Source organism: Pseudomonas extremaustralis, assembly GCF_900102035.1.
Lineage (GTDB): Bacteria > Pseudomonadota > Gammaproteobacteria > Pseudomonadales > Pseudomonadaceae > Aquipseudomonas > Aquipseudomonas extremaustralis.
Window position 1 is genome coordinate 1,234,745 of record NZ_LT629689.1, and the last position, 57,671, is coordinate 1,292,415.

The 57,671-nt window shown below is 62.1% G+C and carries 48 protein-coding genes, 2 other RNA genes and 2 pseudogenes (2 of these 52 running past the window's edge); 23 read left to right on the top strand and 29 right to left on the bottom strand.

Features of this window, described 5'->3' with window-relative positions; translation table 11 throughout:
- The 18 genes from BLR63_RS06085 to BLR63_RS06170 form a co-directional block, all read right to left on the bottom strand.
- A protein-coding gene (locus tag BLR63_RS06085; RefSeq protein ID WP_010564665.1) for a Mor transcription activator family protein crosses the window boundary here: on the bottom strand, window positions 1-146 show its start. It extends 292 nt beyond the left edge of the window; only the first 146 of its 438 coding nucleotides appear in the window; it begins with the start codon at window positions 144-146; the stop codon falls past the left edge of the window.
- A complete protein-coding gene (locus tag BLR63_RS06090) occupies window positions 143-559 on the bottom strand; it encodes a gp16 family protein (RefSeq protein WP_010564666.1) in 417 nt (138 codons plus the stop codon). Before BLR63_RS06090 ends, BLR63_RS06085 begins: the two co-directional genes overlap by 4 nt.
- Window positions 556-834 (bottom strand): hypothetical protein, encoded by a 279-nt coding sequence (locus BLR63_RS06095; RefSeq protein WP_010564667.1) that lies wholly within the window; start codon window positions 832-834, stop codon window positions 556-558. Before BLR63_RS06095 ends, BLR63_RS06090 begins: the two co-directional genes overlap by 4 nt.
- Window positions 835-905, bottom strand: an RNA gene (locus BLR63_RS06100) — hammerhead ribozyme type II.
- Window positions 904-1,575, bottom strand: a complete 672-nt coding sequence (locus BLR63_RS06105) for a DUF2786 domain-containing protein (protein WP_010564668.1) — start codon at window positions 1,573-1,575, stop codon at window positions 904-906. Before BLR63_RS06105 ends, BLR63_RS06100 begins: the two co-directional genes overlap by 2 nt.
- A gap of 4 nt (window positions 1,576-1,579) precedes the next feature.
- Window positions 1,580-1,783, bottom strand: coding sequence for a hypothetical protein (locus BLR63_RS06110; protein WP_086008182.1), 204 nt, complete (start codon window positions 1,781-1,783; stop codon window positions 1,580-1,582).
- Window positions 1,784-1,800: 17 nt separating this feature from the next.
- Window positions 1,801-1,871, bottom strand: an RNA gene (locus BLR63_RS06115) — hammerhead ribozyme type II.
- Window positions 1,870-2,091, bottom strand: a complete 222-nt coding sequence (locus BLR63_RS06120) for a hypothetical protein (protein WP_010564669.1) — start codon at window positions 2,089-2,091, stop codon at window positions 1,870-1,872. The genes BLR63_RS06115 and BLR63_RS06120 overlap by 2 nt, the downstream gene beginning before the upstream one ends.
- An 8-nt stretch (window positions 2,092-2,099) precedes the next feature.
- Window positions 2,100-2,516, bottom strand: a complete 417-nt coding sequence (locus BLR63_RS06125; RefSeq protein WP_010564670.1) for a hypothetical protein — start codon at window positions 2,514-2,516, stop codon at window positions 2,100-2,102.
- Window positions 2,517-2,518: 2 nt separating this feature from the next.
- A complete protein-coding gene (locus tag BLR63_RS06130; RefSeq protein WP_010564671.1) occupies window positions 2,519-2,797 on the bottom strand; it encodes a hypothetical protein in 279 nt (92 codons plus the stop codon).
- 1 nt (window position 2,798) lies between these two features.
- Window positions 2,799-3,419 (bottom strand): DUF3164 family protein, encoded by a 621-nt coding sequence (locus BLR63_RS06135; RefSeq protein ID WP_010564672.1) that lies wholly within the window; start codon window positions 3,417-3,419, stop codon window positions 2,799-2,801.
- Between the two features lie 11 nt (window positions 3,420-3,430).
- On the bottom strand, window positions 3,431-3,754 hold the full coding sequence (locus BLR63_RS06140) for a hypothetical protein (RefSeq protein WP_010564673.1): 324 nt from the start codon (window positions 3,752-3,754) through the stop codon (window positions 3,431-3,433).
- Window positions 3,738-4,121 carry a hypothetical protein gene (locus BLR63_RS06145; RefSeq protein WP_010564674.1) on the bottom strand — a complete coding sequence of 128 codons (384 nt, stop codon included), beginning with the start codon at window positions 4,119-4,121 and terminating at the stop codon, window positions 3,738-3,740. The genes BLR63_RS06140 and BLR63_RS06145 overlap by 17 nt, the downstream gene beginning before the upstream one ends.
- Entirely contained in the window at window positions 4,118-4,702 is a 585-nt protein-coding gene (locus BLR63_RS06150; RefSeq protein ID WP_010564675.1) for a hypothetical protein, read from the bottom strand. Before BLR63_RS06150 ends, BLR63_RS06145 begins: the two co-directional genes overlap by 4 nt.
- A gap of 30 nt (window positions 4,703-4,732) precedes the next feature.
- Entirely contained in the window at window positions 4,733-5,452 is a 720-nt protein-coding gene (locus tag BLR63_RS06155) for an AAA family ATPase (RefSeq protein ID WP_010564676.1), read from the bottom strand.
- A 24-nt stretch (window positions 5,453-5,476) separates the two neighbouring features.
- Window positions 5,477-7,531, bottom strand: a complete 2,055-nt coding sequence (locus BLR63_RS06160; protein WP_042946748.1) for a DNA-binding protein — start codon at window positions 7,529-7,531, stop codon at window positions 5,477-5,479.
- On the bottom strand, window positions 7,524-7,964 hold the full coding sequence (locus BLR63_RS06165) for a hypothetical protein (protein WP_010564678.1): 441 nt from the start codon (window positions 7,962-7,964) through the stop codon (window positions 7,524-7,526). The genes BLR63_RS06160 and BLR63_RS06165 overlap by 8 nt, the downstream gene beginning before the upstream one ends.
- Window positions 7,965-7,966: 2 nt before the next feature.
- Window positions 7,967-8,317 (bottom strand): helix-turn-helix domain-containing protein, encoded by a 351-nt coding sequence (locus BLR63_RS06170; protein WP_010564679.1) that lies wholly within the window; start codon window positions 8,315-8,317, stop codon window positions 7,967-7,969.
- A 172-nt stretch (window positions 8,318-8,489) separates the two neighbouring features.
- On the opposite strand from BLR63_RS06170, the gene BLR63_RS06175 reads away from it, so the two are divergent.
- A complete protein-coding gene (locus BLR63_RS06175; protein ID WP_081480357.1) occupies window positions 8,490-9,203 on the top strand; it encodes an XRE family transcriptional regulator in 714 nt (237 codons plus the stop codon).
- 261 nt (window positions 9,204-9,464) lie between these two features.
- Here the strand turns inward: BLR63_RS06175 and BLR63_RS06180 are convergent, their stop codons facing one another.
- A complete protein-coding gene (locus BLR63_RS06180) occupies window positions 9,465-9,959 on the bottom strand; it encodes a DUF1543 domain-containing protein (protein WP_010564681.1) in 495 nt (164 codons plus the stop codon).
- Between the two features lie 622 nt (window positions 9,960-10,581).
- Between BLR63_RS06180 and tssF the strand changes: the two genes are divergently transcribed.
- The 6 genes and pseudogenes from tssF (at window position 10,582) to tssM (ending at window position 19,990) form a co-directional block, all read left to right on the top strand.
- Entirely contained in the window at window positions 10,582-12,369 is a 1,788-nt protein-coding gene (gene tssF, locus BLR63_RS06185) for a type VI secretion system baseplate subunit TssF (RefSeq protein ID WP_010564682.1), read from the top strand.
- Complete coding sequence (tssG, locus tag BLR63_RS06190; RefSeq protein ID WP_010564683.1) at window positions 12,333-13,340, top strand: type VI secretion system baseplate subunit TssG; 1,008 nt, start codon at window positions 12,333-12,335, stop codon at window positions 13,338-13,340. Before tssF ends, tssG begins: the two co-directional genes overlap by 37 nt.
- Window positions 13,341-13,429: 89 nt before the next feature.
- Window positions 13,430-14,401 (top strand): annotated as a pseudogene (locus BLR63_RS06195) (sigma-54 interaction domain-containing protein); the annotation flags it as partial.
- A gap of 1 nt (window position 14,402) precedes the next feature.
- A complete protein-coding gene (gene tssK, locus BLR63_RS06200; RefSeq protein WP_010564685.1) occupies window positions 14,403-15,734 on the top strand; it encodes a type VI secretion system baseplate subunit TssK in 1,332 nt (443 codons plus the stop codon).
- A 5-nt stretch (window positions 15,735-15,739) separates the two neighbouring features.
- Entirely contained in the window at window positions 15,740-16,600 is an 861-nt protein-coding gene (gene icmH / locus BLR63_RS06205; RefSeq protein ID WP_010564686.1) for a type IVB secretion system protein IcmH/DotU, read from the top strand.
- A gap of 15 nt (window positions 16,601-16,615) precedes the next feature.
- A complete protein-coding gene (gene tssM, locus BLR63_RS06210; RefSeq protein ID WP_010564687.1) occupies window positions 16,616-19,990 on the top strand; it encodes a type VI secretion system membrane subunit TssM in 3,375 nt (1,124 codons plus the stop codon).
- 34 nt (window positions 19,991-20,024) lie between these two features.
- Here tssM and BLR63_RS06215 read toward each other — a convergent pair whose 3' ends face one another.
- From BLR63_RS06215 to BLR63_RS06225, 3 genes are read right to left on the bottom strand one after another with little or no spacing between them, the layout of a single operon-like run.
- Window positions 20,025-20,858, bottom strand: coding sequence for a metal-dependent hydrolase (locus tag BLR63_RS06215; protein WP_010564688.1), 834 nt, complete (start codon window positions 20,856-20,858; stop codon window positions 20,025-20,027).
- A 15-nt stretch (window positions 20,859-20,873) separates the two neighbouring features.
- Window positions 20,874-21,764 (bottom strand): SDR family NAD(P)-dependent oxidoreductase, encoded by an 891-nt coding sequence (locus BLR63_RS06220; protein ID WP_010564689.1) that lies wholly within the window; start codon window positions 21,762-21,764, stop codon window positions 20,874-20,876.
- Window positions 21,761-23,299, bottom strand: a complete 1,539-nt coding sequence (locus BLR63_RS06225) for a flavin-containing monooxygenase (protein ID WP_010564690.1) — start codon at window positions 23,297-23,299, stop codon at window positions 21,761-21,763. Before BLR63_RS06225 ends, BLR63_RS06220 begins: the two co-directional genes overlap by 4 nt.
- 276 nt (window positions 23,300-23,575) lie before the next feature.
- Here BLR63_RS06225 and BLR63_RS06230 point away from each other — a divergent pair, with 276 nt between their 5' ends.
- From BLR63_RS06230 to BLR63_RS06275, 10 genes and pseudogenes are all read left to right on the top strand, one after another.
- Window positions 23,576-24,574 carry an alpha/beta fold hydrolase gene (locus BLR63_RS06230; protein WP_010564691.1) on the top strand — a complete coding sequence of 333 codons (999 nt, stop codon included), beginning with the start codon at window positions 23,576-23,578 and terminating at the stop codon, window positions 24,572-24,574.
- Window positions 24,575-24,880: 306 nt separating this feature from the next.
- A complete protein-coding gene (locus tag BLR63_RS06235) occupies window positions 24,881-26,161 on the top strand; it encodes an alkane 1-monooxygenase (RefSeq protein ID WP_010564692.1) in 1,281 nt (426 codons plus the stop codon).
- A 133-nt stretch (window positions 26,162-26,294) separates the two neighbouring features.
- A complete protein-coding gene (gene praA, locus BLR63_RS06240; RefSeq protein ID WP_010564693.1) occupies window positions 26,295-26,789 on the top strand; it encodes an alkane oxidation protein activator PraA in 495 nt (164 codons plus the stop codon).
- 131 nt (window positions 26,790-26,920) lie between these two features.
- A complete protein-coding gene (gene praB, locus BLR63_RS06245; protein ID WP_081480358.1) occupies window positions 26,921-27,415 on the top strand; it encodes an alkane oxidation protein activator PraB in 495 nt (164 codons plus the stop codon).
- Between the two features lie 173 nt (window positions 27,416-27,588).
- On the top strand, window positions 27,589-29,046 hold the full coding sequence (locus BLR63_RS06250; RefSeq protein ID WP_010564695.1) for an outer membrane protein transport protein: 1,458 nt from the start codon (window positions 27,589-27,591) through the stop codon (window positions 29,044-29,046).
- A gap of 266 nt (window positions 29,047-29,312) precedes the next feature.
- Window positions 29,313-31,832: an acyl-CoA dehydrogenase gene (locus BLR63_RS06255; RefSeq protein WP_010564696.1), complete on the top strand. Its 2,520-nt coding sequence runs from the start codon at window positions 29,313-29,315 to the stop codon at window positions 31,830-31,832.
- Window positions 31,833-31,966: 134 nt separating this feature from the next.
- Window positions 31,967-33,310 carry a 3-oxoacyl-ACP reductase gene (locus BLR63_RS06260; RefSeq protein WP_010564697.1) on the top strand — a complete coding sequence of 448 codons (1,344 nt, stop codon included), beginning with the start codon at window positions 31,967-31,969 and terminating at the stop codon, window positions 33,308-33,310.
- A gap of 3 nt (window positions 33,311-33,313) precedes the next feature.
- Entirely contained in the window at window positions 33,314-34,204 is an 891-nt protein-coding gene (locus BLR63_RS06265; protein ID WP_010564698.1) for a MaoC/PaaZ C-terminal domain-containing protein, read from the top strand.
- Window positions 34,201-35,499, top strand: a complete 1,299-nt coding sequence (locus BLR63_RS06270) for an acetyl-CoA C-acetyltransferase (protein ID WP_010564699.1) — start codon at window positions 34,201-34,203, stop codon at window positions 35,497-35,499. Before BLR63_RS06265 ends, BLR63_RS06270 begins: the two co-directional genes overlap by 4 nt.
- A gap of 31 nt (window positions 35,500-35,530) precedes the next feature.
- Window positions 35,531-37,234, top strand: a pseudogene (locus BLR63_RS06275) (AMP-binding protein).
- 353 nt (window positions 37,235-37,587) lie between these two features.
- On the opposite strand, the gene BLR63_RS06280 reads toward BLR63_RS06275, so the two are convergent.
- Both BLR63_RS06280 and BLR63_RS06285 read right to left on the bottom strand, forming a co-directional pair.
- Complete coding sequence (locus BLR63_RS06280) at window positions 37,588-38,688, bottom strand: IS110 family RNA-guided transposase (protein ID WP_408003385.1); 1,101 nt, start codon at window positions 38,686-38,688, stop codon at window positions 37,588-37,590.
- 101 nt (window positions 38,689-38,789) lie between these two features.
- Window positions 38,790-39,905, bottom strand: coding sequence for a Gfo/Idh/MocA family protein (locus BLR63_RS06285; RefSeq protein ID WP_010565530.1), 1,116 nt, complete (start codon window positions 39,903-39,905; stop codon window positions 38,790-38,792).
- Window positions 39,906-40,216: 311 nt separating this feature from the next.
- Between BLR63_RS06285 and BLR63_RS06290 the strand changes: the two genes are divergently transcribed.
- Together BLR63_RS06290 and BLR63_RS06295 are read left to right on the top strand one after the other, a co-directional pair.
- Window positions 40,217-41,257, top strand: a complete 1,041-nt coding sequence (locus tag BLR63_RS06290) for a WD40/YVTN/BNR-like repeat-containing protein (protein WP_193384742.1) — start codon at window positions 40,217-40,219, stop codon at window positions 41,255-41,257.
- Window positions 41,258-41,272: 15 nt separating this feature from the next.
- On the top strand, window positions 41,273-43,648 hold the full coding sequence (locus tag BLR63_RS06295) for an efflux RND transporter permease subunit (RefSeq protein WP_010565528.1): 2,376 nt from the start codon (window positions 41,273-41,275) through the stop codon (window positions 43,646-43,648).
- Window positions 43,649-43,681: 33 nt separating this feature from the next.
- On the opposite strand, the gene BLR63_RS06300 is transcribed toward BLR63_RS06295, so the two are convergent.
- Window positions 43,682-48,235 (bottom strand): dermonecrotic toxin domain-containing protein, encoded by a 4,554-nt coding sequence (locus tag BLR63_RS06300; RefSeq protein ID WP_130926111.1) that lies wholly within the window; start codon window positions 48,233-48,235, stop codon window positions 43,682-43,684.
- Between the two features lie 194 nt (window positions 48,236-48,429).
- Here BLR63_RS06300 and BLR63_RS06305 point away from each other — a divergent pair, with 194 nt between their 5' ends.
- The 3 genes from BLR63_RS06305 to BLR63_RS31460 all read left to right on the top strand — a co-directional run bounded on the left by BLR63_RS06305 (window position 48,430) and on the right by BLR63_RS31460 (window position 50,215).
- Window positions 48,430-48,720, top strand: a complete 291-nt coding sequence (locus tag BLR63_RS06305) for a DUF5629 family protein (protein ID WP_010565526.1) — start codon at window positions 48,430-48,432, stop codon at window positions 48,718-48,720.
- A complete protein-coding gene (locus BLR63_RS06310; RefSeq protein WP_010565525.1) occupies window positions 48,707-49,882 on the top strand; it encodes a lactonase family protein in 1,176 nt (391 codons plus the stop codon). Before BLR63_RS06305 ends, BLR63_RS06310 begins: the two co-directional genes overlap by 14 nt.
- 156 nt (window positions 49,883-50,038) lie before the next feature.
- The gene (locus BLR63_RS31460) at window positions 50,039-50,215 is read left to right on the top strand and encodes a hypothetical protein (protein WP_010565524.1); all 177 of its coding nucleotides are present in this window, start codon (window positions 50,039-50,041) and stop codon (window positions 50,213-50,215) included.
- Between the two features lie 348 nt (window positions 50,216-50,563).
- On the opposite strand, the gene BLR63_RS06315 is transcribed toward BLR63_RS31460, so the two are convergent.
- The 3 genes from BLR63_RS06315 to BLR63_RS06325 all read right to left on the bottom strand — a co-directional run bounded on the left by BLR63_RS06315 (window position 50,564) and on the right by BLR63_RS06325 (window position 55,893).
- Complete coding sequence (locus BLR63_RS06315) at window positions 50,564-54,202, bottom strand: AAA family ATPase (RefSeq protein ID WP_010565522.1); 3,639 nt, start codon at window positions 54,200-54,202, stop codon at window positions 50,564-50,566.
- Window positions 54,199-55,440 carry an exonuclease SbcCD subunit D C-terminal domain-containing protein gene (locus tag BLR63_RS06320; RefSeq protein ID WP_010565521.1) on the bottom strand — a complete coding sequence of 414 codons (1,242 nt, stop codon included), beginning with the start codon at window positions 55,438-55,440 and terminating at the stop codon, window positions 54,199-54,201. The genes BLR63_RS06315 and BLR63_RS06320 overlap by 4 nt, the downstream gene beginning before the upstream one ends.
- Before the next feature lie 150 nt (window positions 55,441-55,590).
- The gene (locus tag BLR63_RS06325; RefSeq protein ID WP_010565520.1) at window positions 55,591-55,893 is read right to left on the bottom strand and encodes a DUF6124 family protein; all 303 of its coding nucleotides are present in this window, start codon (window positions 55,891-55,893) and stop codon (window positions 55,591-55,593) included.
- Window positions 55,894-56,340: 447 nt separating this feature from the next.
- Between BLR63_RS06325 and BLR63_RS06330 the strand changes: the two genes are divergently transcribed.
- Window positions 56,341-56,934 (top strand): hypothetical protein, encoded by a 594-nt coding sequence (locus tag BLR63_RS06330; protein ID WP_010565519.1) that lies wholly within the window; start codon window positions 56,341-56,343, stop codon window positions 56,932-56,934.
- Window positions 56,935-56,975: 41 nt separating this feature from the next.
- Here BLR63_RS06330 and BLR63_RS06335 read toward each other — a convergent pair whose 3' ends face one another.
- Window positions 56,976-57,671, bottom strand: the final stretch of a protein-coding gene (locus tag BLR63_RS06335; protein WP_010565518.1) for a BatD family protein. The gene runs 945 nt beyond the window's last position; the window shows 696 of its 1,641 coding nt (coding positions 946-1,641); its start codon lies off the right edge, out of view — the gene reads right to left on this strand; its stop codon occupies window positions 56,976-56,978.

The window sequence follows — 57,671 nt, forward strand, 5'->3', positions numbered from 1 at the left end:
TCAGCGGCGAGCTTAGCCTCTACTATCTCAACCATATCCCTCAATGAGCCCTCCCAGCGCGCCTGAACTGCCGGATCTTGCATGTTCTCCAACACCTTTTGAGGGTCTAATTGATCGCTGTCATCCGGGAACAGTTCTTCGTTCATCGCTCTGGTCTCGCGTGTCGGCGGGCATCATAAGTCAGTGCCGCAACCATTTTCTGGAGCTGTTGAGGGTCCAGCCATTCCACCCGCTCGACCTTGAACATGCGCAGGGCCATACCGTCGGCATAGGCCCAGGAACGCTTGGCCTCGGCGAGAAAGGCCTCTATTTTTCCCACCAGTTTTACCCGGTCTGGCGCCGCCGTCGGGGCTTTGCGACCTTGCTTCTTAGCCGGTGTAGGCTCCCAGCCCAAGCGGGCGAACTCGGCGAGTACAGCGCCGATCTGGCGTGGCGTCAGGTCTTTGGCCGAACGCACACCCGCCACGCGGCCCAACAAGGCGCGGTAGGTTTCGTCATCCAGCCCAAGGTCCTTCTTGGCGATGTGGATCTTGCTCAATTGCAGGTTACGTGTAGTCACTGTCTTCCTCCTTTGATCAGTACCTGGAACGCTGCCGGGTCGGTTCGGGACAGTGCGGCGACACCATGAATGGTCATCGTGAGCGCATGCTCTGTTTCGTCGAATTTACCGGCGGTGCGGATCTGTTCCAGCTCGTTTTGGGTGCCCCTGTAGATTTCCATCTTGAGCTTGCTGGCACCCATGGCCAGGTGCTTGTCGCTGTCGCGCTTGCGCTGGGCACGTTTACGCTCGCGTGCCAGGCGGGTTTTGCGCTGTTTGGGTGTTTCGTCTGTCATGGGTGGCTGCTCATCAGTACCGGACAACCACGTCCGGCAGACCGCCCCAGCACGCCGGGGCGGTTTCGCTTAATGCAGGGCGAGTTGTTCCTGGCCATTCACACCGTGATTCAGGCGGACATCGCCTGCCGCGAGAACGCCGTGCATAGCGTCAGTCATGGCGCGCACGCCATGCCCCTTGCTGGCGTTGCGGTCGCGGCAATCAAGCTTTTCCGTCTCTGAATGGTGCTTGAGCATGTAAGCCGCTGTGGCCGGTGAGGGTTCATCGTTGCCAGCAAACGCCATGACTTGCTGGCGCACCGCCGACACCCAGGCACCACAGAACACGTCGGCACGCTTGGTCTTGGTCGCAGGCTTACAGCGCTTCAACTGCGTTCCAATGAAGTCACGGCGGGACTGGCGGACTTGGCGCAGTAACAAGGCCATGGTGTAGCTGGCCAGCTCGGCCAGTTCGCCGATAAAGCGCCATTCGCCGATGCCCGCCATGAACAGGACTTTGCAGGCGTAGGCCTGGGTGACTGCCCCCACCAGGTTGGCTTCCCATTGCGGCGGGGTCATCTTTGAACCGCTACGGGCGGCGCATTCGAATACCTCGGAGAGCTGAATATCCGACTCTTCCAGGCGGTACTTTTCCATCAGCGCGCGGGCCTGACGCATGGCTGCGGCGGCTTCGTGGGGGTTGTCACTGGCTGCCAGGCGCAGCAGCTTTTTGATTTTGTCTAAGGCTTTGTTGTGGTCCATTTCGTCAGATCCCGGAAACAGAGGCAGTTGGTACGGCTTCGCGAAAGCGCGAAGGGCTCCAGTCACAAGCCTCATCAGCGGGGATGTGGCCGAACATCAATGTGCAACGACGGCAATGCACGCAGTCGCCACAGATTTTTCCCTCAGGCAGGTTCATCTGGTCAGCGTTGTCCGCCGACCTTGGATATGGCGCTCGTTGCTCGCTCATGATTTTCTCCATTTATTCCTCGGCTGCTCATCAGTACCAGGCAACCACGCCTGGCAGACCGCCCCGGATGACCAGGGCGGTTTCGCTTAGTGAAGGGTCGTAGTGGTGGGTTGCCAACGGCAGGCAGGAATGGCGCCCAACATCTTTTCGCTAGCAACCAGGTCGAACAGCTTGTTGAAGATACGCACGGCTTCCGTCTGGCGAGGGGTGCCCAGGTTCGTAGTCGGTACGCCTGTCATGTCGACCGCTACCGACGGTTTGCCGTTACCTTCGCGGCGGTCTTCGAGAGTGATGGTGATCTTGGCCATGGGGCCTCCTATCGCTGAGAGTGGAAGGTGATGTGGTAGTCGCGGGCGACTTGACGCACGTATTTCTCGGTCATGTGGTGCTTGCGTGCGATCCACTTTGGCGAGTTGCCCATGGCCGCATCGGCCATGATCAGCGCTGCATGCTTGCCGACATCCGCATAAGGGCTGTCGACCTTGGCGGGCTCCAAAGCCTCCGGCGCTGCGGTTGAGGCCGCAGGCGCAAACAAATGGGAATAAACAGGCGACCGCTCCGGATTAATCGTGAACGTCGCAGGGGCGCTGCTCATCTGGTGACCGACTTGCTGGACCTTGCCACCGCGCGCCAGGAAGTCCGCAGTCAGGCGGTCTAGGTTGGCGCGCTCGATATCGTGTTGCGGCGAATGCATAGGCAGCGGATCGCTGCGGGTGTCGTGATAACGCTGCATGGTCAGGCCCCCAATGCTCGAAAGCCTGCCTGGTTGTCTTTCCCCAGCCGCTGGATGTAATGCGCCACAGCAGTGATGCCTTCGCGCTGGTTCCGCGCTTCTGGAACACCCGGAACAAAGAGCGTTACGTTGTCGAGTCGGGAAAGGCGAGCCGTGACCGTGATGATGTCGCGCACCAGTTTTTCTTCGCCCTGGGCGAGAGCAATCGCACCCTCTGGGAGGGTGTTGCCGAAGTCGATGTGACCCGATGCAAAGCAGTAGGCGGTGATGGTCTTTTTCATTTCACACACCCGCAATGTCGAGGCTGATGGGTTCGTATTGGTCGGTATCTCCAACACGTTGATAGACGCGGATGTAGGATTTGGAGCCGATCACCTGGCAGGCGTCGCCGATGGCTTGCATAGCGCGCTGCCAGCGTTCATCGGTAATTTCCATACGGCGCAACGCCAGGACGCGGGCTGTGCGGATGTCGCCTTTTTGGTCAGTCCGGAAGGCGTCATTAACCAGCGTGACCACTTCGGGGCGTGCCCCGGTGGTCCAGTCCCGCAGGCATTCGTCAATTAATGCCCGCGCAGCCTGGAGGCGTTCGTCGAAAGCGATGCTTTCCTGTACGGCACGCATGATCTTGAAACGCCCATCGAAGCTGATCAGGCTGACATTTCCCTTCTTCCCGCCGATCTGGGCGCCGTACTGCTCGGCGCTGAGTTCGACAAAGGCTTCAATATCACCGAAAGCCGAGGCCTTGAACTTCGCCAGCACGTCGCTGGCGGCGCGGGCTTTTTCCACCAGGCCAAGCACCAGGGCATCCCGCTCCAGGTCGATAGGCTTGATCATGCTTTCCGGGATCAGTCGCTTTTGCGCGTCGACGCGATAGCCTTCGGGAATAGTTTGTTGTTGTGTCATTGTAAGGTTCCTCAGTGGAGAGTCTGACGCGACCAGTCGGCAGGACGGGAGGCGCTGATGGGTTCGCGCCACTCCAGGGTCACGCCCTGGAACTGCACGTAGAAACGGGTGCTACCGGCCGAGCCCTGGCGTTGATAGCCCTCGGTATGACCTAGGTTGATCAGGCGCTGACCCGCTTCCGGAGCGATCACCAGGCGGTTATCAGCCGGATGAAAGCCCTGCACACGGATGCCGTGGGCCTGCAAGTTGCGGGCGGCGGCGTTGAACACCCGCAGACGGTCTGCCAGCGTTGGGGTCAGGACTTTCAATTGCGTGCGGTTAATGGAGGCGAGCATGGGCGTTCTCCTGGTTGCAGCAGTCGGGGTTGATTGGGCAGTGTTGGCAGGCGCGCCAGTGCTGCATCGCCTGCGGGTTGTGTGTTGGTGCCGGTTTTTCGCGGTAGCTTTGGCACTGGTCCGTGGTGATGGTCTCGTCCAGGGCAACACACTCAATGCGGCCCAGGGTTTCCATCACGCGCCGCTCGACACCAGACGTGCTGGGTGAGCTGTAGCGGTTGGCCAGGATCAGGCTGACGGCCGTGCGGCTCATGCCGATACGCTGGCTGGCCTTGGTCTTGTTGGTGGCGGCAACTTCGGCGGCGAGCAGGCGCACGAACAGCGGCGCGTCTTTGCCCCAAGCTGCAAGGTGGTTGACCTGGTTCATTTGGTCACCGCCTGGTCAGCCTTGCGCCACACCACCTGATCCAAATTCGGGTCGTAGACCTGGTCGAAGTCACGCTGGTAGATGGGATGTTTGGGGCCGGTATACCGCGACGGGACCAGGCAGAAGCGCGTTTTAAAACCGGCTGTACCGCCCCGACGGGTTACGTAACCGGCCTTCGCCAGGCCCGACAAATAGACATGGGCGCCAAACTCGCTGATGGACACGCCATTGACGCTGGCGGCGACTGCGGCCTCGGCAGCGCTGAATTCGCCAAGGATGCGCAACGCCCGCCAGATGTTTTCGGCTCCGCCTGCATACGTCGACACCTTGCCGCCCTTGGTGACCCGTGGGGCTTCAACGCCTTCGTCTTTAAGGAGGGACCATTCGGCATCGAAACGCCCGATGTTCCGCACCTTGCTGACGATCCCAGCCTTTTCCATATCCCGGAAGTAAGCGCGTACGGCTTCGTCATCTTGGTTCGATTTGCGTGCTACAGCGTATGTCGTCAACTCTTTAGGGCTGACGTTTACGGCGCGGATGGCTTCCCAAATATGCTGCCGTGGGGGCTTGCCGCCCACCATTACTAGATCAGCTCTTGCTCTAGGCATAGCTCAAGCCCTCCGCGACGGCGCTTCGCCGGTAAACCAGCCGCGTGAGCCCCAGCCTGCAAGGTCAATACTGTCGATGGCCTGGGCTTGGGTTTCGCTGTAGACCCTGTAAAGGTTGACGGCCACACGGCGCAGGCATCCGCCGACCTTGGTGCGCAGATCCTCTAGCAGGTCATCGGCAAAGCGCAGTGTTGGATAGCTGGCCAGGGTCAGGGCGCGCAAGTCGTCAAGAGTGGCCCGCTGTGCAGGTACCCACTCCAGTACGCGGTTGTGCAAGCGTTCCAACTTGGCCAGGCTGCCTGGAACACCTTCTTCCCCAATCAGCACGATGGTGCCTTGGCTGGCGTTGTAGATGTCGGTCAGCACGTTGGCGACAGCTTTTTCCAGCAGGTACTGCACATCGTCGATCAGCAGTGGACGGCCACTACGGGAAAGCTGCTCGGCAATCTGGTCAACCATCTGCGACAAGGTGCGCTCTGGCTGGATGCTCATTTCACGCAGGATCGCCAGCAGGAAAGCCTTCTTGCTCCAGGTGTCGCGGCACTCTACGTAATAGGCACGGTGGTGGTTGGCGGCAAAGGCCGCGCCCACGCTTTTGCCCAGCCCGCTTGCGCCGTACATCACCACCATGCCAGGCAGACCCGCTGGGCGGGCTTGAGTGCGGGCGATGGCGGCGGACAAGAGGCCGACATTGGTCAGGGGAACGATTTTGGTAACACTCATAATGCGACTCCTAAAGGTCTTGGGTTAAGCGCGGGCCTGGTCAGCGAACGCGAACATTTGCTGAATAGATTTGAAGTCCAGGTGTTGCGGGTAGCGGGCATGCCACTGTGTTTCTTCGGCCGTCAGCGATTCCCCGCTGGTGATGCGGGCGTCGATTTGGTGCCAGAGGCGGTAACGGGCGGTGGGATCTGTTGGTAATTCGAAGGCCGAGGCCTGCGGTGCAGCCAGTTGGGCAAAGCGCTGGGCCTCTGCAAGCTGATCTGGCGACAGGTCGTATTGGCTCGACTGCGGAGCAATGACGCGCATTTCCACGTCTTGGCCGGTGATGGTCTTGGCCTTTTTCACCAAGCGGGACAGTTGGCCGCGTTCACGTTTCTCGCTGGCTTTTTCCAGCATGGTTTTAGGCATGGCTGGACTGGCGTTGCCATCGAGCAGCGCTTCACCGATCAGATCACCCTCAAGGGAATGGACCCAAACTCGGCTGGAGTCCCGGAAGTCATAGGCCACGCGGACCTGTTCACCGTGGAAACCGTCCAGATCTTTAAGGAAGTAGGTGCCGCTGTTCCATTGCACCTGGCAACGATGTACGGTGCGCTCGACCTGGGGACGGGTCAGGCTTTCGACGATGTTTGCGTCAGCCAGCAGCGGCTCCCAGCCCTCGGCCTCGGCAGACTTCCAAGACTCCATCGGGCTTTGGTGGCGTTTGCGCAGGGTCGCAGGGTCGCGAAACTTAGGCAGGCCACGATGCGGACGACGGTTATAGTCGTCGAGCGCCTGTTGCAGCGCAGCAAAGAACACAGAGAATTCAGGTACGACAGTCGGCGCGATACCCAGCGCAAGCTGTTTACGGGACAACTTGTGCGTCTTGGTGGCGGCCTCTTTGTCCATGTCGGCGCCGATGTAGCTTTCAAAGGTTTTGGCGAGCCGAACCAAGATGGTTTTGTGGGGGCGCTCGATCACGCCACGGGCCTGGGAGTTGTAGGGCAGCGAGTGCGTGATGGTGCCGCCAAGGCGGTCGTTCACTTCGTAGACGACAGCGTTGTCAAAGCCGCTGCCGTTGTCGACATAGAACACTTTGTACATGCCGCACCGACTTACGCCGTCACGTAAGGTATCCAACGTGGCCAAGGTCGATTCAGCCAGATTGACCGAAAAACCGACGATGCGGCGGGTACCCCAATCAATGACCATGGTGATTTCTGGGCGGAAGATCTGCCCAGTCAGTGGGTTGATCACCTCAGCATCAAAGGTATGGCCGTCGGCCACCCATACGTCATTTGGCCAGAGCATGTCAGCCTGACGACGGTTATAGGCTTTTAGAGCATTCAGTTCGTGTGGTCCCATGCGGCCGCGCTCCCGCACCGACGGGCTGAGTTTTTTCAGCCAGCGGCGTACGGCATGAATGCTTGGGCAAACACTGGTTTGGATGTCCTGATGCAACTGCTTGAACTGCTCATAGGCAGCTTCAACGCTGGGTTTCTGCGGGCGCTGGTAGTGTTTGAGGAATTCTGCCGCCCAAGTCGGGACACTCATGTCTTTCTGACGGCGCGCTGGAGCCAGGCCTATTTCACCGTGGGCACGGTAGTCGGCCAGCCAGCGCTTGAGCGTACGCTCAGACAGTGTGCGGTCTTCTGTCTTACGGTCGTTGGCACGGATGACGCGGTCATTCAGGTAGGGACTTAAGTCGCCGGTTTTTGCCAGGGCGACTAAGGTCAGAATGGCGCGGTTTTGGCTAACCACCTTGCTCATGCGTTCGATTTCACGCACAAAGGCTAGACGCGCAGTCATGACAGACGACTGTGAATCGTTCAAGCGTGACGCTTTTTCGGAGTCACGCCCAGCAAGAATTACATGCGGTTCGACGGACTGTGGGAGGGCTTCGTTGGCGACGGTCGCGGTGATCAGTGCGGTTTGAGTTTCTTTGGGAAGAATGGCGAAGGCATATTCTCGACCACCACCTTGACCGAGACGCAGTTGGCACTCCCAGCTTTCACGTTTGGCGCGATAGCTGATTCCCTGCACAGTGCTGGGCATGCCAGGCAGGCCTGCAAGATCCTGCGCTGAGTACCAATTACGCATGATCGTCACCCAACAGTCTTTTCAGCTCGCGGGCTTTGCGGGTTGCATCGGCGGCAACCCGTGACAGGCGCCCCAGCTCTGCGTCTAATGCTTCGCGACCGTATGCAACCCGACCACCGCGCAAGTGAACCTGCCAATTAGTTAGCAGGTGGCTTGCACAAACCTCTTCTAGTAGTGCCGCTCTATATAGAGGGAGGTTGTGTTCCGTGCGGGCGGGGCTCGACCAGGCGTCAAGCATGTATTTGCTGACATCATCGCCAGACAGTCGAGACATGCGGGCCGCGATCTCGTAGCGATCCAGCTCTGACCCCTTGAGCAGTTCACTAACCATTTCACTAACCTGGGCGGCATAGTTGCCATTTCCTGGGACCGAGAGAATTGGCTGAGGAACTGAAAAGATGTCTAACGTCCTGTCATCTTTTACCCGGCGCATGTTTAACCCTCCGTCCCAGTTTTACGGTGCGGAACAGGACGGTAAACGCTATCCTTCGCGTAATCGGTATAGTGTTGGTATACCGATTGCTCGGCTCTGTTAGGCCGTAACCGTTTGGGGGTGCTGTCATCGTTCCAACGCTCAGGCCAAAGCTTGGCGGGTACGGTGTCGAGGGCCGCAGCAATGGCGCGCTCCACACGTGGGTAGGCGCGCTCTTTTGTAGCCCGAATCGCACGATCAGTGATGCCGAGCTGGCGAGCCAGTTTGGCGGCCGAGCTACCACGAATGCGTAGCTGGTACTTGATCCATTCCCAGCGGCTAGCTGGATCGAGAGGTATGTCTTTAGCGTTCATCGCAACAACCATCTAGGCGGGTGGTTTTTTTAGGCTGTCTAACGGCCTGTTGCGGACAAAGTTATCGCTATAGAACTTGAAAATCAAGCTCTATAGCGACTTTCAACTTTTATAAAGCGCTAAAAACACCTCTATAAAATTAAGTCTTTTATTATCAAGGGGTTAGAGAAAGGTGAAAGCTGAAAGCAACGATTCGACAGAGCTTTCAGGTGCAGGCATTGAACCTGAAAGCGACAAAGGATTTGTCGAAAGGCTTCGCCGTATAGCTTCTATAGCAGGCAGCGCGAGTGCTTTAGCGAAAGCTGCGGGTATCTCGCAGGGTGGAATGCAGCGGTACATGAAAGGCGGGGAGCCGACTAGGAAGGTACTGATAAGCCTCGCTGAGTGCACAGGGGTCAGCCTAGAGTGGCTCATGACCGGAAGCGGCCCGGAGGAGGTCAGCGGCGGCTCGCTACATATCTCTACTGATCAAACCTATGCGTATGTGCCGCTTTATGATGCGCGCTGTAGCGCTGGTCATGGGGCGTGGAACGAAAATGCAAAGGTCCTGACCATGCTTGCGTTTACTGCCTACTCTCTTCGTAAGCAAGGCCTTACCCCTTCCATGTTGTCAGCGATCCGCGTGGACGGCGACTCGATGGCTGGGCTGCTGGAAGACGGCGACACTGTGATGATTGATCATGGCCGCAACCAGTTGGAGGCAGAGGCTGTCTATGTGATCCGACTGGACGACCACCTCTATGCTAAAAGGCTCCAGCGCCTGTTCGATGGTTCTGTACGAATCATCAGTGAGAACAAGGCCTACGGCGATGTGGTGGTATCGAAGACCCAGTTAAATGACCTGGAGATCATCGGTCGTGTGGTCTGGGCAGGTGGCTGGGTCTAGAGGTTGACCAACTGATGCCAAAGAGTCCGCTAACCTCGGATCCTTTGTCTAAATCTGACTGTTTAATGGTTTGCAGCTCTTTGGCACCGATCCTGAGCAGCCCGGTAGTGGGCGCTCCCCGCAACACCCCGTCCTGCCTGGCTCGTCACGAATTGTCCTGCTTAATCCAGCTTCTTCCCACCAGATCCTCCCCGGTGCCAAAGCTGTCACTAACCCACAGGAGCGGCGGTAGCTGTGTGGAGGTGTTGCGGCCAGGCCCGGTCAAGGCAGGACGATGTAGTCGTTCTGCTGGACGATTGGACGGTGCGGGCCTTGTACCAGGTGCAGATACCGGCCATCCACCAGGTCGATGGGCAGGCAGTCGTCGATATCCAGTACGCCGTCGGTGTGGGCCTGGGACCAGTGGCGCAGCATCTGTTGCTTGCCCTGGCGAGTGGCTTCCTGTTTGTTGCGGGCGACGACCAGCAGGTAGTGATGCTCCTCGCCGAAGCGGTTGGCTTCATAGCCGCCGAGGTTGAGGAAGTACAGGTGGTGGGCGTCGGCGGCGGGGGCCAGGGGGCTGAGGTGGATTTTCCAGCCGTCCACGCCGTCCACCGCCATCCATGAGTCGATATGTACGCCCTTGGGGCTGCCGAACCAGGCGTCGCGCAATTGCGGGTAGGTAGCTTGCAGTGTATCCGCCACGGCGAATACCACATCGTGCACTTCAATTTTGGCCCTGGGGTGCTTGCCCCCGAGCATCACGACAAACAGCATTGCAGGTTCTTCCTGGCGACTTGGCAGAGGGCAACCATACGTCGATTGGACCCTTTTGTCCGCGGGTTTAACCCTTGGCGAAAGACCCTGCCTGAAAGTCCAGGGGCGATAAAAGTTACGGGATGAGTCTCGGTCGAATAACCGCTGAAAGTTGTACGTAAGTTCTGATTTAGTTGTCTGTGGGATTTATCCGGGCGGTTTAATGGATATCGGTTTATTCGATCTGCTGTGAAAAAGGCCTGCGCAAAATATTGCTCAGGCCTTGATTTTATTGGGGTGTAGGAGATTCCTTAAGTCTTGATCCCTTGCTTGTCGAACGTTCTTTGCATGACTAAGGTTTGCGCACTTCGCGGCCAATAGGGTGAAGTTCAACGGTTGTTAGGTGCGGCGGTTTATACGCGCTTAGTTGAACTTTTCTGTATTGATACGTTGTGTGCGGGTCCTGGCGGAACTGGGACTTGGCCGCCCGACCGCCTGACATTTTCCGTCAAAGGACACTGACCCGATGATCACCCAGCCAGGCGCGCTGCCCCCGCAAGCCATTGCTCAAGGCAACCTCCCCGACGACAGCGCGGAGAACACCCGTTCGCGGTTGGCGCGCGGCGCGTCGAGGTCCTGACGCATGTCCTTCAATCGTTATTACCAAAGCGAACTCAGCGCATTGCGCCAACTCGGGCGGCAGTTCTCCGAGCGCAATCCTGCGCTCGCGCCGTTTCTGGCCGGGGCCGGCCAGGACCCGGATGTGGAGCGGTTGCTCGAAGGCTTTGCCTTTCTCACGGGGCGCTTGCGGCAGAAGCTCGATGATGAACTGCCGGAGCTGACCCACTCCTTGATGCATTTGCTGTGGCCCAACTACATGCGGCCGATGCCTGCGTTCAGCATCTTGCAGTTCGACCCGCTGAAGCACGCCGGCCCTGGCATCACGGTGGCGCGGGATACACCGGTGGAAAGCGCCGCCGTCGACGGCCAGCGCTGCCGCTTTCGAACCTGCTACGACACTCAGGTGCTGGCGCTGCACCTGACGGCGCTGGATTTCAGCGCGCAGGGCGAGCGCACCACGTTGAGCCTGCGCCTGGAGATGGGCGGCGCAGGCCAGTTCAGCCGTTGCGCGTTCGAGCGGTTGCGCTTGCACCTGGCCGGTGATCGCTGCATCGGCCAAGGGTTGTACTTGAGCCTGCTGCGCCACCTCGAGGGTGTCGAGTTGCTGCCGTTCGACCGCGATGGCCAGCCGGTCCGCTCGCAGCAGGGGCAGGCCCTGTCGCTGCGACTGGATGCCGAGTCGGTGCAACCGGTGGGGTTCAGCGAGGAGCAGGGGTTGATTCCTTATCCGACGAACACCTTTCGCGGGTATCGACACCTGCAGGAATACTTCGTCTTTCCCGACAAATACCTGTTCGTCGATGTAGGCGGGCTGGATGTGCTGCAGCGATTGCCCGCTGAGCAGCTCAAGCAGGTATGCGGCGTGGTCATGCGCTTCGAACTGCGCCAACCGTGGCGCGAGCCTCAGCAGCCCAGCCTGGAAAACGTCAGACTGTACTGCACGCCCATCGTCAACCTGTTCAAGCATGACGCGGCACCGATTCGCCTGGACGGCAAGCAGGATGAATACCTGTTGCTGCCGGGTGAATATGCGCGGGAGCACGCCTGTGTGTTCTCGGTGGACCGCGTCACCGGTTGGCATCCCGGCGGCCTCGGTTATCAGGCGTATGTACCGTTCGAGTCCTTCGAGCATAACGGCGACAGCGACGACGCCACGGCGGCCCCCAGCTACAGCATCCGCCAACGTCCGCGTACCCACCACGCCGGGCTCGATACCTGGCTGGGGTTTGCCAACGGCGTCCAGCAAGACCTGCACACGCTGTCGGTCGAGCTGACCTGCACCAACCACAACCTGCCACGGCGGTTGCCGATCGGCGCGATCGACCGAGCGTGCGAGCAGACGCCCCAGGGCTTGTCGTTTCGCAATATCTGCGCGCCGACCGCAAGTTTCTCGCCACCGCTGGAGCAGGATTTTCTCTGGCGACTGATCAGCAATCTGTCGCTCAACTACCTGTCGTTGAGCGACATCCATGCGCTGCAGGTCATCCTCGAAACCTACGACCTGCCGCGCTACCACGACCGCCAGGCGCAGAAGATCAGCGAGCGCCGGCTGGGCGCATTGCGCGCGGTCAGCCATACGGCCGTCGACCGCTTGTACCGCGGCTTGCCGTTTCGGGGCTTGCGGATTGACCTGACGGTCGATCCACAAGGCTTCCTGGGCCAGGGCGAAGTGTTTGTGTTCGCGTCGGTGCTCAACGAGTTCTTCGCGCTCTACGCCAGCATTAATGCCTACCACGAACTGCGAGTCACCAGCACACAAGGAGACGTGTACCTATGGCCACCCCGGATGGGCCAACAACCCTTGCTTTGACGGCACTGTCCTGCGTCATCCGTGAATATTCGCTGTTCCAGGCGGTGATGCAGGTGATCCAGCGTTTGCGCGTCGAGTACCCGACACTGGATGACGACGCGTTGTACGACCGCCTGGAATTCCAGGCCAACCCAGGGCTTGGGTTTCCCGGCCACGACATTGATCGGCTGGAGTTTTTCGTCGAACACGGCCAAGTGCGCGCGCGTCTGCGTCTCAACGTGCTGGGCCTGTGCGGCGCGGGTTCGCCGTTGCCGGCGTTCTACGGTGAGCAGGCCCTGGACGATGGTTCGAGTGGCAAGGCGACCCGGGATTTTCTCGACCTGTTTCACCACCGCCTGCAACGGCTGATGCTGCCGATCTGGCGCAAGTACCGTTATCGCGCACGTTTCCAGAGTGGGGCGCGGGACGCTTTTTCCGAGCAGATGTTTGCGTTGATCGGCTTGCGCGGCCAACAGATACGCACCACCGCGCAAGTGGACTGCAAGCGTTTGTTGGCGTACCTGGGCTTGTTGGGCCTGCGGGCACATTCGGCCGCGCTGATCGAGACGGTGCTGCGTTACTACTTCAAGCACAACCATGTGTTCATCGAGCAATGGGTCGAGCGCACGGTGGAGATCGCTGAGTCGCAGCGCAATCGGCTCGGCGGCGCCAACAGCGTGCTCGGTCACGACCAGGTATTGGGCAGTCGGGTCGCCGATCGCAGCGGCAAGTTCAGGGTGCATGTGCAGGGCCTGGGCTGGGGGCGCTTCCATGGCTTTCTACCGACGGGGGCGGACTATCCGCTGTTGTGTTCCCTGGTGCGCCTGACCGCCCGCGATCCTTTGGAATACGACGTGCGCCTGGTGTTGGCCAAGGACGAGATCAGGCCGCTGCACCTTGGCGAACACAACGTCTGTCGCCTTGGTTGGACCAGTTGGCTGGGGCATGAGTGCGCCGATGGTGTGGTCATCGTCGCCAGCAACGCTCGATAGGGATGAATAGGATGAAGATGCAACATGTGCCCGACTCCCCGGCGCCCGTGGGCGCCTTGCCTCCGTGCGGCGCGCCGGACGGTCATGGGATGTTCGGGTTGATTGGCCACAGCGCGGCCATGGCTGAAACCTGCCGCTTGATCGGCAAGGTGCGAAACAGCGCCCGCACTGTGCTGCTGAGCGGTGAGACCGGTACCGGTAAAGAACTGGTGGCGCGGGCCATCCATAGCGTCGGGCCACGCCGTGATAATGCATTCGTGGTGCAGAACTGTGCGGCCTTTCCCGAAGGTTTGCTGGAAAGCGAACTGTTCGGCTATCGCAAAGGCGCGTTCACTGGGGCTGATCGCAACCATGCGGGGCTGTTTGACGTCGCCCACGGCGGCACGTTGCTGCTCGACGAAATCGGCGACCTGCCGCTGGCGCTGCAAGTCAAGTTGCTGCGGGTGTTGCAGGACGGCGAAATTCGTCCGCTGGGCACCAGTGCGGCGCACAAGGTCGATGTGCGCATCATTGCGGCGACCCACCGTGACCTCCCGGCGATGGTGGCCCAGGGCAGTTTTCGCGAGGACCTGTATTTCCGCCTGGCGCAATTTCCCATCGCGTTGCCGGCCCTGCGTGAGCGCGACGGCGATGTGCTGCTGTTGGCGCGGCATTTTGCGCAACAGGCCTGTGAGGCGGCGGGGCGCGCCATGGTGGGGTGGTCGAGTGCGGCACTGGATCGGCTGTCGAGCCATGATTTCCCCGGCAATGTCCGGGAACTCAAACACCTAGTGGAACGTGCGGTGCTGCTCTGCGACGAGGGCGTGATTTTACCGGCCCACTTGTCCCTGTCGCAGGCCGTTGCCGATGAAACCGGCGTTGCCACGCTGCGCCAACGCATGGAGCGGGTGGAGCGGGTGCTGCTGATCGACTGCCTGCGCAAGCACCGTGGCAACCGTACCCATGCCGCGCGGGAGTTGGGCATTGCGCGGCGCACGCTGCTCTATCGCCTGGCGCACTTGAAGATCCCCCTGGGCGATGTGCACACAGGCGCCATTCACCGCGACAGTAAGGAACATTGATATGCAGATGCATCACGTTATCTGGCAGGAAGGCATGCTGCTGCGGCCTCAACACCTGCAACACAGCGACCGCTACTTCCATCGCCAGCTCAACCGGACGCGGTTGTTGGCGTGCGATGCCTGGGGCTTCCTCAGCCTGGACCTCGATCTGCAATACCTCAACATGGGCAAGGTGGTGGTCAGCCAGGCCAGCGGTGTATTGCCGGATGGCAGCCTGTTCGAGCTGAGTGGCGCGATGGAACCCCTGGTGCTGCAGGTGCCGGCCAACGCCGACGGGCAAGCCGTGTACCTGGCATTGCCGCTGGCCACCGACCATCAGGTCGAAGTGCGCAAGCAGGAGCAACGCGAGGTGCTGGCGCGCTATGTCGCCTGGGAAACGGAGATCGGCGATTCCAACGCCGGCGTCGATACCCGGTGCCAGATCCACTGCGCACGTCCGGACTTGCGCCTGACGCTGGGGGAACAGCCGAGTGATCCGTTCTACGTGAAACTCCAGGTCGCCCGGGTACTGGACTCGAGCCACGACGGCGGCGTACGCCTGGACCCGGATTTCGTGCCGACGTTTATCTATCTCCAGGGCTCGGGGTACGTGTCGTCGTGCATCAAGGAAGTGCTCAGCCTGCTGGCGACCCGTGGCGATGCGATTGCCGCGCGCATCCAGGGGACCGACGCGTCGGCGGGAGGGGTGCAGGTCGGCGAGCTGCTGATGCTGCAACTGATCAACCGTGTGCAAGCACTGTTGCATCACTGCTTGAGCCAGCCCCAGGTACGTCCGCATGAGCTGTACCGCGAGCTGCTGTCGATGCTCGCCGAGTTGTCCACCTTCAACCCCGATAACCGGCGCGTGCAATTGGACGGGCATTACCGGCACGGCGACCAGGGCGCGAGCTTTCGCGCATTGATGCAGGGCATTCGCAGCGTGCTGTCGTGGGTCCTGGAACAGCACGCCATCGAACTGCCCCTGCAACCGCGCCAATACGGGGTGCTGGTCAGCCCGGTGAACGATCTCAACTTACTCGGCACGGCGACCTTTGTCCTGGCCGCCACCGCCCAGTGCGACGCGGAAGAACTGCGTCACCGACTGCCGGCCCATCTGAAGATCGGCCCCGTGGAACGCATCCGTGAGCTGGTCAACCTGCACCTGGCCGGGATCAAGGTCCAGCCCCTGCCGGTGGCGCCGCGCCAGATTCCGTTCCACGCCGGCAAGACCTATTTCATGCTCGACCTCAGTGCCCGTGACATCGCGCAGTTGGAGCAATCGGGCGGGTTTGCCTTCCACGCCAGCGGTGAGTTCACCGAGCTGGAACTCAACTTCTGGGCCATCAGGAACTGAACCCCATGACGATGGACAGTGATCACCCGCAGGCCGCAAAAACCGTGGTGCTTGACCGTGACGGAGTCGGACCGGCGCAGGGCGCGCTGACGGACTTCCCATCGCCGCCGCGCTTCGAGCAACTGCAGGAACGGATGATCCGCACCGCCCGCGTGCAAGGGCTGCAAGGCTTCGATAACGCGTCCAATCCTCTGGCGGCGGCGGCGTGGGAGCTGTTGTCGCAAGTGGCCCGGCTCAAGGCCGGTAGCGGCCGTGAAAGTCTGCATGCGCTCAACGAGCGCTTGTCGTCAGGCATTGCCGCGTTCGAAGCGCAGGCCCGGCATCAGGGGGGCGAAGCCGGTCAGGTGATATCGGCGCGCTATGTGCTGTGCAGCGTGATTGACGAGGCGGTGGTGACCACCGCGTGGGGCGCTCGTAGTGACTGGTCCAGGACCAGCCTGTTGGGGCGTTTTCACAACGAGACCTTCGGTGGCGAAAAATGCTTCCAACTGCTGGAGAACGTCTCCCGCGATCCGGTGAAACACATAGCCATGCTGGAACTGATGTACCTGTGCCTGGCGCTGGGCTTCGAAGGCAAATACCGCGTGATGGAGCGCGGAGGGGCCGAGCTTGAAGTGATACGCGATGCCTTGTACCGACAGATTCGGCATGTGCGCGGCGAGCGCCTCTCCCTGGCTGCGCCGCCAGTGCCGGACACGCCGCCGGCGCGGGTGCGCATGCTCAGCGTCGGCTGGATCGCCACAGGGGTGCTGGCCTGCCTGCTGGCGATGTACTCGGGGTTTGCCTGGGTGCTGGGCCAGGAGCGCACGGCCGCGCTGCAACCTTTTCAACCGGTGGCGACGGACTCGACTCGCACGCCCTTGTAACGCTGGGAGCAATCAATGAACGCATTCTTCAAGGGCGCGAGCGCTGTGCTGCGCAATACCTGGGTCTGGAGCCTGTTGCTGGTGCTGGCCGGCGCGCTGCTGGTGTGGTTCTTCGGGCCGTTGCTGGCGGTGGACGACCATCGATTCTGGCACGGCGCGACCGCGCGTTTGCTGACCATCAGCGGCCTGTTCCTGCTGTGGGGCCTGGCGATGGTCTGGGTGGGCGGGCGCCGCGCCACTCGGCTCGACCCGTCGGAACATCAGCAACGCCAACAACGCCAAGGGCAACTGAGCGCTGAACGAAACCAGGTACGGGGGCGGTTCAAGGAAGCCGTGCAGGCGCTGAAAACCGCGCAGCGTTACGCCGGGCGCAGCGAACGCTGGCGTCACGAAGTGCCCTGGTACCTGTTGATCGGGCAGTCGGGCAGCGGCAAAACCGCACTGGTGGCGGCCCAGGGACTACGCGCTCCACTTGATCGGGTCGAGACGAGCGCGCCGGGGGCAACCGCTTATTGCGACTGGTACTTCGCGGACGACGCCGTACTGGTGGAGACCGCCGGCCGTTACCTGGCCCAGCCCGACCCGACGTTGGACGGCGCGGGCTGGTCGACGTTGCTCGGCCTGCTGCGCTCGCGACGCAGGACGCGGCCCCTCAACGGCGTGGTGGTGACGTTGGCGGTGGAGACGCTGGCGGGCAGCCATCAGCACGACCTGGAGCAGCAGGCGCGACAGGTGCATGGGCGGTTGCAGGAGATCCAGCAGACCCTGCATGCGGACGTTCCGGTGTACCTGGTGTTGACCTACGCCGACAGGCTGCCGGGGTTTGACGAGTTTTTTGATGAACAGCAGGGCGATGACGCGCAAGACGTACTCGGCGCACAGCTGGTGGCCAGCGCGGCCGGCGCCGACATCGCCCAGGTGCGTGAAGCCTTCGAGGCGCTGTTGCAACGCTTGGCGGACGAGTTGATCCCGCGCCTGCATCGGGAGCGAAATGCCGAGCGCCGTGGGCGCATGCTCGACTTTCCACGTCAGGCTGCAAGCCTGGGCGAGCGTTTGAGCGTGTTTGTCGAGTCGGCGTTTTCCTCCCACCGCTATCAGCGTATCAACGGTCTGCGAGGCGTCTACCTCACCCGTGCGCAGACGCGCGAACGGCCCGCCCGGTTTGTCCAGGGCCTGTTCAATCGCGTGATTGTCGCCGAGGCCGGGCTGGCCGGCCTGGATACGCCGGAGCGCCAGCGTATCCGGCGCCGCCAGGCTGGGCTGGTGCTGGCTGCGGTGCTGGTCATCGGCAGTGCGGCGGCAGTGTGGGGGCACAGTTATGGGTTCAACCATCAGCGCCTGGCGAACCTGCACGCGCTGGGCGAACCGCCATCGCCCATCCCACCCGTTGTGGACCCGACCCTGGCGCTGCTGACGCAGCTGGACCGGCGCCTGGCCGCGACGCAGGTGTTCCCTGCGCAGGCGGAAGTGCGCTGGATGGAGCGGGCGGGGTTGTATCAGGGCGAGCTTAGCCAGCCGCTGTTGACCTCTGCCTATGAAGCAAGCTTGCGCGAGCAATTGCTGCCCGAGGTGGTCAGCCTGCTCGAAGCGCAGGTAAGTGCCAGCCTTGGCGAGCGTGAGCGCTTGCTCGACACCCTGCGTGCGTACCTGATGCTCAACCTGCGCGAGCGCCGCGACAGCGTGTGGCTGGCCGAGCATATGGCCGGTCACTGGTCCGCCCGTTATGCCGGGGATACGTCGACGCAGACGCGCTTGAATGCCCATTTTGGGCGGCTGTTGGCGCTGCCCTTCGATGCGGCCCTGAACGATGACCTGGTGGCCCGGGCGCGTCAGGTCCTGCGGGGCGAGTCGCTGGCGGAGGCGGTCTACCGGGCACTGCGAGAACAGGCCCGCGACCTGGCGCCCCAGCGCCTGACCGATGGTCGGGTGTTCACCCAACCTGAGCCCCCCATACCCGGCTTCTACAGCCAAAGGTATCTGCGTTATTTCGACAAGCAGGGCCCTCGGCTGGTCAATGCGATTGCCCAGGACAACTGGGTGCTGGGGCAAGGCACGGACCTGAGCGCCGGGGATCTGCGCCGGTTGATGCGGGAACTGGAGCAGCGCTATTTCAGTGAGTACGCCGATGCCTGGAGTCACGCCCTGGGCCAGGTGCGCCTGCGCGACAGCGAGAGCCTGAAGCACACCGCCGACCAGCTCGCGAACCTGACCTCGGCCCAATCGGCCTTGGTGCAGCTGTTACAGCAGGTGCGCGAAAACACCCGATTACTACCGACCCCCGACCGGCTCGACGCAGTGCGCGAGCAGGTCGGCGAACTCAACGCGGCGGTCTCCGACGCACTCGTCGTGCCGTTTCCTGGCAAAGCCCTGCCGGAGACGGCCCGGCGTGCCTTGCAACGGCGCTTCGAGCGGTTGCATCCCTTGCTCGACGAGCAGCAGAACCCCAGTGCCGAGTTGACCCAGGCCATGGGCCTGCTCGACGAATTACGCCTGCAATTGACCGCACTGAGTCGGGATAGCTCGCCGGAGCACGCGGCGTTCAAACTGGCCGGGCAGCGCATGGACGGGCGGCAGCCGGCATTGAGCGATCTGCGCGATGCCGCCGCGCGCCTGCCGTTGCCGCTGCGGGGCTGGTTCGAAGCCATTGCCGACGACACTTGGCGCCACCTGCTCGATGAGGCCTATGGGTACGTGAATCAGCGGTACCAGAGCGAGGTCTACGGTTTTTACGCCAAGGCGATCCAGCGCCGCTACCCGTTCAATGCCCATGCCGCGAGTGACGTTGCCCTGGGGGACTTCCAGGCGTTCTTCAAACCGTCGGGCGCCATGGCGCGCTTTTATGACGGCTACTTGCGTTCGTTCGTCAGCGTGGAAGGCAGCCGCTATCGTTTGCGTGGCCTGGATGGGCGCAGCCTGCCGGTGTCACGCGGCTTGCTGGAGCAACTGACCAAGGCCCAGACGATTCGCCAAGGGTTTTTCACCGAGGAACAGGGTGAGTGGGCCGTGCGCTTCACCCTGGCGCCCTACAGCCTGGACCAGGCGGTCAGCCGGGCGATCCTGCGCGTGGGCGATCGCCAGTTGGAATACCGGCATGGCCCGATCGTGCCCATGGCGTTTCACTGGCCGGGCGAGGCGGGCACCGGCCGCAGCAGCCTGGTGCTGGAACGTGGGGCGCAGCGCCCGCTGGGCATCGAAAAAAACAGCGGGGACTGGTCGTTGTTCCGCTTCTTCGAGCTGATGCAGAGTGAGCCGGCAAACGGCACGCAGGCGCACATACTCAAGGCTGACCTGGCCGGCCTGCGCGCCAATTACCTGCTCACTCACCAGCGCACGCCCAGCCCGTTCCAGATGGCGGCCTGGCGCACCTTCCGCCTGCCCGAGCAACTGTGAGTCAGGCCGGGCAGGCTTCGCGCCCGGCGCCCGCCTAATAGCCGCGCCGGGTGTGTTCGATGTCTTCGACCAGGCCGTCGATCGCCGCCAGGCGCTCACGGTTGTCGTGGTCCCAAGGGTGAAAACCGGGTTTGAAGTAATGCAGCCACGGCATCAGCATCCGTGGGAAAACTCCCTTGGGCCCATACAGAAACTTCAGCATGCGCCAGAACCCCTTCAGGAACCCCACGGATTTGCGGTCAGCGATCAGCAGGCGCACATGGAAATCCAGCACCGTCAGCCAGAAGAACAGCGTGGTGCTCAGCATGGCGCCGGTACGCAGCAAGTAGCGCTTGGGTCCGGGCTTGATCACCGCATTCCACACATCGAAGGCCACCGCCTTGTGTTCGGTTTCTTCCAGGGCATGCCAGTACCACATCTGCTGGTAGCCCTTGAGGGACGCGCCGAAGCGTGACGGGTCGCTCAGCAGAATCTCCGCGAGTATCGCCGTGTAGTGTTCGAGGGCAATGGTGATCGCCAGGTTGAAGGAGGGCGCGCAGTGTTTCTTCTGCAGGTCGAGGATGAATTTCAGGCGCCGATCCAGGGTGCGGGCGGGCAGGCCGGCGGCGTGCAGCAGGTTGTTATAGGCCACGTGTTCACGGCTGTGCATGGCCTCCTGGCCAATAAACCCCAGGACCTGTTTTTTCAGCGCGGGGTCTTCGATGCGCGAGCGGTAGTGGCGCACGCTGTCCATGAAAAACAACTCGCCCTGGGGAAACAGTAGCGACAGCGCATTGAAGAAATGCGTGATGAACGGGCCCTGTTCGTGCCAGTCGGTGATGCGTTCGGCGGGCAGGTCGAAATGAAGGTCACGGCGGATCGGCAGCATGGTACGCACTCCTGTTCAGCGTCGAGGCTCGTCGTTGGTTTCCAGCATTGGCGCGCGGGGTTTGGGCGCCCGCTGCCGGCTGGCGAACACCACCAGGGCCTGGTAGGCCGCCGGCAGGCAGCGGGCGAGCAGGTCGAGGACATACGCGTCGCGGCCGATCAGCACGCGGCGCTTGTTTTTGCGCACGCCCTGCAGGATCACTTTGGCGGCCTGGTCGGCGTCGGTGATGAAGAGTTTTTCGAAGTCGGCCCGAGCCTGTTGTTCGCTGTGGATCAGAAAGCCGGTCATGTTCGCGTCGATGCGGCTGCTGCGGCAGATATCGGTGCGGATGCCGCCGGGGTGCACGCAGGTGGCCGACACGCCGCAGCGTTGCAGGTCCAGTTCCTGGCGCAGGGCCTCGGTGAAGCCGCGCACGGCGAACTTGGTGGCGTTGTAGCCGCTCATGCCGGGTTGGGCGAACAGGCCGAACACGCTGGACGTGTTGATCACGTGGCCTTCGCCGCTGGCCTTGAGGTAGGGCAGGAAAGCCTTGGTGCCGTGGACCACGCCCCAGAAATTGATACCGACGATCCATTCCAGGTCGGCGTAGTCCACGCCTTCGACGGTGCTCGACAACGCCACCCCGGCATTGTTGAACACCAGGTTGACCTGGCCATGTTCAGCCATGCAGCGCGCCGCCCAGTTCTCCATGGCCGGGCGGTCGGCTACATCCACCACGTGGGTGGTGACCAGCACCGGCGACAGGGTCGCGGCCTTGATCAACGCGCGGGTCTGTTCGAGCCCCTGGCTGTTCTTGTCGGACAGTGCCAGGTGGCAACCTTCCCGCGCCAGGGCCAGGGCCAGGGCGCGTCCCATGCCGGACGCCGCTCCGGTGATCGCCGCCACGCGGCCGTTGAATGTTTTCATGACAGGCTGCCTTCTGCGGTGGAGGGAGGCGTGGCTGCCGGGCGGGCTGGCGCATTGATCGGTACCAGCTTGACCAGGTAGTCCTTGAGCGCAAATTGCCGGGTGACCTGCTTGAAGCGCCAGGTCGAGCCGGGCCACAGGGTGGTGTTCTTGCCGGTGCGCGGGTCCAGGTACCAGCTCTGGCAACCGCCGGTGTTCCAGATGGTGCGCTTGAGTTTGTCCTGCAACTGTTGGTTGTAGAGGCTCTCCACGGCGGGTTTGACGTCGACGCTGGCGATGCGATGCCGTTGCATGAGTTTGAGCGCATCGAGGATGTAGGCGACCTGGGCCTCGATCATCAGGATCATCGAGTTATGCCCCAGGCCGGTGTTGGGGCCGATGATCAGAAACAGGTTCGGGTAGCCCGGTACCGTGGTGCCCTTGTAGGCGTGGGCACCGTCGTGCCAGGTGTCCATCAGGTCCACTCCGCCACGGCCGATGATGCAGTCGCGGGGCAGGGGATCGGTGGCCTGGAAGCCGGTGCCGAAGATCAGGCAATCGGCCGGATGCTTGATGCCGTCGGCGGTGATCACCCCGTCGGCGTCGATACGCGCCACGGGCTGGGTGACCACCTCGACATTGCTGCGGGACAGCGCTGGGTAGTAGTCGTTGGAAATCAGAATGCGCTTGCAACCGATGGTGTAGTCCGGCGTCAGGATCTTGCGCAGGGCAGGGCGGCTCACTTGTTTATGCAGGTGACGCCGGGCCATTTTCTGCGCCAGGTTCATCAGCCGCGGGTGCAACGTAAAGCCCAGCACACGGCCTTCCAGCGTCCAGTACAGCGCGCCGCGCATCAACCGCTGAGTGACGGGCAGGTGCTTGAACAGCCAGCGTTCGAGCGGCGAAATCGCGCGGTCGGGCTTGGGCATGATCCATGGCGGGGTGCGCTGGAACAGATCCAGGTGCGCCACCTGCGGCGCGATCTGCGGGACGAATTGAATCGCGCTGGCCCCGGTGCCAATCACCGCCACGCGCTTGCCTTTGAGGGAATAGCCGTGGTCCCACTGCTGGGAATGGAAGCGTTTGCCCTTGAAACTGTCCAGCCCTGGAATAGCCGGCAGCGCCGGGCGCGACAGGCCGCCCATGCCTGACACCAGCACCCGCGCGCTGACCTGGCGGCCATCGCTGAAGCTCAACTGCCAGCGTTGCTGCGGCTCATCGAACACGGCCCGCGTGAGGCCCATGCCGAACCGCAGGTACGGCGTCAGCCCGAAGCGCGCGGCGCAGTGCTCCAGGTATGCGCGGATCTCCGCTTGCGGCGCGAACTGGCGTGTCCAGTCGGGGTTGGGCGCAAACGAAAACGAGTACACGTGGGACTGCACATCGCAGGCGCAACCGGGGTAGTGGTTGTCCCGCCAGGTGCCGCCGAGGGTCTGGGCCTGTTCGGCGATGAAGAAGTCGGTGAACCCGGCTTCCTTGAGCTTGATGGCCATGCACAGGCCGGCAAAACCTGAGCCGATGATGGCGACGTCGATTGAATCACTCTGGGCATTCATAAGCTGACCTGTATGGGCATCGGGCGTGCTCCTGTTTTTGTTGGGTCGTTTAGATAGAACACCATTGCAAAGGAAATTTGAATTACCTATTTTAAAAAATAATTTAAATAATCTACCTGAAAATATCGCCTAGGCTAGTCCCCGGTTTCTCATGTGCGACGTATCCGACGGACGAATACGTTCCCCATGAAGTTTAGGCCCCGGGTTGGACGATGGGCTGAGGCCTCGATCAATCCCGGTCGGGTCGCCAGCGACAGGGAAACAGAGGACCGAGCTATGGCTGTCGAATGGGGTATCGCTGCGGTTGTGTTTGTCGGCGTCAGCGCCGTGCTATGGGGATTGAGTCGCTGGATGACAGGGCGCATTGAAGCCGCTGTTCCGATCAACGGGCGCTTTGTCGAGGTCGACGGCGAGCGCTTTCATTACGTAGAGGAGGGCGAGGGCCCGCCGCTGGTGATGATTCACGGGCTCATGGGCAACAGTCGCAACCTCACCTATGCCTTGTCCGGCCAGTTGCGTGAGCATTTTCGTGTCATCTGCCTCGACCGTCCGGGGTCGGGCTATTCCACCCGTCATCCAGGTACCGCGGCGGACCTGCCAGCCCAGGCGCGGCAAGTCGCCGGGTTCATCCATGCGTTGGGCCTGGATAAACCGCTGGTGCTGGGCCATTCCCTGGGCGGTGCGATTTCTCTCGCGCTCGCCCTCGACCATCCCGATGCGGTGTCCGGCCTGGTACTGGTGGCGCCGCTGACCCATCCCCAACCCACCTTGCCCCTGGTATTCCTGTCGCTGGCGGTGCGGCCGGCGTGGTTGCGACGCTGGGTCTCCCACACCCTGACCGTGCCCATCGGCCTGTTGACGCGCCGCGCAGTGGTCAAGGGCGTGTTCGCACCGGACGCCGCGCCCGACGATTTCGCCACCCGTGGCGGTGGCCTGCTGGGCATGCGCCCCGATAACTTCTACGCCGCCTCCAGCGAGATAGCTCTGGTCAACGATGACCTGCCGGACATGGTCAAGCGCTACCCCCGATTGACCCTGCCCATCGCCTTGATCTATGGCGCGCGGGACAAGGTCCTGGACTTTCGCACACACGGCCAGGCCCTGGCGGACAAGGTGCCGGGGCTGAAGCTGCAGGTGGTGGAAGGGCGCGGTCACATGCTGCCGATTACCGCGACGGCACGGGTGACCGAGGCGGTCCTGCACTTGGCAAAACGCGTGCGGACACCCCAAGCCGCCGCGGTTTTGCACCCGTCCGCTGCCGTGGAGAGCAAATAGTCGTGGCGTTCATTGCCGGTCCGGAGCGGCGAAATGCCTGCCCTAGAGACCTGACCGAAAAGTGGGAAAACAGACTGCCGAGTCACGTTGAAAAGGCGCCGAAAAAGTAGTTGACGACCTAACGGTTCCGCGATATTTATTTAAAAAAATATTTCAATGTTTGTTTTGAAATGATTTTTGAAATGCCTAAGAGCGAATAAAAATGAAAAAAACGTCTTTTATCGCATGGTTGGATTCTCGGAGCGTACGGTGCTCCCTGAACCTGTTTTCCGCCTTCCTGCCCACCCGCCTCACTTGGAGGCTGGCATGAATCAGACCCTGGCAGCCCCCCGTGTCTGGACCGACGGTAAGCGCCACCTGTGGTGGCTGGGCATCCTGCCGTTGGCTACGCCCTTATTGTCTGGCGTCCTGGCCATCACCACCGGCATTCAGCAACTGTGGTGGGTCGGTGTGCTGGTGATCTTCGGCCTCATCCCGCTGATCGACGGCCTGCTCGGTGAAGACGTCAGCAACCCGCCCGAATCCGCCGTCAGCCACCTCGAATCGCAACGCTACTACCGCTGGATCATCTACACCGGCGTGCTGCTGGTGATCGCCTCGTTCGTGATGACCGGTTGGCTCGCCGCCGGCGGCATCGACTGGATCATCGGTGGCGGCCTGCTGCGGGCAGCGGCGAACCTGGAGCCTTCCAGCACGTTGTCCCACGTGGCCAGCTACATCACCGCACGCACCCAGTTGCATGGCGAGCCGGGCTGGTTCACCTACCTGGGCATGGCCATGTCGACGGGCGCCGCCACCGGTATTGCGATCAATACGGCCCATGAACTGGGACACAAGCCCAGTCCGCTGGAAGTGTTCCTGGCCAAAGTCACCCTGGCGCCGACTTTCTACGGGCACTTCTACACCGAACACAACCGTGGGCATCACGTGCGCGTCGCCACCCCGGAAGACCCGGCCAGCTCGCGGCTGGGGGAGAGCTTCTGGGCATTCCTGCCCCGCTCGGTGTGGTTCAGCGCCCGCTCGGCCTGGAACCTGGAGCGCGAACGCTTGCGCAAACTCGGCCTGCCGGCCTGGCACTGGAAGAACGGCGTGCTCAGTGCCTGGCTGTACAGCGTGGTGTTGTGGGGCGCGATGATTGCCTGGCTGGGGGCGGCAGTGATTCCGTTCCTGATCATCCAGGGCATTTACGGCTTCTCGTTGTTGGAAGTAGTGAACTATGTCGAACACTACGGCCTTAAACGCGAGAAGTTGCCCAACGGCCGTTATGAACGCTGTTCGCCCCGCCATTCGTGGAACAGTAACCGTATTGTCACCAATATCTTTCTGTTCCAGTTGCAACGGCACTCAGATCACCATGCCAACCCTACGCGCAGTTATCAGTCGTTGCGGCACTTTGATGAGTCGCCACAACTTCCCTATGGTTATGCGAGCATGATTGTCTGGGCATATGTGCCTTACTTATGGCGCCGCCGCATGGACCATCGTGTATTGAAACACTATGCCGGGAATATCACCCTGACCAATCTTCATCCTTCACAGCGGTTGAAGTATCTGGAGAAGTACAGCGGCACGACGCAGTCGTTCTGATATGAAATAAACGTTGTATGGCGTTCTCGGGATCTGTGTATCACGCAGGTTTTTATCGCCCCGAATTTGCCTGATTAGTTGCAAGTCAGTGGTTTGACCCGAACAAAAATAATTAAAGGGAAGGACGTACACCATGCAATCACCTGCCAAGTTCACCGCCCATATCGTGTTGGCCGCGCTGGGTCTGATCGTTTATCACCAGGCCCAGGCCGCGCGCATCGAGCCAGCGGGCAGTGCCTTTACCGCTCAGGGCCCTATCAGTTTCTCCAAGGGCGCACTGATCAGCGCCGACTGCACCATCAAAGTGGCCGGCAAAGTCGCGGCCGACGGTTCATCGGTGAACGTCGACAAAGTGGAATTCGACGGTGGCCTCAAGTGCAGCCGTGTCGAAGCCATCAACTTGCCTTGGGTCTTAGTTGCCAAGGACACCAAGAGTGGCTCCATGTCGAAGATCAGCGTGGATGTTCACGCCTTCGGCCTGGGCGGCAAGTGCGGGCCTTCTACGGTCGACGGTACTTGGGATAACGCCACCGGAAAGTTGGAAGCGGCGAATGTACCGATTGGCGAAGACTGCAAGATAAAAACCGTGTCGATCAAAATGCCGCCCCATATCAAAGTTGTTGAATAAGCGTCGGATGTTAGTGCGGTAATTGAATTGAGATTTGGCTGGAAAGGGAAGTTCCGCTTGTTTTACCGAGACCTCTCATTCATGGCCATTACCCCTGGCGAATGACTCGCCATTACATGTGAGGAAAAACAATGAAAAGCTTGAAAACTCTCGTGTCGTTATCTGCTTTGGCTGTTTGCATGGGTGCGGCTTCGATGGCTAACGCCTACAGCATCTCTCCGGTGAACACCAGTTTTACAGCGCCAGGTACCATCTCGGTGAAATCGCCGTCGTCCTTCCAGGCCACCGTTAACTGCGGTGCGACATTCACCGGGAATGTCGATGCGACTGGTGTGGCGAAGATCACCGGCGTGTCGGTTACCGGTGGCGGCCTGTGCTCCCTGCCCACTATCACCGGGTTGCCTTGGACGCTGACCGCCACTGGCGCAACGTCCGGTAGCGTCACTAACGTCGGTTACACCATCGCCGGTTCGCTCATTTTTCCTGCCTCCAATTGTGGTCCGTCCACCATTGCTGTGGCCTATAGCGGTGGATTGCTGACGGCCTCCAACCAGCCCCTCAGCGGCAGTTGCACCGTAGTAAGCCTGAGCGTCACCCCAAGCCCTACGTTGACCATCGTGCCTTGACGGCAGGGTGAGAGCGAAGGGTTGATCACCCGCTTGACGACTGGCGCCTGAACCAGGCGCCAGTTCATGAATGCCATGTGCAGTCGCCCATAGCAACGTCTTTGAGTGAGCGAATCAAGCAGCGAGACGAACCGGCAGGATTGGTTCAGAGAAATAACAATAAGGAGTGCCGCATGAATAATAAAAAACAACACGTGCAGGTTTTGCTGGGGCTGGCGCTGATGGGTGGCATGATGGTCACGGCCCCCGTAAAGGCCGGTGGCTTCTCCACACCGACCTACGGTGCACCAGGTTGGGGGAGGGCGTTTGCCGGTGGTTCGCTGTTCAAGAACGATCCAAGTTCAGCCTACAACAACCCGGCTGCCATGGCGTTCATCGACCATAACATTGCGCAGTTCACAATCGATTACGCGCGTATCAAGATGAAATTCAAGGGTAATGCCTATGACTATCAGGGCAACCCCGTCTCCGATATTCCCATTGGCGATGACGGTTTCCCCAATGTCGGCGCGGCAGCGGTGAACAATAATAACGGGGGGCAGGGTGGCTTTACTGCCTGGTTGCCGACCGGATTCATGGTGATGCCGATTGGTGATCGCTTCGCCTTCGGTTTGAGCCAGGTGGTGCCGCAGGGCATGCGTTCAACCTGGGACGAAGATTCCAAATTTCGTGATTTTGCGGTAGACACCAATATCGAAACCGTTGGTCTGACCGGTTCGCTTTCGTTCAAGGTCAATGATCAGTTTTCCATCGGGGGTGGGCTGATCGTCCAGCACAGCAGGGGGTTCGTGAGCCAGAACATTAACTTGTTCGCCTCGGCGTCTCAGTCCACGGCTCCGGAATTGAGTGGTGTTCAGCTACCCCCAGGCGTTGGGACATCACTGATACGGGTCAAGGTCGACAATATTTCGACCGGCTGGTTTACCGGTGTGACTTGGAAACCCACTGACCAGGACACCTTGGGGCTCAATTATCACGCCAAGATCAAGAATAAAATGACGGGCAAGTACAACATTTATGCTGACGCGTACAACACTGCGTTGTTGACTTCCCCAAGTCCGGTAGGGGGAAATGGCACCCTGGTTGAAGTCGCCTATCCCGGCCTGAAACTGTTCCCCAATGGCGCCCATGCCAGCACTCAACTGGATATTCCGGCCACGGCAGGCTTTGACTGGGTCCACCAGTTCAATGACCGATTCACCCTGGGTGCAAGCGTGGCCTGGACTCAATGGTCATCGTTCAAGGACCTGACGCTCAAGTCCAGCGGTACGACGATCGTCTCCATCCCCTACAACTACAAAGACTCCTGGATGTACTCCCTCGGCGGCGATTTCCGCGCCACCGATGAATTGACCCTGCGTGCCGGTGTGGCCATTGACCAGACGCCAACCCGAAATTCGACCCGTGACCCTCGGATTCCGGATGGCGACCGCACCTTCCTGTCATTGGGGGCTGGGTATGATGTGAAAGCGATCAAGGGCTTGAGTTTCGACGTTGCTTACTCTCATCAGTTCGTGCAGGAAGTGAAACTGAAAACCAAGAACGTCGATCGCCTCGGTGCTGCGACCCTCGATGGGAAAGCTGAGTCGTCGGGTGATGTAGTCAGTCTCTCGGCCACCTACGCGTTCTGACGTTCAGAGGATGATGGAGGAGTGCATCAAGCGCATCTTGCTGCCCTCGCCAGTCGTTCATCCTCGATTCAGTTGTGATGGTCTCCTTCGTATCACTTGAGCAGGCTGACTCATTCAGCCGCTTTTTTTACGCCTAGGAGTTAAATAAAAATTTCAAAACAAAATTTAAATATAGCTTTCCAAGTGTGTCGCGTGGCCCTACGCCGCAGTTCTCTAAAACCTGCCCGTGCTGTCGGCCACGCCCTGAATCGAGTAGAGGTATCCCCATGCTTATCTGGTTATTGGTGGGTTTCGCAGCCGCGATAACCCTGGCGTATCGACAAGCGGCCGCCACCTTGTGGTTGGGCGCTGGCCTGATCTGGTTGACAGTGGGTTACCTGTTGAATGGGGTCGCCGGGTTCGGCGCCACGGTCGCGGCGCTGTTGGTGGTGCTGCCGGCGCTGTTGATGACGATCAAACCGCTGCGCCGCACGCTGTTGACCAACAAGGCTCTGAGCCTGTTTCGCACGATCATGCCCGCGATGTCCGACACCGAGCGCGCGGCCATCGAGTCCGGCACCGTGTGGTGGGACGCCGAGTTGTTCAGCGGCAAGCCCGACTGGCAGCGCTTGCTGCAAGCCGCACCGGCGCGGCTGAGCGCCGAGGAGCAGGCGTTCCTCGACAATGAAGTGGAAACCCTGTGCGACATCGCCAACGACTGGGAAACCACCCAAATCTGGCAGGACATGTCGCCCGAGGGCTGGCAGTTCACCAAGGACACCGGGTTTCTCGGCATGATCATTCCCAAGCAATACGGCGGCAAAGGGTTCTCCCACTACGCCCATTCCCAGGTGGTGATGAAGCTGTCGACCCGCTGCTCGGCGGCGGCGATTTCGGTGATGGTCCCCAATTCCCTCGGCCCGGCGGAGTTGCTGCTGCATTACGGCACCGACGCCCAACGTGACTATTACCTGCCACGTCTGGCCCGAGGCGAGGACATTCCGTGCTTCGCCCTGACCAGCCCGTATGCCGGCTCCGATGCCGGCGCGATCCCGGACGTGGGCATCGTCTGCACAGGAATGCACGAAGGCGAGGAGGTGCTGGGCTTTCGCGTGACCTGGGACAAGCGCTATATCACCCTCGGCCCGATCGCCACGGTACTCGGCCTGGCATTTCGCGCCGAAGACCCGGACGGCTTGCTCGGCGCGCCCGGCACGCTGGGCATTACCTGCGCGCTGATTCCCACGTCCCATCCTGGTGTGAACAGCGGTCGGCGTCACTGGCCGCTCAATGCGGTGTTCCAGAACGGCCCGACCACCGGCAAGGATGTGTTCATCCCGCTGGAATGGGTGATTGGCGGCCGCGAACAAGTTGGCAATGGCTGGCGCATGTTGATGGAATGCCTGGCGGCGGGCCGCGCGATTTCCTTGCCGTCGGCCAACGTCGGCCTGGGCAAAGTCGCGGTGCGCGGCACCACCGCCTATGCGGCGATGCGTAAGCAGTTCGGCCTGCCGATCGGCAAGTTCGAAGGCGTGCAGGCCCCGCTGGCGCGCATGGCCGGGCATTTGTATGCCTGCGATGCGGTACGCAAGGTTTCGGTGGCCTCCCTGGATGCGGGGGAGAAACCTTCGGTGATCTCGGCCATCGCCAAATACCACGTCACCGAGCGGGCGCGGATCATCGTCAACGACGGCATGGACATCGTCGCCGGCAAGGGCATTTGCATGGGCCCGAACAACTTCCTCGCCCGCGCCTACCAGCAAAGCCCCATCGCCATCACGGTGGAAGGCGCGAACATCATGACGCGCTGCCTGATCATCTTTGGCCAGGGCCTGATCCGCTGCCATCCCTATGTGTTCCGTGAGATGGAAGCGGCGCGCAATCCGGATCGGCGCAAGGCCCTGGAAGACTTCGACACGGCGATGTTCGGGCATGTGAGCTTTGTATTGGCCAATACCGTGCGTGCCGCAGTGCATTCGCTGACAGGCGCAAGGCTGATTTCGGTACCGGCCAAGACCGAACCGGCGCTGGCGTCCTACTATCGCCAGGCCAATCGGCTGTCGGTGGTGCTCGCACTGATCTCGGACATTTCCATGGGCGTGCTGGGCGGTGCCCTCAAGCGCAAGGAAAGTATCACCGGGCGTTTGGGCGACATTCTCTCGCAGTTGTACATCCTCTCCTGCGTGCTCAAGCGCTTCGAGGACGACGGCCGGCCCCAGGCGGATCTGCCGTTGGTGCACTGGGCGGCCCAGGATGCGTTGCTGCGCGCCCATGAAGCCCTTGCCGAAGTGCTCGATAACTACCCATCGAAAGCGGCGGCGGCGGTGCTGCGGGCTTTGAGTTTTCCGTTCGGCATTGCGATGCACAAACCGTCCGATCGCTTGCTGGCGGAAGTGGCCGAGGCGGTGCAGACCCCCGGCGAAACCCGCGACCGCTTGCTGGCCGATTCCTATATTCCAAGCCCGGAAATCGACAAGTTGGCCTATGGCGAATTGGGCTTGCGCCTGTTGCCGCAGGTGGCGGTGATCGAGGCCCGGCTCAAGCCCGCCACCCAACAAGGCCTGCTCGAGCCGATGCCGATCTCTGCCAGTGCCTTTGGTGCCTGGCGCGTCAAGGCCCGGGCACTGGACTTGATCAGCGACGACGAAGTCGCCTTGCTGGCGCGCTACGTGGAATACGCCGACCACGCCATCCAGGTCGACGACTTCCCGCAGGACTTCGGTTTGCTGGAGGCGTTGCAGCAACGCCAGCAGGCGCTGGAGCGCACGGCCAAGCGCCGCAGCCCCCAAGGCGAAAACGTAACCTGAACCCCTCTCCCTGTAGGAGCGAGCTCGCGCGCGAAAAAACCGAGAGCGCTGCGTAAATCCAGGATGTCCGCGTCATCGTTGACGTTCTTCGCGAGCAAGCTCGCTCCTACAGGTGGTGTGCCATAGGAATAGCCATGAGTGATCGCTACCTTTCGTTCGTCAATTCCGCCTGGGGCCGTCGTCTGGCGCAGGCCATCGGTCTGCCGCAACCGTTGCCGTTGCAGCGCCATCGCAGCGGCCAAGCCGGCCTGGCCAACCCGGTGATCGTCGCCGGGGCAGGGCGCCTGGTCGCGCCGGTGCAGCGGCTCTTCAGCGCCACCGACACGGTCAGCGCCACCCCGGCGACCGTCAAGGCGCCGTCCACGCTCAAGGTGCAGGGCGCGGTGTTCGATGCCAGCGGCATGACCGATCTGCCACAGCTGGACGCGCTGTACGAATTCTTCCACGCCAATGCCAGACGCCTGGCCCAGCATGCCCGCGTGGTGGTACTGGGCACCGCACCGGAACACTGCGCCGGCTTGCCCCAGGCCATCGTCCAGCGCGCTCTCGAAGGCCTGGTGCGTTCCCTGGCCAAGGAGCTGCGCCGGGCGATCACCGTGCAGTTGATCTACGTGGCGCCCGGTGCCGAAGACGCGCTGGACAGCAGCCTGCGTTTCTTCCTGTCACGCCGTTCGGCCTATGTGTCTGGGCAAGTGGTGCGCCTGGAGCCCCCGGTGGACGGGGCCGTTGCGGTTAACTGGGACAAACCCTTCGCCGGCCGCCGCGCACTGGTCACCGGCGCCTCCCGTGGTATCGGCCTGGCCATCGCCCAAGTGCTGGCGCGGGACGGTGCCCATGTGGTGTGCGTGGACGTGCCCCAGGCCGAGGCATCGTTGCAGCAGGCGGCCGCCAGTGTCGGCGGTTCGGCGCTGCCGCTGGATATCACCGCCGTGGACGCCGCCGCACAGTTGCAGGCCCACGTCAGCCAACACGGCGCCTTCGACGTGGTGGTGCACAACGCCGGGATCACCCGCGACAAAACCATCGCCAAGATGAGCGAAACGGCCTGGCGCAGTGTGCTGGCGGTCAACCTCGAAGCGCCGTTGCACCTGAGCACGGCCTTGCTCGACAGCCACGGCTTGAACCCCGGCGGGCGCATCGTTTGTGTGTCGTCGATTTCCGGCATCGCCGGCAACCTCGGGCAAAGCAACTACGCCACCTCCAAGGCCGGGGTGATTGGTCTGGTGCAAGGCCTGGCAGCAAGGGCGGCGGCCCGGCAGGTCACGGTGAATGCGGTGGCGCCAGGGTTTATCGAGACCCAAATGACCGCACACATCCCGCTGATGATTCGCGAAGCGGGGCGGCGCATGAATTCGTTGTCCCAGGGTGGCCAGCCGATCGACGTGGCCGAGACCATCGCGTGGCTGGCGCACCCGGCGTCGGGCGCGGTCAACGGTCAAGTCGTACGGGTGTGCGGGCAAAGCCTGCTGGGAGCCTGAGCCATGGACTACGTGACGCAGATCATCGACCCACCGCCCTCGCGCACACGCCTGCTGCTGGACGGCCTGCGCGCCCTGCGCAAACCTGCGCTCGATGGCGCGCCGGTGTTGCCTCGCCAGCGTCTGGTGCGTTCCGCCGTGGAGCTGTCGACCGCCGGCATCGCCGCCTATGGTCGTGCCTGCGGGTTCCGGCGAGAGCAGGGCGTGCCGCTGTCCTATCCCCACGTGCTGGCGTTCCCGTTGCACCTGATGCTGCTGACCCACCCCAGTTTCCCGTACCCGGCCAGCGGCATGGTGCACCTGGCCAATCGCATCCGGCAGCACCAGCGCCTGCACGAAGGCCAGGCGTTGCGCCTGGAGGTGTATGCCGAGCGCTGGGTCGCCCATGCCAAGGGCCAGGCGCTCAGCATCGCCACCCGCGCTTACAGTGGCGGCGCCCTGGTGTGGGAAAGCGACAGCCTGTACCTGCGCCGTGACGTCCACGACCCGGTCGGCGAACCTTGGGACGATGCGCTGGCATTGCAGGACGAGGACCTGTTGCGCACCCAGCGCTGGGCGCTGCCCGCCGACCTGGGCCGGCGCTTTGCCAGGGTCTCGGGGGATTTCAACCCGATCCACACCTCGGTGCTCGGCGCCCGGCTCTTCGGTTTTCGCCGCGCCATCGCCCATGGCATGTGGACCCTGGGCCGCGCACTGGCCGCCCAACAACCCCCCGGCGGAGTGGACCAGGCCCAGGCCCATTGCGACTTCAAGCTGCCGATTTTACTGCCCGCTCAGGTCGCCCTGTGGAGCCACCCCGTGACCGGCCCGCGCCGCGAGTTCGAAGTGCGCAACCTGGCCGGCGACCAACCTCATATGCGCGGGCTATTTATCTGGAACGAGAGCTTTCAATGAGTGACTACAGTTTCAACCCGGCCCCGACCCGCCGCGTAGCGATCATCGGTGGCAACCGCATTGCGTTTGCCCGTTCCAACACGGCGTACGCCCATGACAGCAACCAGGATCTGCTGGTGGCCGCCCTGCAAGGCCTGATCGACCGCTACAACCTGCACGGCCAGCGCCTGGGGGAGTTTGCCGCGGGCGCGGTGATCAAGCATTCGCGGGATTTCAACCTGGCGCGCGAGTCGCTGCTGTCCACCACGCTGTCCGCGCAAACCCCGGCCTACGACCTGCAACAAGCCTGCGGTACCGGCCTGGAAGCAGCGTTGCTGGTGGCGAATAAAATCGCTCTCGGCCAGATCGAAGTGGGCATTGCCGGCGGTGCCGACACCACCTCCGACGCGCCCATCGGCCTCAACGAATCCCTACGCCACACCTTGCTCGCCGCCAACCGCGCCAAGTCCACGGGCGACAAGCTCAAGGCGCTGCTGAAGGTGCGCCCGTCGATGTTCTTCAAGCCACTGCTGCCGCGCAACGGCGAACCGCGCACCGGCTTGTCCATGGGCGAGCACTGCGAAGAAATGGCCAAGCGCTGGCAAATCAGCCGGCTGGCCCAGGATGAATTGACCCTCACCAGTCACCAGCGTCTGGATGCGGCCTACGCACGCGGTTTCTTCGATGACCTGGTCAGCCCTTATCGCGGCCTGGCCCGTGACAACAACCTGCGCGCTGACACAAGCCTGGTGAAACTCGCCGGTCTGGCGCCAGCCTATGACCGCCAGCACGGCACGCTCACGGCAGGCAACTCCACGCCACTGACCGACGGCGCCTCGGTGGTGCTGCTGGCCAGTGAGGCCTGGGCACAGGAACACGGCTGGCCGGTGCTGGCCTACCTGCGTACCGGCGAAACGGCGGCGGTGAATTTTGTCGACGGCACCGAAGGCTTGCTGATGGCCCCGGCCTACGCCGTGCCGCGCATGCTCAAACGCGAAGGGTTGAGCCTGGCCGACTTCGATTTCTTCGAGATCCACGAAGCCTTCGCCGCCCAGGTGCTGTGCACGCTCAAGGCCTGGGAAGACGCCGATTACTGCCGCGAGCGCCTGGGCCTGGACGCGCCGCTGGGGGCCATCGACCGTGCCAGGATGAACGTCAACGGCGGCTCCCTCGGCAGCGGTCATCCGTTCGCCGCCACCGGTGGCCGGCAATTGGCGACGCTGGCCAAGACCCTCCACGAGAACGGCGGCGGGCGCGGCCTGATCTCCATCTGCGCGGCGGGCGGGCTGGGCATTACCGCCATCGTCGAAAAATAGCGCTGTCAAAAACAACAACAAGGAAACTGCCATGAACGCTATCACCCAGGAACACGCCGAACGGATCTGGTTGGACGCTTACCTGCCCGGCGTCCCCGCGGACATCGATGCCGGTATCGAGGACTACCCCTCGTTGCGCGAGGTGTTCATGGAGCACCTGGAAAAATTCCGCGAGCGAGTCGCCTACGTCAGCATCGGCACCGAAATGAGCTACGCCGAGTGGCGCGCGCAAGGCATTGCCTTTGCCGCCTGGCTGCAGGGCCAGGGCGTGCAGAAAGGCGACCGCGTGGCGCTGATGATGCCCAACTGCTTGCAGTACCCGATCTGTCTGCTGGGCACGATTCTGGCCGGTGCGGTGGTGGTCAATGTCAACCCGCTGTACACCGCCCACGAACTCAAGCATTTGCTCAAGGACAGTGGCGCCGAGACCGTGGTGATCTTCGAGAACTTTGCCCATACCCTGGAAAAAGTCATCGCCGGCAGCCGCGTCAAGCGCGTAGTGGTGGCGGCCATCGGCGACCTGCTCGGGTCCTTCAAGGGCGCTGCAATGAACTTCATCCTGCGCCGTGTGCAAAAGCAGGTGCCCCGGTTCAACCTGCCAGGGGCGCTGCGCTTCAATCAGGTGGTGAAGCAAGGCCGCGCCCTGAATCCCTTGGCGGTGGACATGCACCTGGACGACCTGGCCTTCCTGTAATACACCGGCGGCACCACCGGCGATGCCAAGGGCGTGATGCTCAGCCACCGCAACATCATCGCCAACCTGCTGCAAGCCAAGGCCTGGGTTGGCGACCAGTTGGACCAGAACCAGCAGGAAACCAACGTCACCTTGCTGCCGCTGTACCACATCTTTTCCCTGACGGTGAACTGTCTGATGTTCATGTGCCTGGGCGGGCGCAATATCCTCATCGCCAACCCACGGGACGTGAAACGCGTGCAGATGATCCTGCGCAAGGAACGCTTCAACGGCATTGCCGGGGTCAATACGCTGTTCAACGGTTTGCTGGAGAACAAAGAGTTCTGTGCGCGGGACTTCTCCGACCTGCGCATGGTCATCGCCGGTGGCATGGCCACCCACACCGCGGTGGCCAAGCGCTGGAAGGACGTCACCGGGCTGCCGATCATCGAAGGCTATGGCCTGACCGAATGCTCGCCGGTGGTGAGCATCAGCCCGATCGATATTGCGCGCATGCGCGAGATGGAATTCACCGGCAGCATCGGCGTGCCGTTGCCGTCGACCTGGGTGCGCTTCATGCGCGAAGACGGCCAGTTGGCCGATATTGGCGAGCAGGGCGAACTGCAAGTGCGCGGTCCCCAAGTGATGCAGGGCTACTGGAAACGCCCGGTGGAGACCGCCGAAGTGCTGGATGCCCAGGGCTGGCTGTCGACTGGCGATATTGGCGTGATGGACGCGCGCGGCTATATCCGCCTGGTGGACCGCAAGAAGGACCTGATCCTGGTCTCGGGTTTCAACGTGTACCCCAATGAAATCGAAGACGTGGTGGCGTTGCACCCTGGCGTGGCGGAGGTGGCGGCCATTGGCGTGCCGGACGGTGTGACCGGCGAGAAGGTCAAGATTGTGGTGGTGCGCAAGGACCCGGACTTGACCCAGGAACAGCTCCTCGCCCACTGCCGCGAATACCTGACGGGGTACAAAGTGCCCAGGTACGTGGAGTTTCGCAGCACCGAACTGCCCAAGACCACAGTGGGCAAGGTCCTGCGCCGGGCACTGCGCTGACACTGTAGGAGCGAGCTCGCTCGCGAAAAACCCGAGAGCGCCGCGTTTATTCAGAAGGCCCGCGTTATTGTTGAGGCGCTTCGCGAGCAAGCTCGCTCCTATGTATGGACTCGCCCCCACATTCAACCCGCTTTTCAAACATTGTTACCCGGTTGCATCTATGTATCAGGCCTATTCGAGGAAGCCCAAGCAGCTTCTGGCCAACATTGGATCAGCTCGCGATATGCCCATTACAGTTAGGCCTCAAGGGCCGGTAGGAGCGCAGGCATCAGTTCGCGACGGTCTGACCAGGGGTCAATGTTCTTTAGCATGGGTTGGAGCGGCTTAACGCCCCGGTGGCAGAACGCTGTAGATCAGTGACTCATCGTAGCCTCCTGGCTATTGCCTGGTTGGCGACGATAAGTCTGGTCATTTTGAAGGAGCCGCCAGAGGATGCGCAGGTTGCGGTTGGCCAAACGCACCGCCGCCTCCTTGCGTCCCAGGCGGGATATCCAGCGCTGTAGACGCTGGTCGTCCGGCTGCTCTGAATCCGGTCGTACCTGTCTTAGAACTGCGTGGGCACCTTGGATCGCCAAGCTGCGCAAGTAAGCATCACCCTGTTTGCTCATCTTGCCCAACCGGATCTTCTCGCCACTACTGTGTTGGCTGGGTACCAACCCGAAGTAGGCGGCGAACTGTCGAGCATTGGCGAAGCGTTCAGGCTCGGTTTGCTTGGCCGGTAGCGCTGTGGCAATGATCGGCCCCACTCCGCGTACCGTCATCAGCCGCTTGGCGGTCTCGTTCTGCTTGGCCGCTGTTTCGAGCCGACCAGTCAACACGTTCACGCGTTCGCCCAATTGATCCCATTCTCCTAGCAGCTCGGCGATCAGTTCACGCAGCAAATCGGGTAATGGCTGAGTAGCATCTTCCAGTATTCGAGGGACACGTTGGCTGATGGCTGTTTCGCCCTGCGCCATAGAGACCCCTTGCTCCAGCAACAAGCCACGCATCTGATTACCGACCGCCGTACGTCGCCGAATGTACCCCTGCCGGGCCCGGTGCAGTGCTTGCATCGCCATCGCCGCTGCGCTCTTGACCGGTACCGCTGATATCGTGCAATCGCGGCCTGCACGCAGGATCGCCAATGCATCATTGCGATCGTTTTTCGGGCCGCTGCGATGATTGGCAACATGCTGAGCGGGCAGGATGCACACGGGATTGCCCTGCGCTTGCAGCAACCGCGCCCATGCTTGAGCGCCTGGCCCGGTTTCCACCAGCACCGTCACGCTTGCTGGAAGCTTCTGAAGAAAGGCCTGGAAGGCTTCACGTGACTTGATCCGATCCTCGAATATCACCTGTCCGAGCGCATCCTCACCGGCCACCTGAAAGACCTTTTTGGCAAGATCTACCGCAACGTTCATGCAGGTAGATACATCGGCTGACAAAGACTGGTTGATCGTCGTATGCTTTTTCATGGTCTCGCCCTCGCTGTCGTTGGCTTTCTATAAGAATGCCACCGTGGCGCACAGACGCCTCGGCTTGGGCGAGTCCATTCAATTACAAGGAGGGATTGGTGTCAGAGGTCTTGTGGCTTGACCCAGCGTTCTTCTCGGGCGGCTAGGCGGATCGCCGTCGCTAGCTGCTCCACTTCCCACGCCGCTTCAAAATCGCTGCCGTCCGCGCCCTGGCCGGCCACGGCCATGATCAACTCCTGCACTTCCAGCGTCTTCAATTCGTTGTAGCCCAACTGATGCCCCGCTGCCGGGCTGAACGCCGCGTAGCCGGGCAGGGCGGGGCCGGCCAACAGGCGTTGGAAACCGTCCTGGCCGGCGCGGCACAGGCGCAGTTCGTTCAAGCGTTCCTGATCGAACGCCAGGGTGCCCTGGGTGCCGCTGATCACGAAACTCAGGTGGTTCTTGTAGCCGTGCTTGAGCCAACTGCTGCTCACCGTGCCGCGCGCGCCGTTGGCGAACCGCAACAGGGCGTGCACCTGGTCGTCCACCGCGATGGCGGTGCGCTCGGCGCTGCCTTGGCTTACAGGGCGCTGGGCATGCACGGTCTGGGTATCGGCGCACACGCTGAGTACATCGCCCATCAGGTGACGGGCCATCGACAGCAAGTGGCTGCCCAGGTCCGCCAGGGCACCGCCGGCATGGTTCACCTCGCAGCGCCACGACCACGGCGACGCGGGGTCGGCCATGAAATCTTCGCTGAACTCGCCCTGGAAGCTGATCAGCTCGCCCAGTTCGCCCCCGGCGATCAATTGCCGCGCCAGGCCGATCATCGGGTTGTGCTGATAGTTGTAGCCGACCCGCGTGACCACGCCGGCCGCAGCGGCGGCGCGGCGCATGGTGTCGGCCTGTTCGAGGCTGACCGCCAGGGGTTTTTCGCAATACACCGCCTTGCCCGCCGCGATTGCGGCCATGGCCATGGGGTAGTGCAAATGGTTCGGAGTGGTAATGGCCACGACATCCACCGTGGGGTCGTTGATCAGCGCCTGCCAGTCGCCATGGGCCTGGGCGAACCCCCAGGCAGTCGCGCAACGCCTGGCGCGTTCGGTGTCGGCATCGGCCAGGGCGGCCAGCTTGAGGGTGAAGGGCAGTTCGAATACCGCGCGGGCGTTGTTAAACGCCAGTGCATGGGCGCGGCCCATGAAGCCTGTGCCGATCAAGCCGATTCCGAGTTCACGCATTGCCGTGGTCCTTTGGATTATTGTTTTCAGGACGTCCATTAATGGAATAAAAATTCCCATAACTCAATAGGTGGAATAAAAATTCATTAAGGCCTGCGCAATCAGCCTGGCGAATACAGCTATATTCAGCCCATGGTCAAAAGCCGCCAGTTAACAAAAGATAACGTAGCGCCGATTGTCAGACGATTCGAAAGCCCGATAGGATGGCCCCTGCTTCCTCCAGGCGCTCTAGATTGCAGGTTTCAGAGCCCAGGAAGGCAAGACGACCTAACAATAATAAATGGGGAGAAAGGTCTATGAGTGAGCCTGTCATGGGTTGGGTTGTTTGCCGCCCACGCGCCGCACGCAGGGTTGCGTTGCTGGCCGCAGCGCTCTCGCTGTTGGCAGGTGTCGCGTTGTCGACTCCCGTGCTGGCAGCCAGCGATACCGCCGCGCAGCCGGTGTTTGCAATTGAGTCCCCCAAGGCCGCCAAAGGCCTGATGATCGATGTGGTCCACGCCGGCGCTCGCCTGGTGGCGGTCGGTGATCGCGGGCATATCCTCTATTCCGATGACCAGGGCCGCACCTGGACCCAAGCCAAAGTCCCCACCCGCCAGTTGCTCACGGCGGTGTTCTTCGTCGATGACAAACACGGCTGGGCCGTGGGCCACGACGCGCAAATCCTCGCCAGCACCGATGGCGGCGCGACCTGGACCCAGCAATACCAGGACCTCAAGCGCGAAGCGCCGTTGCTCGATGTGTGGTTCAACGATGCCAATCACGGCCTGGCCGTCGGCGCCTATGGTGCGTTGATCGAAACCACCGACGGCGGCATCACCTGGGAAGACGTCAGCGACCGCCTCGACAACGAAGACCAGTTCCACCTCAACGCCATCGCCCACATCAAGGATGCCGGCCTGTTCATCGTCGGTGAGCAGGGCAGCATGTTCCGCTCCAGCGACGACGGCCAGACCTGGGAAAAACTCCAGGGCCCCTACGAGGGTTCGCTGTTCGGTGTCATCAGCACCGCCCAGCCGCAGACCCTGCTCGCCTATGGCCTGCGCGGCAATCTTTACCGCTCCACGGATTTCGGCACTACCTGGGAGCAGGTTGAACTGAAGGCCGCCCGTGGCGCCCTGGAGTTCGGCCTGTCGGGCGCGACCTTGCTCGATGACGGTTCGCTGGTGGTGGTCGGCAACGGCGGCAGCGTGGTGGTCAGCCACGACGACGGCCAGACCTTCAGCGTGTTCAATCGCCCGGACCGCATTTCACTCTCGGCGGTGACCGCGGCGGGCAACGGCAACTTGATTCTGGTCGGGCAGGGTGGTGTTCGTGTTGCCACGCCAACCGGCGCCGAACCGACAAAACAATAAGAAGGCGGGGAAAGAATGAGCAGTCATCACAACGATAAAGCGACCCTTCTTGAGCGCCTGATCTTCAACAACCGCCCGGCAGTGATCGTGATCTGCCTGCTGGTGAGTATTTTCCTGTTCTGGCAGGCGACGTTGATTCGCCCGTCCACCAGCTTCGAAAAGATGATCCCCCTCAAGCACCCCTTCATCGAAAAGATGCTGGAGCACCGCAACGACCTGGCCAACCTGGGCAACACCGTGCGCATCTCGGTGGAGGCCAAGGACGGTGACATCTTCACCAAGGAGTACATGGAGACCCTGCGCCAGATCAACGACGAGGTGTTCTACATTTCCGGCGTCGATCGCTCGGGCCTCAAGTCGCTGTGGAGCCCCAGCGTGCGCTGGACCGAAGTGACCGAAGAAGGCTTTGCCGGCGGTGAAGTGATCCCCCAGAGCTATAACGGTTCCCAGGAAAGTCTCGATCAGTTGCGCAACAACGTGCTCAAGTCTGGCCAGGTCGGGCGCCTGGTGGCCAACGACTTCAAGTCGAGCATCGTCGACATCCCGCTGCTGGAGTCCTACCCGGACCCGCAGGACCAGGGCAAGTTGCTGGCCCTGGACTACCGCAAGTTCTCCCATGAACTCGAAGACAAGATCCGCGACAAGTTCGAGGCGCAGAACCCCAACGTCAAGATCCACATCGTCGGTTTCGCCAAGAAGGTCGGCGACCTGATCGATGGCCTGGTGATGGTCGTGCTGTTCTTCGGCATTGCCTTCGTCATCACCCTGGTGCTGTTGCTGTGGTTCACCAACTGCCTGCGCAGCACCGTCGCGGTGTTGAGCACGACGCTGGTGGCGGTGGTCTGGCAACTGGGCCTGATGCACTTCTTCGGCTTCGGCCTCGACCCCTATTCGATGCTGGTGCCGTTCCTGATCTTCGCCATCGGGATCTCCCACGGCGTGCAGAAGATCAACGGTATCGCCCTGCAATCGAGCGACGCGGACAACGCATTGACCGCCGCCCGGCGTACCTTCCGGCAACTGTTCCTGCCGGGGATGATCGCGATCCTGGCGGATGCGGTGGGGTTCATCACGCTGCTGATCATCGACATCGGCGTGATCCGCGAACTGGCCATCGGCGCCTCCATCGGCGTGGCGGTGATCGTGTTCACCAACCTGATCCTGCTGCCGGTGGCGATTTCCTATGCCGGCATCAGCAAGCGCGCCATCGCCCGGAGCAAGAAGGACGCGCACCGCGAACACCCGTTCTGGCGCCTGCTGTCCAGATTCGCCAGCCCCAAAGTCGCGCCGGTGTCGGTCCTGCTCGCGCTGGTCGCCTTCGGTGGCGGCCTCTGGTACAGCCAGCACCTGAAGATCGGCGATCTCGATCAAGGCGCGCCGGAACTGCGTCCGGACTCGCGCTACAACAAGGACAACAACTTCATCATCAGCAACTACTCCACCAGCTCCGATGTGCTGGTGGTGATGGTCAAGACCAAGGCCGAAGGCTGTTCGCGCTACGAGGCCATGGCGCCCATCGACCAGTTGATGTGGAAAATGCAGAACACCGAGGGCGTGCAGTCGGCGATCTCGCTGGTGACCGTATCCAAGCAGATGATCAAGGGCATGAACGAGGGCAACCTGAAATGGGAAACCCTGTCGCGCAACCCCGATGTACTGAACAACTCCATCGCCCGCGCCGATGGCCTGTACAACAACAATTGCTCCCTCGCGCCGGTGCTGGTGTTCCTCAACGACCACAAGGCCGAAACCCTCGACCGCGCTGTGCATGCGGTGCAGGAGTTCGCCAAGGAAAACAACAAGGACGGCCTGGAGTTCATCCTTGCCGCCGGTAACGCCGGGATCGAGGCGGCCACCAACGAGGTGATCAAGGAATCGGAACTGACCATCCTGATCCTGGTGTACCTGTGCGTGGCCACCATGTGCATGATCACCTTCCGTTCCTGGGCGGCGACCCTGTGCATCGTGCTGCCGCTGGTGCTGACCTCGGTGCTGGGTAACGCGCTGATGGCGTTCATAGGCATCGGCGTCAAGGTCGCGACCCTGCCGGTGGTGGCGTTGGGCGTGGGGATCGGCGTGGACTACGGCATCTACATCTACAGCCGCCTGGAAAGTTTCCTGCGTGCGGGCCTGCCGTTGCAGGAAGCCTATTACCAGACGCTCAAGTCCACCGGCAAGGCCGTGCTGTTCACCGGTTTGTGCCTGGCCATCGGCGTGTGCACCTGGATCTTCTCGGCCATCAAGTTCCAGGCCGACATGGGCCTGATGCTGACCTTCATGCTGTTGTGGAACATGTTCGGTGCGCTATGGCTGCTGCCGGCACTGGCGCGCTTCCTGATCAAACCGGAGAAGCTGGCGGGGCAGAAGGGCAATTCGCTGTTCGCCCACTGACCGCCGCCAGCCCCCTGGCGCCGAGCTTGACCGCTACGGCGCCAGGGGCAGGAACAAGCGTTCGGCCAACGCCTTGCCGATCAGCCCGCGATGTACATTCACCACCGCCTGGGGTCCCTGGGCGCTGGCCAGCAACGTGTAGTAACTGACTTGGCGCTGCTCACGGGTCTTGAGGTGGGCGGCGCTGTAGTCGGCTTTCGGCGTGTTGACGGCCGGGTAGTGAAAATGCGCATACCACAGCGGCTGTCCTTTCGGATCGGTGATCGCATATTCCTGGATGAAATCCCGCCGCTCGCCGCTTAACTGCAAGCGTTCTCCCCAGCGCGCCACATAGGCCCGTTTCTGCGCCGCCAGGTAGTCGAGGTTGCCGTGGGTCGGCGGCAGTTCCAGGCACAACGCGATGCGCAACTCGGTCCCCAGTTCAATCAACTGCTGCGCCGCCGCCAGCATCTGCGTAACCAACGCCTGGTCGGCCGCCAGCCGCGCCGCCTGGGGCTGGGCCTGGATGGCCTGGTCGAGTTCGGTGGCCAGCTTGGTGTAGCGGGTCGCTTCGAAGTGCAGGATCTCCTCGACTTCCTGGGGGTGGCGCGAGACTTTTTTATAATCCTTGCCCCGCCGCAGGTGCGCTTCGAGCATGGCAAACAGTTTGCGCGCCTCGCCCTTGATCAGGCTGAGGGCCCGGCTCGGTCTGGGCGACTGGGGAGGGCGCTGCTCGCGGTACACGACCCACTCGTCGCCACTTTGCGAATACATGTCCAGCAATTGGTTGCCGACCTCGTCCCGGACCTCCACGACCTCGACATTGCCGACGGGTTTGAGCTCGCCGATCAGGGTGCCACGGCGTGCGGTCCGAATGATTTTCTTCGTGGGTTTGCCCGCCATGCTCGTCTTGCGCCGCGCCGGACGCTTGGCCGCCGGGACAACGGGCTTTAGCTCTCCGGCGAATTGGCGGGCGGCCTCTTGGTAAAGGCTTTCGACCAGCGTGAACAACTGGCTGAAGTAAGTGCTTTCAAGCTCGTCGCGATTGATGATGCCGATTCCCTGTAGAGCGTCCAGTGCGCTGCCGTAGCGTTCCACCAGGCTCTGCAGGATCGTCACCCGTTCTTGCGCGGACAGCTCCAGAGCGTTGAGTTCACTGTGGGTGCGCACCTGGGATTGCAACGGTGTGAGCACCTCGTCCAAGGTCTCGAACAAGGTGTGCTCGAGGTGCTTGATCACCACCAGTTTCAGGCTGCGAATCTGCAAGTCCTTGACCGCCAGTGCACTGATTTCGTCAGGGCGGTCCAGGACCAGTCGCGCGTACCCTTCGGCGCCGGGCAGGCCAAGGTTGAACAGCTCATCGCGGTAGCGATCACGCATTTCGAGCCAGCGGATCGAGCGTTCGTTGATGGCCAGCGACTGTTTGATGAACGCTTCATAACGTGCCGGCGCGTTGATCACCGACAGGTACAACTGCGGGCCCTGGACCAGGAACTGCGTGTGGGCACTGTAGAGCGCCATGCGCTCCTGTTCGGCGACCACTACGTGCTTGCGCGCGTTGTTGACCAGGTTTTCCATGAGTGCGGCGAGGGTCGAGGAGGGCAGCGGAATGCCCAGTTCCTGGCGCTCTTTGTGGGCGTCCAGGATATGCAGGTAGTCAGTGGTCTGTTCCTGCAGGACTTTGTCGAAGCGCTCGCGGGTGCTTTGCTGCTGAGCGGCGGTGAACCGTGGGTCCTCGCTGGCGCGCTCCATGACCGAATGGGCGATGTCCACCGTGCGTTGCTGGGCGACTTGCGCGCTGACGAATCGCTCATAGGCGGCGCGCAACTCGTCTATCCGTTGCGCCCTCTGCAAACGGGCGGCCTGGATGCGCTTGGGCGGCATGCCGCCACGCAGGCGCAAGCGGGTATCCACCGACCAGTTGCCCTGTTCGTCGACGCGCAAGGGCGGGCCCAGGCGCTGCGGGTTGTCGGGGTCGACCACGGTGACCCCCGTGTCCCCATCCAGGGTCACCCGGAACCATTCACCCGCCACCCGCGCGTACCAGTGCGGCTCGTCACGGTACAGCCCCTTGTGCGGCCCGTCCTCAATCGCGGTGGGCAAGGTGGCCGGGCGTTGCACCTTGAAGCTCGCCAGACGCGCCTGCTGTTCGGGCGTGAGGCGGTGACGTGCCTGGGCAAAGCTGAAATCCAGCACGGTCTTGTCGGGCTGGGGCAGCACGCCGGGCAGGTGCACCACCCCTTCGCGGATTCGCGTTCCCGCAGGCGCAGGCCACTGTTCGGCAACACGCGCAGGCAAGGGCAGGGCTGGGATGTCACGGCGGGCAGCCCCGAGTGCGCTGGTCGGTGGCGTGCCCTCCAGCAGGATCTGCCCGAGGTTGAGCAGCAGATCGACAGTGGCCAGCTCGCGGACTTTCGGATCGTCGGCCTCCAATGCCTCGATGTCCATCGAGAAACTGGCGATCAGGCTCAACAGCCAGCCGGTGAGCATGGCCGGCCCCCGAAGGAGCGGATACAACACGCTGCCGAACAGCAGGCCGCCGCCTTCGAGCAGCAGTTGCCAGCGGCTTTCGTGGTTGGACAAGGATTCACGGTCGGCCTGGCGGATCATCGCGTTGGCGTTTTCGGTGTACAGGTACTGCAACAGCCGGCCGCTGATCAGGTACTGATGCAACTCATCGTTGGTACCGTTGGCGCCCAGGTGGGCGGGCGCGGGTGTGCGTATCACCGCAAACTCATCGCCCAAGCCGAAACGCACATAGTGGGGTTCGCGAAACCCACCATGATCGTAGATCGGCCGGGCGGCGTCGCTCAGCCACAGCAGCACGCTCGATTGCAGCTCGCCCGGCGTGGCAATCGCCTCGAACAGCGCCGCGCGACTGGCAAACTCGTAAAGGGGCTCGGCATACAACGGCCGGTAAAGCAGATGCGGCCCGCTCATCGGGTCTTCTCCTTCGATGAGGTACATATTGGCCACCGCATCCGGCGTGGCATCGGTCGAACGCACCAGGGTCAGGTGCCGGATCACGATACGTTGGCCGTCCACCTGCTGGTCGGCCATCTCCGGCTGCATCAGCGCCTCGACCCGGCGGGCGCCGGCCAGGGTCAGCCCGTGGCGGTTTTGCAGGCTCAGTTCCAGGGCCAGCAGCGGCAATTGCAGGCTCTGCTGGTCGGCAAACAGGGTCTCGCGTGCGCGTGCCTGGGGTGTGTCGCCGAGCAATTCGGTTTGCAGCCTGCGTGGGTACTGCTGGCCGATATCGACTTGTTCGATCAGCCCGCCGCTACCGAGCACGGCCTGCGGAGTCAGCCAGGCGGGCAAGGCCAGGCCCTGGCGATGACGAATGCTCAGTTCGCCATGGGGCCGCCCGGCCAGGTTTCGGATGGCCAGATCGGTCAGGCTCATGTGCTCGTGTTTCACGATGCCGGCAGTGCCGGGGTAACCGGCGGCGACAGCAAAGATCAGTTCCAGGTCGTCCGGGTCGGGCGCGTCCCCGGCCGCGTCCTTTTGCAGCGCTTGGCGCAGGGCCTCGGTGGCGAAGGTGCGGATATCCGGAATATCACTGAGAAAGGTGCGGCCACCGCTGCGCAGTTTGGCGCTGGCCAAGCCCAGGCTCAGGCGTCGGTAACGGGCTTGCGCGGCTGTGCCGGCCTGTTGCAACCAGGCCGGCAACTTGGCGCGCAGCGGCTCGAGGGCCGCTGGTGCGAGCATCGCGGGGGACGACAGGTAATGCTCGGGGTCGCAGAGGGCCAGGTATTCGGTTTGCAGGGCGTCGAATCCGTTCGTGGCGGGCAGGCGCCAGGCGCCCAGGCGTTCCTGTTGGCGGTTGAGCAGCATCGTTGCTTGATGGTCGAACACATTGCCTTGGGGCTCGTAACGCCGGATCAGGATGTCGTCGCAGCTGTACTGCGCGGCCAGGCGTTGCCCCCAGGCTTGCAGCAAGTCGTCCATGGAGGCGAACACTTCGATGGCGCCTGCCGGTGTACACAGCAGCGCCGGGGCGACACCGTTGCCGGTCTGGGTGAGCACCAGTTCGGGGCCCAGCAGCGTGACTTGGCGGGCGTCATGGGTCAGGAGGGTTTCCAGGCAATAGGCATACACCGCCCGTTCGCCATGGCGCGCGACCCGCTGTTCACGGTCGGGGAGGGTGACCAGTTGGTCCACGGTGCTTCGGGCCTGTGCCGTCAGCCCGACCTGGCGGATGGCCGCGATCCGCAGCCTGTCCATCAACGCATCCGCCAGCCGGCGACAGCGCTCGGCATCGGCATTCCAATACTCGACCAACGCGTTTTGCAGGGCGGTGGGCAGTGTCTGGGGCAACTCCTTGATCAGCGTTTCAATGGCTTTGATGTCCAGGCGGCTGCGCGTGGCATCGGGATATTTGAGGCGTGTCGGCGGGCGCTCGGACAGGTAATAGTCCTGGGCCCCGACGTCGCTGAAGTCCAACGGTGCGACACCGCCCAAGTAATCCTGGACCACGGCCATCAGCGGTCGGAACTGCCACTGCCGGGTGCTTGGGATCGCCAGTTGCAGTGTGGACAGGTCGACGACCAGGGCGGGATAGCGCTCCGATAATGCACTGCCGAGCAATTGCTGGATTACCGTCTGCAACGTGGGGGGTTGGGTGAAAAGATCGGGAAGGGGGGATTGGCATAAACATCCTTTTTTGATTGAACCGTCGCATTGAGGATGCCAAGCCGTGGCCGGGAAGATGGGGTAACGGGCTACCGTAGGGCCACACAAGAGGAGAAAGCGCCGGTGGATTGGCCTATCATCAGCGTCTTTCCCTCTGATGAACGATCCCGATGACTGCTGCCAACCTGCCGACTGAACTTGCCTCCAGCGACATGCTCGAAATTGACGGCCTGTACGCCTTCGATTTCACCCTCGACGATCAAAAGCTACTGATCGTGTGCATGGATGGCCGCGCTGAAAAACGCTGGTCGTTCAGTGCCGCGCAACTACAGGCCGCGACCTTTGATGAAGCCTTGCAAAGCTGGACCCTCACCGGTGATTCGGGCGAACACCGCCTGGTGTGCATGACGGCGGTCACCGGCAACAATAACGACGAGGACGACGAGCATGATGATGCGTAAATTCTGGCCCCTGCTGATGGCCGGCAGCGTTGGCGCGATGTCGGTGCAGGCCGCACCGGTCGACACCTATGAACTGCTGGTGGGCAGCTACACCGCCGGCAGCAGCGAAGGGATCTACCGCCTGCAATTCGACAGCCGCACCGGCCGGTTCCAGGGCCAGCCGGTGCTGGCGGCGAAAGCGGCCAACCCGTCGTGGCTGACGGTCTCCAGGGACCAGAGCCATCTGTTCGTGGTCAATGAAAACGGCCCTGGCCAGAAAGACCCGGTCGGCCGCGTGAGCAGCTACCGCATCGACCCGAAGAATCATCAACTGACGCTCATCAATCAGGTGCAGAGCCTGGGCAGCGAGCCGACCCATTCCAGCGTCGCCGCCGATGGGCGCTACCTGTTCGTCGCCAACTATTCAGTGCTGGAAGATCCGGGCGGCAGCCTGGCGGTTCTGCCGGTGGACGCCGAAGGCAAGCTGTCGGCACCGGTGCAGCTGAGCGGGCACCCGGCCAGCCGGGTCAACCCCGAGCGCCAGGCCTCCAACCATGTGCACTCGGTGGTGTCGTCGCCGGATGGCAAGTACGTGTTCGTTCAGGACCTGGGCGCGGACAAGGTGTTTGCCTACCGCTACGATCCCAAGGCCAACCCTGAACAGCCACTGACTCCGGCCGATCCCGCTTCTGTGCAGTTGCCACCGGGCAGCGGCCCGCGTCACCTGCTGTTCAGCGCCGATGGCAAGCATGCCTGGCTGACCACCGAGATGAGCGCCCAGGTCGCGGTGTTCGATTACCAGGATGGCAAGCTCACCCAGACCCAATTGGTAGATTTCGCCGCCGGACAGCCGCTGGCCGACAAGGCCGGCGCCGCGTTGCACGCCTCCAGTGATGGCAAATTCCTGTATGTGAGCAACCGTGGCACGGCCAACCAGATCGTGGTGTTCGGCATCGACCCGGCGACCGCCCATCTCAAGGAAGTCCAGCGACGGTCCGTGGAAGGCGACCACCCGCGTGAATTCAGCCTCGACCCCAGCGGCAAGTTCCTGCTGATCGCCAATCAGAAAAGCAACCAAATCGTGGTGGTCGAACGTGACCCCAAGACCGGCCTGCTGGGTAAAACCGTGCAGACATTGGCGATGGATGCCCCCAGCGACCTCAAGTTCCTGGTGCGTCAATAAGCCACAGGCCCCGGACGGCGGGGCCTGACCCTTTGTATTAATCGCATTAATATCGGCTACTGTTTCAAAGCATTTCTAAGGTTCAACCCCCAGGCGTAAGTTCGGTTCCAAGGCCTTCCCCGGCCACCCCACCAAACGAACACAAGGGTTACCGACATGAATTTGAACCTCTTCTCCGTCATCGCCGCTTCCGCTGTTTCCGCCACCGTGGCCCTGCCGGCCGCCGCCAGCGTGGACGTGACCGGAAAAACGTCCAGCAGCCGTGCCTATACCCAGAAATACCTGCAACAAAGTGCCAACTTCTATGCCGCCCTGGATCACAAAAGCCTGTAACACGGGTTGATCGAGCCCCGCACCCAAACGCCAAACCACTGAAACGCAACCTTGCGCGTTCCAGTGGTTTGGCGTTTGTGCATCAATGGCAATAATAATTGTGTAATGTCACATTGCCATGTGCTTTAATTTGGCGCTCGAATATTGACGCCTTTCATCATGGAATTGACAGCATGGCACTTCGAATCGCCGCAGTAATCCTGTTCCTCTATTCCGCTCCGATCTTGTCGTCTGTGCAGGCGGACGACGGTGAACCAGAGGTGGCTCGCGAGCGGTTGTTGAGTTTGTTGGAAGGGTGAAGCGGCTGGGGGCTGGTGGGCAGGCAACCCCGCCAACCCAACCCCCCGTTTACTTGACCTCCAGCGTACTCAGCCCATTGCCCTGGCGCTTGACCTGGATCTGCACCGGGATACGTTCGTGCATTTCCTGCACGTGGGAGATCACTGCCACTTTGCGGCCCTGGGCCTGCAAGCCGTCCAGGGCGTCCATCGCCAATTGCAGCGACTCCGGGTCGAGGCTGCCGAAGCCTTCGTCGATAAACAACGATTCGATCTTCAAGGTGCTTGACGCCATTGACGCCAGGCCCAACGCCAGCGCCAGGGACACCAGGAACGTCTCGCCACCCGACAACGAGTGCACCGAGCGCAGTTCGTCGCCCATTTCCGTATCGAGCACCAGCAGACCGAGCATGCTGCCGCCGCGCTTGAGGCGGTAGCGGCGCACCAGTTGGCGCAGTTGCACGTTGGCGTGGTGCACCAGCAGGTCGAGGTTGTAGGCCTGGGCGATCTTGCGGAAGGTGTCGCCGCTGGCCGAGCCGATCAGTGCATTCAGGCGGCCCCAGCGTTGCCATTCCTCATAGGCTTTGGCGATCTGCACGTCCAGGGCGTGGTTGGCGTCCTGGCGGCGCTGGTCTTCGGCCTGGCGCGCGCGCAGTTCGGCGCAGTGTTTCTCACTGTCGGCCAATTGCTGGTTGAGCGCGGCCAAGGTGGCGTCCAACTGTTCAGCCTCCAGATTGCCGTTGTGCAGTGCCTGGTGTTCGGCCAGGTGCTGTTCGCGTTCTTGCAGCCGCACTTTGGCCTGTTCGACGGCTTTCTCGCTGTGTTGCAGCTGCTGGCGCAGCGCGCTGACCTGGGCATCGTCGAAGGCCAGCAACCGGTTGAGACCGGCATCGTCCAACTCTGGATGCAGGGCGCGCCAGTCGTTGAGACGGGCGTCAAGGCTTTGCTGTTCGGCTTGCAGGGCCTGCTGGCGTTCCTGCTGGGCCTTGAGGTCGGCGGCCAATTGCACCAAGGCGTCGCGCGTTTGCTGCAACTGCTGGTTGGCGTCGCTCTCGCTTTGGCGTGACTGTTCCACCGCCTGCTCCAACTGCTGTTGCCAGTGTTCGGCGTTGCCGTGTTCGCCCACCAAGGCGGCCAGCTTTTCCTGCGCGGCCTGTTGTTGCGTGGCCAGTTCGTTGTACTGCTGTTGCAGCACGTCCCGCTGTTGTTGGCGATGCTGTTGGCGGTCCTGTTCCTTGTCGATTGCCTGCTGCCGTTGCTGTTGCTCGAGCTGTTCTTCGCGCTGATGGTCCAACTGCTCCAAGCGTTGGCTGACGTGCTGGTCCAGTTGCAGGAAGGTGTTTGCCGGATCGTTGCGCAGGCCTTCGAGGGTCTCGCCAGGCACCAAACTGGTAAACCCGTTGAGCTCCTCGTCGAGGCGCTCGCGGTCGTTGGCCAGCTCCCGTTGCTGGTCGATCAACTGCTGGCGAGCCTGCTGACTGGCGTCCTGGGCGGCTTGCAATTGTTGCTGCAACTGGCCGGCATTCTTTTGCAGGTTGAGCAAGGCGCTTTGGCGTTGTTCGTCCTGGCCAATGCTCTGGTTGAGCTGGCTCAATTGCTGGGTCAGCCAGGCACTGCGCTTGTCGGCATCGTGGTTGAACAGCGTGGCGGACAGCGGCTGGGCTTCAAGCTCCGACGCCGAGCTGCGTTGTTTGGCCGCGAGCTGCTCCTGCTGGCTCAGGAACTCTTTGATCTGGGCATTGACGCCGCCCAGATCGCCGCGCAACTCACTGAGTTTGCGGTTGAGATCGTCGACGGCTTGCTGCGCTGTCGCTTCTTCGTGCGCATCATGGCGTCCCAAACTGTTCAGCAGGGCTTGCGGCTGATGGTAGGGATGCTCATGACTGCCGCAAACCGGGCAGGGCTGGTCGTCCTGAAGCTGGGCACGCAGTTCTTCAACGCTCTCGCTGCGCGCGTGGCGCTGGCGCTCGAGCAATTGCTTGGTCACCGCTAGGGTTTGCTCGGCGGTTGCCAGTTCAGTCTTGGATTTGAGCCCGACTTGAATCAGCTGTTCTCGCTGCTGTTGTGCCGCCACGAGCCTTTCGCCCAGCGATTGGCCCTGGGCGTCCAACTGCTGATGGCTGTCCCACAGCCGCGCCAGGTCTTCAAGGCCACGCTGCTGTTTGCGGTTGTCTTGCAGCAGGCCACCGAGCAATTGGATCTGCTCGGCGACGGCATGGGGCTCGGCGCCGGCTTCGTGGTAAAGCAGGTCAAGGGCGTTGCGTTGTTCTGTCCATTTTTCAGCGAGACGATTGGCGCGTTGTTCCAGTTGCGGCAGTTCTTCCTGGCCTTTTTTCAGGCGGTTGCCGATCACCATCAACTGTTGCAGACGCTCGCGCTGGAAGCTCCAACCCTCACTCAACGGCGCCAAAAACACCGTGCGCTCAAGTTCGGCGGCCAGGCGTTGCAGGCGTTCGTCGACATGTTTTTGCGTGTCGAGCAAGCCATTCAGGTGGGCTTGGCCTTCAGTACAGGCCGTTTCAGCCAGCTGCTTTTCCGCTTCGCGTTTGCCCAGGTTGTCGGTCAGGTGGGCGAGGGTGTTTTGCGCATCGAAGGCCTGGCGTAGCAGCGGTGCGGCGGCGGCCTGGCGTTGCTGCGCATCAATCAGCGCGGCCTGGGCCTCGGCCTGCTGTTGTTGCAGTTGCGCCTGGCGGGTTTGCAGCTCGGCCTGTTGCGCGATGTGCGCCTGGATCTGTGCGGCCAACGGCGTGAGCACGGTGTGCAGTTCGGCCTGGCGCGCAAAGGCATGGCGTTGCGGTGCCAGGTGTTCCAGGTGGCTCAGGTCCTGGCGTTGCGCGGCCTGGCTGTCCCACTCGGCTTGGGCGCGGTGCAGGTCTTCGGTTGCGCTGAGTTGGCGGTCCTGCCATTCGCGCAGTTCCTTGAGCCAGGTGTGTTGTAGCTCCAACTGTTTGAGCTGGGCTTGCTGGGCCTTGAGCTGCTGCTGGGCCGCGTCCAATTGCTGGTCCAGTTCGGCGCGGGCTTCAGCGGCCAGGGGCACCACGCCGGTGGCCTGGTCCTGCAGGAGTTTGTGCGCGTCCCTGGCCTCCTTGGCCTTGTCGAACGCACGACGCCCGAGCTGGGTATAGAGCGCGGTGTCGGTGAGTTTTTCCAGCAGTTCGCTGCGTTCGTTGTCGTTGGCCTTGAGAAACGCACTGAACTCGCTTTGCGCCAGCAACACGGCACGGGTGAACTGCTCGAAATTCAGGCCCAGGGCCAGTTCCAGCTGGGTTTTGTATTCGGTTTTCTGGCTGGCCAGCAGTTGGTCGCTGTCCAGGTCGATCAGGCTTTGCCGGCTGTTCTGCAACTTGCCGCTGGCCTTGTCGCGAGCGCGATTGGCTTCCCAGCGCGCGCGGTAGCGGCGGCCGCTGACCCCGACGAAATCCACCTCGGCATAGCCGCCGCCGGTGCCGCGACGGATCAGGGTGCGCGGGTCACCGATGGAAATATCGCTATCGGCGTCGGGCATCTTCGCCTGGCCGGTATCCCCCAGGCGTGGCACCGCGCCAAACAACGCCAGGCACAGCGCATCGAGCAAGGTACTTTTGCCGGCGCCGGTCGGCCCGGTAATCGCAAACAAGCCGGCGCTGGCCAGGGGTTCGGCGGTGAAGTCGATCTCGAACGGGCCGGCCAGGGACGCGAGGTTTTTCAAGCGGATGGCAAGGATCTTCATGGCTGTTCGCCCTCCTGTTGCACTTCCTGGAGCAGCACGGCGAAATCCTTCAAGGTCTGTTCATCCACTTCGCTGCCGTAGCTGTCCTGCCAGGCGCGGCTGAACAGCTCCTGGGGCGTGAGTTGGTCGAGTTCGATCAGACGCTCTTCGTCAGTCCCATCACTGTCGCGCTTGCCGGCGTACTCGGCGGCGATGCGCACCAGGCGCACGGCCTTGCCTTGCAGCGCGGATTCGATCTGCTGGCGCAGGTCGGGTTGCGGCTCGTCGAGGCGCACGCGCACTTCCAGCCAGGGGTGGCGCTGGGTTTCGGCGAGCAGGTCGATGTCGGGCAGGTCGGCCAGCTGTTTGAGGATGTCGGCCAGGGGCGCGGCCTCCAGGCGTTGCAGGTTGACCGAACGGGGGATCAGCAGCGGCTCGACGCCGACCAGTCGTTCGCCCTGGAAGGTCACGTCGAGAATCTGGTGCTTGTAGCCAATTTCGGAAAACGACAACGGAATCGGCGAGCCGCTGTAGCGAATACGCTCTTCGCCATTGACCTTTTGCGGCTTGTGCAAATGGCCGAGGGCAACATAGCCGACACTTTTGTCGAACAGTTTGGCCGGCAGCGCCTCGGCATTGCCGATGATCAGGCTGCGCTCAGAATCTTCCGACACCGACCCACCGGCCATGTGCGCATGGCTGATGGCGATCAGCGCCTGGCCTTTTTTACGTTTGGCGTTAGCCGCCGCGATCAGCCATTCATGCACCTGGCCGATACCGTGCAGGTAGTCGTCACCCAGCTGTGCGCCGGTGACTTCCGCCGGGCGCAGGAATGGCAATGCCAGGCACCACGCGGCGATCTTGCCCTTGGCATCCGGCAACGGGATCAGCAGACGTTCGGCATCCAGTTGGCCATCATCCAGCCACAGCACGCGCCCTAAGGCATGGGTGCGCAAACGGCGCATCAACGGCGCAGGCAACTCGATGCGCGAGCCGGAGTCGTGGTTGCCGGCGATCATCACAATGGTCAACTGCGGGTTTTGTTCGTGGGCGCTGATGATGAAGTCATACAGCCGCTCCTGGGCCTTGAGCGGCGGATTGACCGTATCGAAGATATCGCCGGCGATCAGCAGCGCATCCGGATGATGCACCCCGATCTGGCGCAATAGCCACTCAAGGAAACAGGCGTGTTCGAAGTCGCGTTCCTGGCCATGGAGGTTTTGGCCCAGGTGCCAGTCGGAGGTGTGGAACAGACGCAAGGCGAACTCCGTGGGGGTGAGGAAAAGGAGGGGAGTTTACCTGTAAACAGCGGGGAGGGGGCTGGTGCCTGATGGTGGTGGGTCAGTCAGCTCATCCATTACTGACCCACCGTCATCGGGAGCAAGCCCCCTCCCACAAGGTGCGAGCTGTCAATGCGCTTGCAGGCAATCCAGCGCGCGGTCGGCCAGGGTTTTGGCGTTGTCGATCAAGTGCTCGGTGGCGGCGGCCATGTGGCGCGGGTCGCCGGTCAGCCCTTGGGTGGTGGCTGCTGCGGTGGCGGCGGCGCAGCGCAACAGGTCGCAGATCTGCGCCAGGGCGTCTTCGAAGCTGAGGTCGTGGTGCACGCTGAAGGACGGCGGGGAGGCGGGTTGCAGGTAGTGGCTCAGGGCGCGGTCGAAGAGTTCGCGGTCGGGGGTGAAGCGGGGTGGGTCGGGGACGATTTTTTTGTTCATGAATGAAGCTCCTGAAAGGTTGGGAGCCATTCTTTTGCCGATCTCACTCGACGAAAGGTGGCAGCTATGTGCGGGGTGAGATTACCGGACAGGAGCACCCGGTCAGACTGAAGTCTGCCCGCACACAGCCGCCATAGAGCATGTTGCCCGCGGTTGTGACGCTTGGCTCCCAGTTCACAGGATCTCACCCCTGATCGCTGATATGCAGCGACGGAGCAGAGGCTAGCCAGTGAAGTGAGCAGGCGCAAGGCCGTGGGATTGTCTAGGAAACGTCCCGCAAATTAAAGGGATTTGGCTTGCTGGCGTTTGACACGCTCACTGTCTCAACGCCTATGGCGGCGCGAATAGTTGCCGCAGGGGGGAACCGGATGGCTGTCACGCGCCAATCATGAATCGCACGCCACCACGGGGTGGTGTCCGATATCAATTTTTGAGAGGTACTACAAGATGGCGCTGTCCCCACTCGATTCGGCCTATTTGCACGCGTCGACTGTCGTCAATTTCGTTCACGCCCACTCGCCTGACGCCGCCCATAGAGGCGAGAAGGATCTGCATTTTGTGCCTCAGGAGAATGTCAGGCGCCCGGACGGTGATCGGCGCAGTGCTGAGCAGATCATCGAGGCCAATCCGATTCTGAAAAACCTGGGTTATCAAAAAGACATCAACCGCGGGTTGGCTTATGAGCGCCTGGGGGATTGGACTGAGAACAACCCCGATCCGCAGGCGCGGGCCGATGCGGCCTACAACGCGGCCAGGGTGCTCAACTGGATCGATACGTCGCTTACCGCCAGGGGGGTGAGTCGCGATCATCAGGCGGGTAACGGCGATCTGGAGGGCATCACCCGCGATGGCGATGCCCGTCGCGGCACCCCGGCGGGGATGTGGAAGGACTTCACCGAGCAAGGCTACAAGGCCTTGCGCAGCGATCATCGCCTGGATCACAACACCGACTGGCACGTGAGTTCCAGGGGGAGCAATTACGACAATGTGACCGTGGTCCTAGGCGATACCGTGAACGACCGCTCGGCCAAGCACCTGTAACGCCAGGTGATGGGCGCGCCACGGGTTGGCGCCGATGGGCATCATTTCGGGTACAGCGGCGGCAGGCTGGTGGAGTCGGCCGTCGGGTCCTGTTCGCGTTCAGCCATCGGAATGGCTTTTATCGCGCGCCACAGGTCTTCGCCCAGCCAGTAGTGGCCGCTCTCGCTGTACAGCGCGCCGTTGAGGCCATCGAGGGCATCGGACAGCGGCACAAAGCGCGCCGCCATGTCCGCCAGGGTTTCGGGCTGCTGGCGGGCCCAGGCGTCGAGGGCCTGGCGGGTGGCCTGGGGGTCGTTGGCCTGGGCGGCGCGCTTGAGGTCATCGAGCAAGGTGCGCGGGCTCGGGCCGGTTTGGATGGCGCGCTGCACGGCCGGTTGGCGGCGGGCACGCCACCACAGGCCGAAGCCGAGCAGGGTGGTGCAGGCCAGGACCAAAGTGCTCAATTGCCACAACCATAGGCGGCTGTCGTCGGGGGCGGTGATGATGGTGGGTGTGGCGGGGGTGTCCACCACCAGGCTCGGGTTGACCGCCACCTGCAGGTTGCGGGCCGCGAGGCTGGTGCGTTCCAGATGGTCTTCGTAGGTGTTCCACCACACCACTTCTACCGCAGGCAGCTCAAGCGCGCCGACGCGGATGGGCACCAGGGCTTCGCGGTCTTCGCGGCTGCCGGTCAGGCCGCGGTCGTTGCTTTGGTTGCCGAGCACCGGTTGGTCCGGATAACGGCGCAGGCCGGCGAT

Coding starts and splice junctions, on each gene's coding strand:
- BLR63_RS06095 (WP_010564667.1), bottom strand. CDS start 834: ATGACAGACGAAACACCCAAACAGCGCAAAACCCGCCTGGCACGCGAG.
- BLR63_RS06105 (WP_010564668.1), bottom strand. CDS start 1,575: ATGGACCACAACAAAGCCTTAGACAAAATCAAAAAGCTGCTGCGCCTG.
- BLR63_RS06110 (WP_086008182.1), bottom strand. CDS start 1,783: ATGAGCGAGCAACGAGCGCCATATCCAAGGTCGGCGGACAACGCTGAC.
- BLR63_RS06120 (WP_010564669.1), bottom strand. CDS start 2,091: ATGGCCAAGATCACCATCACTCTCGAAGACCGCCGCGAAGGTAACGGC.
- BLR63_RS06125 (WP_010564670.1), bottom strand. CDS start 2,516: ATGCAGCGTTATCACGACACCCGCAGCGATCCGCTGCCTATGCATTCG.
- BLR63_RS06130 (WP_010564671.1), bottom strand. CDS start 2,797: ATGAAAAAGACCATCACCGCCTACTGCTTTGCATCGGGTCACATCGAC.
- BLR63_RS06135 (WP_010564672.1), bottom strand. CDS start 3,419: ATGACACAACAACAAACTATTCCCGAAGGCTATCGCGTCGACGCGCAA.
- BLR63_RS06140 (WP_010564673.1), bottom strand. CDS start 3,754: ATGCTCGCCTCCATTAACCGCACGCAATTGAAAGTCCTGACCCCAACG.
- BLR63_RS06145 (WP_010564674.1), bottom strand. CDS start 4,121: ATGAACCAGGTCAACCACCTTGCAGCTTGGGGCAAAGACGCGCCGCTG.
- BLR63_RS06150 (WP_010564675.1), bottom strand. CDS start 4,702: ATGGTGGGCGGCAAGCCCCCACGGCAGCATATTTGGGAAGCCATCCGC.
- BLR63_RS06155 (WP_010564676.1), bottom strand. CDS start 5,452: ATGAGTGTTACCAAAATCGTTCCCCTGACCAATGTCGGCCTCTTGTCC.
- BLR63_RS06160 (WP_042946748.1), bottom strand. CDS start 7,531: ATGCGTAATTGGTACTCAGCGCAGGATCTTGCAGGCCTGCCTGGCATG.
- BLR63_RS06165 (WP_010564678.1), bottom strand. CDS start 7,964: ATGCGCCGGGTAAAAGATGACAGGACGTTAGACATCTTTTCAGTTCCT.
- BLR63_RS06170 (WP_010564679.1), bottom strand. CDS start 8,317: ATGAACGCTAAAGACATACCTCTCGATCCAGCTAGCCGCTGGGAATGG.
- BLR63_RS06180 (WP_010564681.1), bottom strand. CDS start 9,959: ATGCTGTTTGTCGTGATGCTCGGGGGCAAGCACCCCAGGGCCAAAATT.
- tssF (WP_010564682.1), top strand. CDS start 10,582: ATGTCCTTCAATCGTTATTACCAAAGCGAACTCAGCGCATTGCGCCAA.
- tssG (WP_010564683.1), top strand. CDS start 12,333: ATGGCCACCCCGGATGGGCCAACAACCCTTGCTTTGACGGCACTGTCC.
- tssK (WP_010564685.1), top strand. CDS start 14,403: ATGCAGATGCATCACGTTATCTGGCAGGAAGGCATGCTGCTGCGGCCT.
- icmH (WP_010564686.1), top strand. CDS start 15,740: ATGACGATGGACAGTGATCACCCGCAGGCCGCAAAAACCGTGGTGCTT.
- tssM (WP_010564687.1), top strand. CDS start 16,616: ATGAACGCATTCTTCAAGGGCGCGAGCGCTGTGCTGCGCAATACCTGG.
- BLR63_RS06215 (WP_010564688.1), bottom strand. CDS start 20,858: ATGCTGCCGATCCGCCGTGACCTTCATTTCGACCTGCCCGCCGAACGC.
- BLR63_RS06220 (WP_010564689.1), bottom strand. CDS start 21,764: ATGAAAACATTCAACGGCCGCGTGGCGGCGATCACCGGAGCGGCGTCC.
- BLR63_RS06225 (WP_010564690.1), bottom strand. CDS start 23,299: ATGAATGCCCAGAGTGATTCAATCGACGTCGCCATCATCGGCTCAGGT.
- BLR63_RS06230 (WP_010564691.1), top strand. CDS start 23,576: ATGGCTGTCGAATGGGGTATCGCTGCGGTTGTGTTTGTCGGCGTCAGC.
- BLR63_RS06235 (WP_010564692.1), top strand. CDS start 24,881: ATGAATCAGACCCTGGCAGCCCCCCGTGTCTGGACCGACGGTAAGCGC.
- praA (WP_010564693.1), top strand. CDS start 26,295: ATGCAATCACCTGCCAAGTTCACCGCCCATATCGTGTTGGCCGCGCTG.
- praB (WP_081480358.1), top strand. CDS start 26,921: ATGAAAAGCTTGAAAACTCTCGTGTCGTTATCTGCTTTGGCTGTTTGC.
- BLR63_RS06250 (WP_010564695.1), top strand. CDS start 27,589: ATGAATAATAAAAAACAACACGTGCAGGTTTTGCTGGGGCTGGCGCTG.
- BLR63_RS06255 (WP_010564696.1), top strand. CDS start 29,313: ATGCTTATCTGGTTATTGGTGGGTTTCGCAGCCGCGATAACCCTGGCG.
- BLR63_RS06260 (WP_010564697.1), top strand. CDS start 31,967: ATGAGTGATCGCTACCTTTCGTTCGTCAATTCCGCCTGGGGCCGTCGT.
- BLR63_RS06265 (WP_010564698.1), top strand. CDS start 33,314: ATGGACTACGTGACGCAGATCATCGACCCACCGCCCTCGCGCACACGC.
- BLR63_RS06270 (WP_010564699.1), top strand. CDS start 34,201: ATGAGTGACTACAGTTTCAACCCGGCCCCGACCCGCCGCGTAGCGATC.
- BLR63_RS06280 (WP_408003385.1), bottom strand. CDS start 38,688: ATGAAAAAGCATACGACGATCAACCAGTCTTTGTCAGCCGATGTATCT.
- BLR63_RS06285 (WP_010565530.1), bottom strand. CDS start 39,905: ATGCGTGAACTCGGAATCGGCTTGATCGGCACAGGCTTCATGGGCCGC.
- BLR63_RS06290 (WP_193384742.1), top strand. CDS start 40,217: ATGGGTTGGGTTGTTTGCCGCCCACGCGCCGCACGCAGGGTTGCGTTG.
- BLR63_RS06295 (WP_010565528.1), top strand. CDS start 41,273: ATGAGCAGTCATCACAACGATAAAGCGACCCTTCTTGAGCGCCTGATC.
- BLR63_RS06305 (WP_010565526.1), top strand. CDS start 48,430: ATGACTGCTGCCAACCTGCCGACTGAACTTGCCTCCAGCGACATGCTC.
- BLR63_RS06310 (WP_010565525.1), top strand. CDS start 48,707: ATGATGATGCGTAAATTCTGGCCCCTGCTGATGGCCGGCAGCGTTGGC.
- BLR63_RS31460 (WP_010565524.1), top strand. CDS start 50,039: ATGAATTTGAACCTCTTCTCCGTCATCGCCGCTTCCGCTGTTTCCGCC.
- BLR63_RS06315 (WP_010565522.1), bottom strand. CDS start 54,202: ATGAAGATCCTTGCCATCCGCTTGAAAAACCTCGCGTCCCTGGCCGGC.
- BLR63_RS06325 (WP_010565520.1), bottom strand. CDS start 55,893: ATGAACAAAAAAATCGTCCCCGACCCACCCCGCTTCACCCCCGACCGC.
- BLR63_RS06330 (WP_010565519.1), top strand. CDS start 56,341: ATGGCGCTGTCCCCACTCGATTCGGCCTATTTGCACGCGTCGACTGTC.